Here is a 57372-nt window from a genome sequence, read left to right as displayed (position 1 = left end):
TCGGCGCCTCGCGCGTCTGGTTCTCGATGAGCCGCGACGGCCTGATGCCGAAGTGGTTCGCGAAGACCGACCCGAAGCGCCACGTCCCGACCCGGGTCACGTGGATCCTCGGCATCGCGTCGGCGGTCCTGGCCGGTGTGCTGCCGATCGGCGTGGTCGCGGAGCTGACGAACATCGGCATCCTGCTCGCGTTCGTGGTCGTCTGCGGCGCCGTGATCGTGCTGCGCTACCGGCAGCCCGAGCTCGACCGGCAGTTCCGGCTGCCGTTCATGCCGGTGATCCCGATCATCGGCGTCATCGCGTCGCTGTGGCTCGTGACGTTCCTGCAGTGGGAGACGTGGGTGCGGTTCGGGATCTGGTTCGCGATCGGCCTCGTCGTGTACTTCGCGTACTCGCGGAAGCACAGCAAGCTGGCCGAGCCGGCGAAGCGCTGACGCCGCGGCGACGCCGGTCGGGCCGGATCAGGCCTGCCGGTCCGGCACTCAGCGCCGCAACGTCTCCCGCGGGTACTCCCCGAACCGGCTCGCGTACACCGAGGCGAACCGCCCCATGTGCGCGAACCCCCACCGTCGGGCGACGTCGGCCACCGAAGTGGCCTGCGGGTCGAGGATCCGCAGTTCCTCGTGCACCCGCCCGAGCCGCACCTCGCGCAGGTACGTCATCGGCGAGCGCTCGAACGCCCGTTGGAACGACTCCTGGATCCCGCGGATGCTGAGACCGGCGGCCTGCGCGATGTCGGCGACGGTGAGCGGCTGGTGGGCGTGCGCCTGGATGAACTCGACCGCGGCCCGCAGTCGTCCGTCGCTCCGGGTGCCGTAGCCGGCGGGGAACCGCTCGGCCTGCAGCGGGTACATCCGGAACAGTGCTCGGGCGACGTCACGCTGGGCCTCGTGCCAGGCGAGGGACCCCTCGCCCTCCTCGCGCAGGGCCCGCAGCGCTCCCGAGACGGCGGTCCGCCACAGGCCGACTGCGGCGGGGTCGGGCGCTGCGGCGGTGTCGAACGCCATGGTGCCGTCGACGAGGTGGTTCTCGGCGGCGACGTCGAGCACGAGGTCGCGTCGGAGGTGCACCAGGCGCTGGTCCCAGTCCTGGTACTCCACCTCGAACCGGCGCTCGACGGGGAACATCGTCGGCATGCCGGGCTGCATGCGGACCTCGTCACGGCCGACGTCGACGCGTGCCTCACCGCGTTCGAGCCACTGGACGACGACCTCGCCCTCGGTGGCGACGTCGCCCCGCAGGTACCCGTGCATCTGGGAACGGCGGATGCTCAGCCGGTCGTCACCGACGCCGACGTACTTGAACCAGTAGTCCTGGTCGAGCGCCCGGGAGTACCAGGCCTTGCCCGCGTACATGCCGGCGAGCGAGCTGATGGCGTCGTCGGTGTCGTTGCCTGCGACGGCGACGAGCGAGCGGGGCGGAGCGGGACGTGCGGCAGGCTCGGAACCCGGAGCAGGCGGCTGCGACCGGGACTCGGTCGTGTCGGTCATCGGAACACCTCTCTCTCCTGGAGCAGAGCGGTGGATCACGTCCGGACGGCGCCGACCTGCCCTCTCACGCTAGGGAGCAGTGGGTGGTCGTACAACCAGGTTGCGCTCTGCGGCCTAACGGCCGGACCAGCGGACCCAGCCGTGCACCTGCGCGGCTGCGCTCTCGAACGACGAGTGCCCACCGGTCAGCGAGTGGTCGGGGGAATCGACGTTGTACGTGTCGGTCCGGGTGATGTCGCACACGACCTCGGCGTCGAGCCACCCGTTCCAGTGGTCGGCGGAGTCGCGTACCCACCGCAGTCGGTCCGGCATGCGTTTCCAATCGGTTCGGTGGACCGCAGTCGTCGCGATCCGAGTTGGACGGTAGTCCTGTCAGATGTCCGGCGCACAGGGTGGCGGCGTGGATCGTCGGTGGCGACTGGCACGATGGTCCCGTGCCTGCTGCCCCGATGATCGACGCCGTCGACGTCATCCGCTTCGTCGGGCCGCAGACCTTCGGCCGCGCACGCGACGTCGTCCGCGCCGGCCTGGTCGACGACGCCACCTGGCACGACGACGACGGCACGGTCACCGCGGTCGTGTCCGGCACCGCCGACGACCCGTACGAACTCCGCGTTGACACCACGCCGGCGCGCGGCGACTTCGTCCGCCCGGTCCGCAGCACCTGCAGCTGCCCCCTCGGCGGGGACTGCAAGCACGTCGCGGCCGCGCTCCTCACCATCAACGCCCGTGCCCTCGCCGCGAACGCCGGCCCACGTCCGGAAGCGCCGGCTCCGCCGCCGTCTGACTGGAGGCACGACCTCGCCCGCCTCGCCGGTGACGACGAGCGGGCTCCCACCTCGCAGGGCACGCGGATGGGCCTGCAGTTCGAGTTGCGTGACGCGGTCCCCGCCAAGCTCGCCTCCCGCGCCCGTGCCGCCGGCCGCGCCCTGCCCGCGCCGTCCCGCAGCGTGCGGCTCGGGGTCCGTCCGGTGACCCGCAGCGACGCCGGCAACTGGGTGCGCGGGCAGCTGACCTGGGGCACGCTCCCCTACTCGCAGAACCGGCTCGGCGTCGGTGCCGAGCAGCACGCCTGGTTCCTGCAGCTCGCCGCCCTGCACCGCGCCGGGCAGCTCGCCGGGCTGCCGGGTGAGAGCGACTGGCTGCACCTCGACGACTTCCGGAGCCCCCTGCTCTGGCCGCTCCTGCAGCAGGCCGCGGCGCTCGACATCGCGTTCGTCACCGGCAAGCGCGAGAGCGGTGCGGTCCTCGGCGCGCAGGCGCAGGTGCTGCTCGACGTCGCCCGGCACGACGACGCCGTGGTGATCGGCGCGAGTGCCGTGCTCGACGGTCGGCCCGTGGTGCCCGGTGCGGCGCGGATGATCGGCGACCACGGCGTCTACGTGTTCCGCGAGAGCCCGGAGTTCACGGTCGCCGTCGCACCGACCCCGGCGCCGGTGCCCGAGGACCAGCGACGGATGCTCGTCGAGGGCACCCGGATCACCGTGCCCACCGCCGAGGTCGACGAGTTCCTGGCCGACTGGTCGCCCCGGTTGCGCGGCGCCCTCGGCCTGGTCAGCTCCGACGGCTCGGTGGAGCTGCCCGAGCGCACCCCGCCCGAGCTCGTCCTGACCGCGACGTTCGAGCCGGCCCGGGCGCCGCGCACCGACGACCGCGTGCACCTGCACTGGCGCTGGCACGTCGACGGCCGGAAGGACCCGGTGTCCCTGCACGGCCCGCTCCCCGACCTGTCCGCGCTCCGTGCCGCCGACGATCCGGCCGGCACCGACGAGCAGGCCAGCAACGCCGACGCATCCGTGGCGGAACCGACCACGGCGGTGGAGCCGACCACCGCGAGGACGCCGGCCGACGACGCGACGCAGGCCGGGCCTCCCGTCCGCCCTGCCGGACCCGGTGGCGGACTGGACTGGTTCCAGGACGGCACCATCGACGGAGCCGACGTCGCGGTGTTCGCGAACGAGTTCCTGCCCGAGCTGCCGTCGCTCGGCGTCCGCACCCTCGTGCAGGGCGAGCGGCTCGACTACGAGCGGTTGAGCGGGCGGCCGCACATCCGTGTCACGACGATGCCGTCGGACAAGCACGACTGGTTCGACCTCGGCATCATCGTCAGCGTCAACGGCAAGCAGATCCCCTTCACGCCGCTGCTCACCGCGCTCGCTGGTCGGCAGCGACGGCTCAAGCTCGTCGACAACTCGTACCTGTCGCTGGCCGACCCCGCGTTCGACCGGCTCAAGGAGCTCATCGACGAGGCCCGCGACCTGGACGAGTGGGAGCCCGACCAGCCGATCGCCGTCACGCCCCTGCACGCCGGGCTGTGGTCGGAGTTCGACCTGCTGGCCGACGAGACCTCGCACGACGAACGCTGGCAGGCCATCGCCTCCGGGCTGCTCGGGGCGACTCCTCCGGGTGACGTCCCCGTGCCGGACACCGTCCACGCCGACCTGCGGCCGTACCAGCACGCCGGGTACGCGTGGCTGTCGTTCCTGGTGACGCACGGCATCGGCGGGGTGCTCGCCGACGACATGGGCCTCGGCAAGACGCTGCAGGTGCTTGCGATGGTCGCCGCCCGTCGCGCCGCGGAGCCCGCCGCTCCCCCGTTCCTGGTCGTCGCACCGACGTCGGTCGTCGGCAACTGGGCCGCCGAGGCGGCCAAGTTCGTGCCGTCGCTGCGGGTCGCGACGGTGACCTCGACGTCGTTGAAGGACCCGGGGCTCGTCGCGCGGACCGCCGCCGCGTCGGACGTCGTCGTCACCTCGTACGCGCTGCTGCGGCTCGACGCCCGCGCCTGGACCGACCTGCCGTGGTCGGCCCTCGTGCTCGACGAGGCACAGTTCGTGAAGAACCCGCAGTCCCAGACCCACCGCGTCGCGTCGGAGCTGCAGGCACCGGTCAAGTTCGCGATCACCGGCACCCCGCTCGAGAACGGGCTGACCGACCTGTGGGCACTGTTCCACATCGTCGCGCCCGGGCTGCTGTCCACCTGGACCCGGTTCGGCGACGACTACGTGAAGCCGCTCGCCTCGCCCGAGCTCCGCGGCGAGGCCCGCCAGGAGCTCACCGCGCGACTGCGTCGACGGATCCGGCCGCTCATGCTCCGGCGCACGAAGGAAGCCGTCGCCGCCGACCTGCCCCCGAAGCAAGAACAGGTCGTCCGGGTCACGCTCGACCCCGCGCACCGCGAGCTGTACGAGCGCACCCTGAACCGGGAGCGGTTGAAGGTCCTCGACCTGATCGACGACCTGTCCAAGAACCGGATGATCGTGTTCCGGTCGCTGACGCTGCTGCGGATGCTCGCGCTGTCGCCGGCGCTGGTGTCGTCCGGGGTGTCCGGGTCGGCGTCGTCGGACTCGTCCCTGTCGCCGGCGACGCCGATCCCCTCCGCCAAGCTCGACCTGCTGCTCGACGAACTCGAACAGCTCGCCGCCGAGGGCCGCCGCGCCCTGGTGTTCAGTCAGTTCACCTCATTCCTGCGGATGGTCTCGGATGCCCTCGACGCCCGGGGCATCGGCTACGAGTACCTCGACGGTTCCACCCGCAAGCGCCCGGAGGTCATCGAGCGCTTCCGGCAGGGCACCGCCCCGGCGTTCCTCATCTCGTTGAAGGCCGGCGGGTTCGGGCTCACCCTGACCGAGGCGGACACCGTGTTCGTGCTCGACCCGTGGTGGAACCCCGCCGCCGAGTCCCAGGCCGTTGACCGCACGCACCGCATCGGGCAGACCCGGTCGGTGAGCGTCCAGCGGTTCATCGCCGAGGACACCATCGAGGAGAAGGTCCTCGCCCTCGCCGCCCGCAAGGCCGAGCTGTTCGCCACGATGATCGACGACGACGCCCTGTTCGCCGACGACCTGACCGCGGACGACATCCGCTCCCTGCTGACCTGAGCCGCACCCGCACCACCGTTCCGCCCCGCACCACCTGGAGTCCCACCGCATGACGTCCCGCCGACGCCGCAGCCACATCACCCTGACCTCCGTCATCGTCGTCCTGGCCCTCGCCGTCGGCGGCTACGCCCTCGACGCGACCGGCCTCCTCGGCCCGGACGCCGACGCCGCGGGTCCGTCCGCTGCGGGCACGACCGCTGCGGACGGTCCCACGGCCGTGGAGACGACCACGATCGGACCGCAGCAGGCGTCGTCGGGGGCGACCCCCGCCTCCAGTCCGACCGTCAGCCGCGGAACCGACGCCGACGCGGTCCGTGCGCGCAGCCAGCTCGCCGACCTGCCCGTCAAGGGCAAGGCGGCCGGCACCGGCTACGACCGCACGGGAGACTTCGGCAGCGCCTGGCTCGACGTCGACCACAACGGCTGTGACACGCGGAACGACGTCCTCGCCCGCGACCTCGCCGACATCACCCGCGAGGGCCGCTGCAGGGTCCTCACCGGCACCCTCGTCTCGCCGTACACCGGTGCGACGGTGGACTTCGTGCGCGGCAACACGACCTCGACGCTCGTGCAGATCGACCACGTCGTCGCGCTCGAGAACGCCTGGCGCACCGGAGCCCAGCGCCTCACCGAGACCGAGCGGCAGGCACTGGCGAACGACCCGGTGAACCTGTTCGCCGTCGACGGGCGGTCGAACTCGCAGAAGGGTTCCGGCGACGCGGCGACCTGGCTGCCCGCGAACAAGGCGTTCCGCTGCACCTACGTCGAGCACCAGGTCACGGTGAAGGCGAAGTACCGCCTGTGGGTCGCTCCGGCGGAGCGGGACGCGATGGTGCGGGTGCTGGACGCCTGCTGACGTCGGGCGGTCCGGTGCCGCTGAGTGTCAGCCTGGAGGCGCGGCGCACCTCCGCCCCGCGTGGAAGGCTGCGGACATGGCTGAGCAACTCACGGTTCCGCAGGCGTTCGCGCTCCTCCAGGTCGAGCCCGACGGGCGCCACGCGCTCGACGGGCAGACGCTCGACACCGGTCTCGCTGGCGCCGTGCTCGCCGACCTCGCCCTGCGCGGTGCGGTCTCGCTGCAGGACGGGCTCGTCACCGTCGTGGACGGTGCCGCCACCGGTGACCCTGTGCACGACGGCGTGGTCGGTTCGATCGCCGCGTCGGGTGCGCCCCGCAAGGCGAAGTGGTGGGTGAGCCGGCTCGGCAAGCGCCAACTCCGCGACGACGTGCTCGCCGGACTGGTGGCGGACGGGGTCCTCAGCGTCGAGCAGGGCAAGGTCCTCGGGATCTTCCCCACCACGAAGCACGCGGAGCGCGACGGCGCCCCGGAGTCCCTGCTGCGGTCGGGCATCGCCGACGTCTTGGCACGCCGGGCGGTTCCGACTCCGTTCTCCGCCGCGGTCATCGGGCTGCTCGATGCGACGAACACCCTGCGAAAGCAGTTCGGCGCCGTCGACAAGGACCTGGTCAAGGAGATCACCTCGGGCACCTGGGCGAGTCCCGCGGTGAAGGCGGTGCTCGAGGAGATCGAGGCCGCGACGATGGTCGTGATCATGGCGGCGACGATGGCAACGACGACGTCGATCGTGACGAGCTGAGCCCGGCAGCGCGATGGGGTGCCTGGACGCATGCTGTCTCCACGGTTAAACGACAGGTGTAGTCTAGGTTTCTCGATGCAGATGCATCGATCGGACTCGCTGCCCCACCGCGGACCCCGAGCCCTTCACCGTCGAAGACCTCAGGAGGCCTCCCCCATGCCCGAAACCAGCACCGGCACCACCCGCTTCGCCGACCGCGTCGTCCTCATCACCGGCGGCGGCTCCGGCCTCGGCCGCGCGACCGCCGTCCGCCTGGCCGCAGAGGGCGCTGCGCTCTCCCTGGTCGACGTCTCCGAGCAGGGACTCGAGGCGACGAAGACCGCCGTGCTCGAGGCAACCCCGGACGCGCAGGTCCTGACGACCCTCGCCGACGTGTCCGACGAGGCCCAGGTCGACGCCTACGTCACCGCCACGACCGAGCGCTTCGGCCGCATCGACGGCTTCTTCAACAACGCCGGCATCGAGGGCAAGCAGAACCCCACCGAGTCCTTCACCGCTGCCGAGTTCGACCGCGTCGTGTCGATCAACCTCCGCGGCGTGTTCCTCGGCCTCGAGAAGGTGCTCAAGGTCATGCGCGAGCAGGGCTCCGGCATGGTCGTGAACACCGCGAGCGTCGGCGGCATCCGCGGCATCGGCAACCAGTCCGGGTACGCGGCCGCCAAGCACGGCGTCGTCGGGCTCACCCGCAACTCGGCCGTCGAGTACGGCCGCTACGGCATCCGCATCAACGCCATCGCCCCCGGAGCCATCTGGACGCCGATGGTCGAGAACTCGATGAAGCAGCTCGACGCGGAGAACCCGCGCAAGGCCGCCGAGGAGTTCATCCAGGTCAACCCGACGAAGCGCTACGGCGAGGCTCCCGAGATCGCCGCCGTCGTCGCCTTCCTGCTGTCCGACGACGCGTCCTACGTCAACGCGACGGTCGTCCCGATCGACGGCGGGCAGTCGGCCGCGTACTGAGTCCGTCACCTCCGACGCCCGGCGCACGTCCACGTGCGCTGGGCGTCGACCTGGAGGCGCGGCTCGGCCCCGCCGTGTCCGCCGACCGTGACAGCATGGCTGGTGTGAGCAACGACGAGACGAACGGATCAGCCTTCGGCCGAGGCGTCGACAAGACCCCGCCGACCGCTGCCGCCGAACTCCGCCGCCGGATGGCGGCCTCGCCCGCGGGCTTCCTGCGCAGCGCGGCGTGGGTCCCCTGGAAGCCTGCGGGCAGTCCGGAGGCCGGCAGCGTCGCCCACGTCATGATCCGGGACAAGCCGTTCGTGCCCGTCTTCACCGACCCGGGCGAACTCGCCGCCGGCCTGCCCGACGCCGAGGGGCGTCCGGTGCCGATGTCCGAGCTCGTGTCCGCGCTCCCCGAGGAGTTCGGCATCGTGGTCGACCCCACGAGCGCGGCCGAGGCGAACTTCCTGCACGCCGACGTCCTCGCCCAGATGCGGGTGCAGATGCAGAGCGGCGTCTCGACCAGCGACGACTGACGCGCTCGGTCCGCGGCTCGGAGCGATCGCCCTCAGGACGCCATCGCCGTGGCAGCGACCGCCCACCAGTACCCGAGCAGGCCGCCCGCCGGAACGGCCAGGACCGCGAGGACCCGGGCGCGACGCATGAGGCTCCGGCGAGAGCTGGCGGCGGCGATGTCCCGTTCGAGTCGTTCGAAGCGTTGGACCTGGCGGAGTGTGTCGTTGATGACGACGGCGTCAACGTGCCACGTGCCCCGTTCCTCCGCCAGCATCGACAGGAAGCGCACGGCTTCGTCGGAGTGTGCACGTGGGAGACCGCGGATCCAGCTCCCCACGCGCTCGGGCTCGAGGATCACGGCTGCCGGCTGCTTCGTGCCGAACCGGAGCTCGGCGGCCGCGACCACCAGGATCGGCTGCACGAGGATCGGACCGCCCGCTGCCGCCGACAGCAGTGCAGTGGCGCGCTCCCCCTCGGCCAGCGCTCGGTGCATGTGCGGCGTCCGCTGGCCGTTCACCATCAGCGTGCGTCCGCCCGCCCAGACCGCGTGACCGGAGTGGTTCTTCGTGTTGATCGAGAAGACGCCCGTCGGACCGACCACCACGTGATCGATGTCCGTGCTGCCCTTCCCGATCGGGACGGCGTGCAGGACCGTGAAGTCCGGGCCGAGTTCCTCGAGCTGTGCGGCGACCTGCCGCTCGCCGATGGCTCCCTTGAACCACGAACGGGCTTCGGGCCGCAGCGGGTCGTGACCCCAGAACCGCTGCCAGCCGGTCCGCGCCGGAGCTTCGGCCTGGATCGCAAGACACTGCTGCATCACGGCGTACCCGGGCTTGCGGGCGCGGAGTGTCAGCGGGGCGGTCCCCTTCGGGCTCGGCCGGTCCGTGGTGATCGTGTGTTCCCCCATGCCTCCACCGTTCCAGGACGACGGCGGGTCCGGCCAGCCCCTCGTTCTGGCGTCACGACGTGGCGGGTGGGCCCAAGGTCTCGCGCGGTTGACGGTTCTGGTTCACGATGCTCGGGGTTCGTGAACCGGAACCGTCATGCATCCGCAACTGTCGAGCCTCCCGCGCAGCGGTGTCCCCCGCGGGGTCAGCGAGCCGGTTCGACCAGCTCGACAAAGCGGGACAACAGGGACAGGCCCGCGATCGACGGGGGCAGCCCTGTGGTCAGCGCCGGCGAGTGCACGAGGTACGCCGCCCACTTCGCCCGCGAGATCGCCACGTTCAACCGGTTCGGCATGAGCAGGAAGTCGAGGCCGCGCGGGATGTCCGCCGCACTCGACGCCGCCAGGGACACGATCGACACGACGGCCTCGCGGCCCTGGAACAGGTCGACGGTGCCGACCTGAGTGCCGGTGAAGCCAGCGCGGTCGAGCTCCTGCCGGATCAGTGCCCCCTGTGCGTTGTACGGCGCCACCACGATGACGTCCTCGTCGGTCAGCGCACGGGTGTCGGAATCGTCGGTCCAGGTGCGACCGACGACGTCACCGACGAGGGCGACGACGCGGGCGGCCTCCTGAGCAGAGGACGTCGTGTTGCCCGCGTGGACGACCGGCACGGGGTGCACACCCGCGTCGATGCCGTCGAGGTGCCGCCCGGAGACCATCGAGGCCAGCTGCCCGTCGTAGGACAGGGCCGAGACGGACTCGGTCAGCGCGGGCTCCATGCGGCGGGTGCGGGCGAGGAAGTACCCGAACTCGGGCGGCAAGACGTGCTGTCCGTCAGCGAGCCAGCCGAGCGCGGACTCGTCGACGGGCTCGGGGTGCGAGCCCTGCGACACCTGGGGCAGCTGCTGGGGGTCCCCGAGCAGCAGGAGCCGGGTCGCGGCGACGGACGACGCGATGGTCGGGGCGAGGGAGAACTGCCCTGCCTCGTCGACCACGAGCAGGTCGAGGGAACGGCGCTCGATCGTCAACTCGTTCGCGAACGTCCAGGCCGTGCCACCGACGACACCGCCGGTGCCCGAGGCCTCGCACGAGGACAGGAACGCGGCGACCGCGGCACCGTTCTTCACCAGGGTCCAGGCTGCGGCGTCGAGCTCGTCCTCGGCCGCGCCGGACTTCGGCACCTTCACGACCCGGTCCGCGGGGACGCCGGCGTTCACGACCGAGGCCAGGAAGTTCTCCGACGTTGCGTGCGACTGGCCGACGACCCCGACGCGCCAGCCGTACTCGCGGACGAGCCGAGCGACGACGTTCGAGCCGACGTAGGTCTTGCCCGTGCCGGGAGGGCCCTGGATCGCCAGGTACGACCGGTCGAGGTCGAGCAGGGTCGACACCACGGCCGACACCGTGTCGTCGGCCTGCACCGGGACGATCGGGCCACGTGGGGGCACCCGTCGCAGCAGGTCGAGCGCAGGATCAGGCAGCATCGCCGGCAGCTCGTCGAGAACGGCCTGGCCCCACCACGCGATCGCCTCGGGCTGCGGCTTCGCGCGGGGCGGTGCCGACGGGGCGAGGGCCACCGGGAACTCGTGGTGCGGTTCGCCACCGACGGGCAGTCCCTCTTTCACGAGGACCTCGACGGCATCGCCGTTGTCCCGGACGTCCACGATCACGGCGCGCGACGACGCGCCCTTCGATCCGGGGCCCGGAGAGGCGACGGATGGCGGAAGTGGGTCGTCGTAGACCAGGTGGGGCGTGCCTCCCGGCCGGAGCCGCGAGCCGGGCGCGAGCGTCCCCGACAACCGGAGTTCCCGCGACTGCGAGCGGGCACGCGGCAGCGTGTCCCAGTCGCGCTCGACGGACGCACGCTCCACGACCAGGACGTCACGCGTGTCGGCCCAGTCGTCGACCGGGTTCCGCAGGCGGTCGAAGTGGTCCTGCCAGAAGGTCTTGGCCTCACGGCGGTGGTAGTCGATCGCCGCTGCGGCGAGCGCCAACGCGGTCTGGTCAGGGGTGCGGTCGAGGGCGTCGACGTCCTCGAGCTGCGCGGCCAGGGCGACGTACACCGGGTTCGGCTCGCGCTCGACGGGGATCGGCGGGACCTCGAGCTCGAGCGACGGGTCGGCCGCGTCGGGGTCGTCGGTGCGGAGCGAGCGGAGCCAGTCGCGCAGGCGCAGGGTCGAGCGGCAGTCGTAGGCGTTGTAGTCGGCGACCTGGTCGAGCATCCGCTGCCCCTCGGCGGCGTCGCCGTTCCGGAGTTCCTCGATCGCGTCGACGTAAGCGGTGATGCTGTCCGCAGCGTTCGTGACGTCGCTCTCGCGCAGGTCCGACCCCATGTACAGCGGCTCGAGCTTCTTGATGGAGTAGCTGTGGCTGCCGACGACCAGGGCCTTGCGGACGATCGGGTACAGGTCGACCAGGACCCCGGCGCGCAGCAGGTCATCGACGGCCTCTTCACCCACCCCGTGCCGGGCGGCGAGCGACAGCAGGTGCGTCCGCTCGTAGGCCGCGTAGTGGTAGATGTGCATGCCCGGGTACTGCTGCCGCCGGGCCTCGATGAACGCGAGGAACTGCTCCAGCGCACCTCGCTCGTCGCGGATGGTGTGCGCCCAGAACGCGGTGAACTCGGCGCGGTCGTCGACCAGGCCGAACAGGTAGTCGAGGCCCCAGTGCACGCCGTCCTCGGTGTGCAGCGGGTCGCCCTCGAAGTCGAAGAACACGTCGCCCGGGTCGGGTGCCGGGATCGCGTCGAGCGCGCGGGCGTCGAGGACCTCGAAGCGCGGCCTCACGGGCTGACCCGGCCCGTCGGCGCCCTTCCGTCGGGCGTCTTCCGATTCGATCTGGAGGCTCGCCTGCCGTACCAGCCGATCCTGCGTCGCGCGGGACAAGCCCGGTACTGCCCGGGTGCGGATCGCCAGGTCGTCGATCGTCCGCACCTCGTGCTTGATCAGCTTGGCCCGTTGGTCCAGGCGCATGCCCGCGACGAGGACGAGGTCGCGGTGCTCGGCGACCTGGGTCGAGCACACGGCGCATCGGCCACACGAGGAGTAGCGCGGGTCACCCCACTGCAGTGACTCGTCGGCAGCGATGCGCTCGGCGATGACCCGCTGCAGCTCGGCGCGCTGCGTGCGGTACACCGGCGCGATGTCGGCGAGGTCGTGTGTGGTCGTCGTCCGGTCGCCGAGCACCAGGTGCACCTGCTGCCCGGTGGGGATGCCGTGCGCCTGCATCTGCTCGGCGTAGGCGGCGAGCTGCAGCAGGGCGCTGATCTTGGCGTGGCGGGCGAGCTTGGTGTCGTAGACCTCGTACTCGCCGCGGTCGTTGCGGATGATGAAGTCCGCGAAGCCGATGAACCCGGGGGCGTCGGCCGTCGGCGCTGTGTGGAACGTCGCTTGGTAGAGCACGTCGGCACCGTCGGCGAAGGCCTGTCGTGCTTCGGCTGCGGCGCGTGCGTAGTCCGGTGGGGCGGGGCGGTCGAACTCGACGACGGCGCGGGTCTGCTTGAGGATGTCGAGGTAGTCGAGCTCGTGCTGGTCCCCCAGCCGAGCCGTGCGCTCGAGCATGTCGTCGTGCGTGTCGGGCAGGGCTTCCCCGTGACCGAGCTTGGCGTCGAGGCGGCGCAGGAACGCCCACTCGCATGCGGACCACGTGCTCAGGTCACTCGGGCTGAGCAGCACGTGCCCGTCGACGCCGATCTGCATGCGCTCCCCCTTGCTCTCCGGTGCGCTGAAAGCCTAGGGGCGGCGTCAGACAACGGCACGGGTTCCTCGAATTGGTGTTGACATACTAGATTCCATCGGTGATACGTTAACGCTCGACCAGAAAGGGGATGGTTCATGTCGAACCTCGTGCTCAACGGAGCGCTCTATTCACAATCGGCGATCACCGACGGAGTCGAATCGATGCGTGATCGACTCGCTCTCAAACAGGACCGAGTCGTTGTGCTCGTGCTCATCGCGATCGCACTATTGCTCGCGGTCGGCCTCATCACCGCGTGGTGGATCACCTGCCAGAACAAGGGCATGTACCCGGCAATGGACATGCCGTCCTTCAGCGCCGGCGGCACATGGAAGGTGTACTGCCGAAAGTGAACATGCACGAGGAGCACGTGAATCCTGTCCTGGAGGTGATCGGAGTCGACAAGTCGTACAGCGGGCGCCCTGCACTGGTCGACTTCTCGATGACCATCGTCCCCGGAAGCATTCACGGGCTCCTCGGCTCGAACGGTTCCGGGAAGAGCACAGCCTTGCACGTGATCACGGGCATCATCGACCCGGACCGCGGATCAGTCCTTCACCATGGCGTGACGGTCAGCCAAGCCGTCGCTCGGATGCGGTTCGGTTTCGCACCCGATGATCTCCCGCTTCCCCAGTCTTTGACGGGCCGCGAGTACCTGCGCCTGCATGATTCACTCCGTCGCCGCGATGACTCGTCCCGAGCAATGTCCCTCGCACGTGTCCTCCAGGTACGAAACGCACTCGCAAAGCCGATCTCCTCGTACTCCCACGGCATGAAGCGAAAGCTTCAATTGGTGTGTGCGCTCGCGCACAGTCCCTCGCTCCTCATCCTCGACGAACCGTTCAGGGGGTTGGACCCGGACACAGCGCAAGTCCTCCAAGAATGCCTTTCCTTGTTCACCGCGGCAGGCGGAGCGGTCCTCATGGCGACGCATGACTTGTTGCGCGCCGAGACGCATTGTGAGGCCATAACCATGCTGCACAACGGAGCAATTGTTGCTTCGGGTCGCACCCGGGAGATCGTTTCCAGCCATGGCTCGGTCGGCCAATGCTTCTCTGCGCGGATCAGCAGCGCTTCGTCGATGGCTACACGCGCCGACCGGCTCCGCGCCTTGTTCACCCCCGACGATAAGGAAATTCATGAAGACCGCTAGCGTGACGTTCATCGGGCTCGTGCTCGGCATCGCTATCACTTTCCTTGCGATCGCTGCCACGATCGCCACCTCAGCCGTCAGTGGGACACCCGCTGAGATTCCGTTCGTGTTTTCGGCCACAGTCGGCACGGAGAACGGGCTGCCATCGGTTGAGTTCACGCCGAACGGGTTGGGGCTTCTCGTGACGGTCGTTCTCATCACCGTCGGCTACGCCGCCCTGCGCCTTCGCGCTCGCCCCCACCCGTGAGCCAGACCATCACGGTCGCGCGCGCCACCGCGTTGGTCTGGATGTCAGAACTCGCTGGAGCCTTCAACGTCTCACGTCTGCGAGTCCTCCTCTGCGCCGCGTTCACCGTCGCGGGCATCCTTGCACTCGGACTTGTCCTCGGGTTGACGACAGTCTCGACGTTGAGCAGCCAAGTGCCGGCACCGATCGCAGCGTTCATGGTGGAGACCGCGGCGAGTGGTGCTTTGCTGAGCGCGGCGCTGGTGACGGTCGTCCTCGCGCTCACTGCCCCAGCGGGCTCGGCCCTCGACCACCTTCTGTGCCTCCTACCGGTGACGAACAGCGCTCGAGCAATCGGCAGATCGCTTCCACTGACCGTGCTCACCACAATCGGCTCGACGGCGCTGTGCGTCCCGGCGATGCTCGTGGCAGGTCGTGTTCTCGACCTCATCGAGGCGACGCGATACGTGGTCGCGCTTCTCGCAGGCGTCGCTCTCGTTGAAGCGCTCGCCCAAGGCCTGCTGCACGCAGTAGGGAGCTTGATGCAGTCTTGGCTCCGAACACCCTTCGCCGTCTCGTCGACGATCAGTGGCGCAGTGACGATCGGCGCTGCGCTCGTCGCTTTCGGCCCCGGCGTCGTCGTGCCCTCGGGTTTGGCTCCCGATGACGCGCCCGCATTCTCCCTCCCAAGGCTGATCAGCGATGTCGCGACCAGCCGGAGGCCTGATCTGGCGTGGCCGGTCTTCGTGAGCTACTTCGTCGTGACGATTGTGTTCGTCTGGGCAGTCAGCAAGATCTCGACTTCGAAGGCGGTCCCGTCTGCGTTCGCGCTTCTCCCTGCCGATCGGATACTCCGTGGACCGCAGGGGCCTTTCCTCTCCCAGCTCCTGGTGATGATTCGTGCGCCGCAGACTTCCCTCGCGATTGCTGGCGCAATCTGCTTGTTGGCGACAACGGCCTGGGCGCTCCCGCCGAGCGTTCCAGCAGAGGTACGCGACGGCTTGGCCATGGCGGTTCCTTCGGCGGGATGCGCTCTCGTCCTCTTCGGCCCGGGGCGCGTCCTGCCATGGGCTTGGACCGGCACCGCGCTCGGTCGTCGCCGTACGTGGTGGTTCGCGCCCGTTGCAGTGGCGCACGTCGTCGCCGCTGCCCTCGCCTGGACAGGCCTGAGCGGCGCAGCCCTCCTCCTGGGCGTCGTCCAATTCGACGAGCTCCCGGGGATGGTCTTCCGTGCGACGCTGCTCTTCCTGTCAGCGGCACTCGCTGGCGCCCTCGTCCCGTGGAGCGACACGCAGCCCATGTCAGGCAGCGTCGGCCTGATGCTGACGACCGTGCTGTACCTGGGATGCAGCTCCCTCATCTCCTATCTGGATCAGCTCGCTGGACCATTGAAGGTGCTCGGAAGTATCTGCTGTATCTGCCTGCTGGTAGCAGGGTCGGTGACCACGTGCATCCGACTGACCTCGTCCCGATGATCTCCCGACTGCTGCCACCGTGCTGTAGTCCGGAGGGCCCTGCCGTTCGATGTGAAGAGTTCGCACTGTCGCTCCGGACCGACACGAACGCGAGGCGTCGCGCAGCGATCGACCACGGATTCATCGCTGGGGGCGAGAGCCGATGGAGAACGGCCTTCACTGCGGGAGCGCTTGTGGATTCTGGCGATGCGAAGAGATTCTCGCTGTACGTGCGCCTCGTCCTGGCAGTCGTCGGTTCTGCGGCACTTCCTTTGACGGTGACGACCGCACTCGCAATGGCGACGCTTCTCGGCAGCGGAGCGACGTACGGACCGGTGCTCGCGGTGCTCGCGTTTCTCGTCTCGAATCTCTGCCATGAACTCGGTCATCTCCTCGCCATTGGCCTGCTGTCGGCGCAACGGTCGCACGTCCATGTCGTCGCGAGGCTCGGTTTCGCCCACGTTGTGCGCAACTCATTGCCACCTCTCCGCGAGGCCGTCGTCGCGGTGAGCGGGCCGCTCCTGGTTGCGTCATGTTGCGCCCCCGCGATGATCTTCGCGACCCACATCATCGATGCGGTCGTTCTCGCATCAATCGGGGTAGGTCACCTTGGCACCCTGCTCTTCCCGGTCGGGGACGGCGCCAATCTGCGCGACGCCGTCAGGTCTGCCCGCTCGTCAAAGGTCCCCGAGCGCCGAGAACAGTGCAGCCGACAGTGAACCCTTGCCAACCGCCGGACATGAGCGCTCTCAGCGGGCCGGCAAAACAGTCCGGCCTCCGCGATCAGTCGGCCAAGGGGACGAACCGCGGCCCGTCGTACCCGTCGCGCGTGACGTGCGCGGTGAAGTCGGCGAGCGAGCGCACCCAGTGCCCCCGTTCGCCGTACAGCGCCTGGTACACGACCACCGGCTCCTCGGTCTCGACGTCACGGGCGACCAGGACGACTTCGTAGTCGTTCCCCTTGAAATGCCGGTACCGCCCGGGTGTCACGTCGAAGCTCACGCGCACGATCGTACGGCTCGCCTCGCCTGCGATGCGACGCCGTGGATCGCCGGCGGCACGCTACTCCTGCGGTGCGGGAATCCGTTCGCTACGGTGTCTGAAAGGGGGAACGATGACCGAGAGCATCAACACGCAGGGCGCAACCGGGACGAACGAGAGCGAAACGCCACTGTTCGTCGTCCGCCGACCGAGGTTCCCAGGGATGGTCTTCCTGATCCTCGGCGGGACCTGCATCGTGATCGGGGTTCCCGGCTTCATCGTGCAGATGCTGGCCACCCCGAGCGACAGCGATCCCACGTTCGGGGTGATGGCAGCCTTGGGCGTCGCATTCCTCGTGATCGGACTGGCGCTCGCTGGCGACCGCGTCAACGTGTACGACCGGCACTACGAGGTAAAGGCCGGGTTCGGGAAGTTGCGTAGGCGCGAGGTCGACGACATCCACACTCTGTCGTACGGCAGTCAGTCGAACGGCGGCGGGCCGACGTTCATCAGCCTGACCGCCTGGAACGACCGGAAGAAGAAGCAGTTCGTGGTGTTCACGAACTACCGCGGATACGGGGCCTTCACCGAGTGGATCGCAGCGCGTCGACCCGAGCAGTGGGCTGCGTGCCAAGGGCTCGGCGTACCCGAATAGGCCGCTCCCGGCTCGTGCTCGTCGATACCGTCGCGTCACATCCGGTCACGTTCACCGGGTGCGCACCGACCGGGCGTACCGTCGCCGCATGACAGTCGGAACCGCCGTCGGTGTGGTCGTGGGGATACTCATCCTGGCGACGATCATCGGGGTGGTCCTCCGCCACGGGACAGGTCGTGCCCGCTCTGCTAGCGGCACCACCAAAACGAGCCGTTTGCGTGCCGACGACCTTGCTTCCGTAGGCGATTACGGCTCTGCCGCGACCCTCGTCCAGTTCTCGACGCCGACGTGTGCTCGTTGCCCGGCCACGCGCCGGTTGCTCGACGCCGTCGCAGACCAACACGAGGGCGTTCGCCGCCTCGAGGTGGACCTCGCCGAACACCCCGAGCTCGCCCGGCGTTTCGACGTGATGCAGACCCCCACGGTCCTGCTCCTCGACGGTTCCCGAACGGTTCGCACCCGCTTCGGAGGCCCACCCCGCCCACCCGAGCTCGCCGCAGCCCTCGACGCCGTCCTGACCGCAGGCAGCACGGACACCTCAAACACCACCGGCACCCAGGAGTCCCGATGACCACCACAACCGACACCGACCGCGGCATCGACCCGCGCTCCCCACGCTTCGGCGCCGCCATCACCACGGTGTTCCTCGCCGCGACGATCGTCCTCACGCTGATCCCCGAGACGTGGGTCGCCGGCATCGTGCTGCTCGCGGTCATCGTCGTGCTGTTCGCCGTCGGGGGCATCGCCGGCATCCGCCGACACCCCTACGGCGCACTCTTCCGACGGGTCGTCCGCCCGCGCCTCGCCCCGCCCGCCGAACTCGAGGCCCCGGAACCCCCGACCTTCGCCCAGCAGGTCGGCCTGTTCGTGACCGTGGTCGCGCTGCTCCTCGCACTGCTCGGCGTGCCGTACGCCGCCCCCATCGGTGCCGCGGTCGCCCTGGTCGCCGCGTTCCTCAACGCCGTCTTCGACGTCTGCATCGGCTGCCTGCTCTACGTGTGGCTGGTCCGGGCGGGCGTCTTCCGTCCGCGACGCGGCGTCGCCTGACGGCGTCCGGCCTGGAGGCCCGCCTCACCTCCGCCCCGCCGCCCGCGCCGCGAGTTCGGTCGCGCCCACTGCCCTGCGAACAACCAGAATCTCCTCGCGCCGCGCGATTCCAAGGTTCGAGGTGACTTTGGTTTGTGGCGGCGAAGGTGCCCCCACAGCAGGTCGTTCGCGATCGCCCTGCCGTCTGGGTCGTCGTCACCGTCGGGCGATCCGCTCGTAGGGTTGAGGGCATGGGGGAACTCGAACTGACAGCACGGCGCGCCTGGCGACGGACGACCTTCCTTGCGCTGATCGGAGCCGTCGTGGGCGCCGTCATCGGCTGGCAGCTGGCCACGACCGAGTCGGGCGCCGTCGCAGTCCTCACCGTCGTCGGCTTCGGCGCGTCCGTCGGTGGCCTGGCCGGCACCTTCTCGATCCTCGCAACGACGATCGGGATGTCGACCGCGATGCAGGCCACGACGGCTGGACTCTCCCCTGCCGGCAAGCGCATGCTGACGCAAGCGATCAAGACCGGCAGTCCGATCCAGCCGCGCGAATCCGACCTCGCCCTCCGAGCACGCGAGCACGCACGACTGCTCTGCACCTACCAGCCGCTCGCCCTCGCCCAGTTCCTGCTGCTCTACATCGGCATCGCCGGAATCCAGTTCCCGAGGCTCGCGGACGACGACGTCTTCGGCTCGGCGTTCGCCCAGTTCCTCTGCGCGGCACTGCTCATCACCGCACTGATCATGACGCCGATCCTGCTGCGAGCGGCACGTCGATCGCGGAGGTACCTGCAGGCGTCGACCGTCGTGGTATCCCCGACCCCGCAGGCCTGACCAGCACGACCGCCCGCACCACCCGCACCACGTAACACGCAATTTACTTTCAGCACTGGCGCTCGCTCACGAAAGACGCTTTCATGGCGGGATGACGATCACCGAGCGGTCCGAGCGCGCCGACGCCTTCGCCCTCGTCCGCACCCAGTCGGCGAGCATGCCGTCGAGCATGCGCGCCATCGCCGACGCCGTCCTCGACGACCCGGCGGCCGCGGCCACCACGAACGCCACCGACCTCGCCGGCCGAGCCGGGGTCTCCCCCGCCACCGTCTCCCGCTTCGCCCAGCACCTGGGGTTCGCGAACTTCGCCGCCCTGCAGCGCAGCATGACCCGTGCTGTCGAACGCGGGATCCACGAGCGTGAGTCCACCGAGATCCACGCCGGGGTCGCGGTCGACGACGACGTCGCCACCGTGATCGCGAAGGTCACCGAGGACGTCCGAGCGGTGATGGCCGACACCCGTGCCGCGCTCGACCCGCACGCACTCGACGAATCAGCACGAAAACTAGCCAATGCCCGCCGCGTCGTCCTGTACGGCGTGGGCGCAAGCGGCATCGTCGCCCGCGACCTGCACCTCAAGCTCGAACGCATCGGCATCGTGAGTTCCATCGCCGACGACCCGCACAATGCCCTGACCCTGGCGAGCGTGATCGGCGAGCACGACGTCCTGGTGCTCGTCAGCCACTCGGGCTCCACCGTCGAGACCCTCGAGGTCGCCCACGCCGCCCGAGCACAGCACGCCACGATCGTCGCGATCACCGGCCACGCCTCCGCCCCGCTCGCCGTCACCGCCGACTACGTCCTGCTCGGTGTCGCCGGTGCCGAGAGTGCCCTGCGCCCCGCGGCCATGGGCAGCCGGATGAGCCAGCTCGCCATCGTCGACACCCTGTTCATCGTCGTCGCGCAGCGCACCGACGAGCGCTCCCAGCCGCTCCTCGCCCGCAGCCGCGACGCCGTCCGCACCCACCACCGGAACTGAGCACCACCATGAACCAGACGCACGAAACCCACGACGCCCTCCGTGACGAACTCTCCGCCCTCACCACCGAGGCGACCGACCACTCGCTGGACGACATCGACACGATCTCCACGCTGGAAGCCGCCCAGCGCATGAACGCCGGAGACCGCAGCGTGCCTGCGGCACTGGAGCCGTGCCTCCCGGCCATCGCACTGGCGGCAGACTCGATCGCCGCAGCCTTTGCGCGTGGTGGCCGACTCGTCTACGTCGGCGCCGGCACGCCGGGCCGGCTCGGCGTCCTCGACGCCAGCGAGTGCCCGCCCACCTTCGGTACCGACCCGAGCCAGGTGGTCGGCGTGATCGCCGGCGGCAACCCAGCCCTGACCACCGCGGTGGAGGGCGCGGAGGACGACGAAGCAGCCGCCGTCCGCGACCTCGACGCGCTCGGCCTGACGGCCGACGACGTGGTCGTCGGGATCAGCGCGTCCGGCAGGACGCCCTACGTCATCGCAGCCATCCTGGAGGCCCGGCGCCGCTCCGCCCTGTCGGTCTCCGTCGCGTGCAACCCCGACTCGGCCGCGGGGCGGGAGGCGGACATAGCCATCGACGTCGTCGTTGGGCCCGAGTTCATCGCCGGGTCGACCCGCCTGAAGGCGGGCACCGCGCAGAAGCTCGTGCTGAACATGCTCACCACGCTCGCGATGGTGCGCAGCCACAAGACGTACGGCAACCGCATGGTCGACGTGCGGGCGACGAACGCGAAGCTCGTCGCGCGGGCGTTCTCGCTCGTGCAGGACGTGACCGGCGCTCCCCCCGCCGAGGTCCAGGCGGCACTCGATGCCTCGGACGGCGAGGTCAAGACCGCCATTGCCGTGATCTTGACCGGCGCCTCGGCTGCCGACGTGCGTGCTCGCCTCGATGCTGCTGCTGGCTCGTTGCGCGCCGTGCTGTAGAGCTCGTTCCCCTTTTCCGTTTCCTTTCCCCCGAGGAGCACAGCAATGCCCGATGCACAGCAACTCGCCCAGCAGATCCTCGACGCCGTCGGCGGTTCCGCGAACATCGCCGACGTCGAGAACTGCATGACCCGCCTGCGGGTCGAGGTCGTGTCCGACTCCTCCGTCGCGCTCGAGGACCTCAAGGCCACCGACGGCGTCATGGCCGCCATCGCGGCCGGCTCGAACCTGCAGATCGTGCTCGGCCCGGGTCTCGTCGACCGCGTGGCCGACGACCTGGAGGCCCTGCGCGCGGCCGCCCCGTCGGCTGCGGCTGGTGGGCCTGGTGCGTCGCCTGAGGAGCTCGCTGCTCGCGGTGCGTCGATCAAGGCGACTGCGCGGGCTCGTTCCGACGGCCGCACCATGCGCGCGATCCGGAAGATCTCCGCGATCTTCATCCCGCTCATCCCCGCACTGATCGCCTGTGGGCTGATCGCCGGGATCAACGGCATCCTGACGAACCTGGGGTGGGTGCCCGGCGTGACGCCGTTCCTCGGTGTGCTGTCGTCCGGCTTCCTCTCGCTACTCGCCGTGTTCGTCGGGATGAACGCCGCGAAGGAGTTCGGCGGCACGCCCATCCTCGGCGGCGCGGTCGGCGGCATCATCGTCGCGGCCGGCGTCGCGAACGTGACCGTGTTCGGCGAGACCCTGGCGCCTGGGCAGGGCGGTGTGCTCGGTGCGCTGGCCGGCGGCATCCTCGCCGCGTACGTCGAGCGGTTCATGCGCCGGGTCACGCCAGACGTCATCGCGCTCATCGTGGTGCCGACCGTGACCGTGCTGGTCGCCGGGTCGGTGACGCTGGGGATCCTGATGTCCGTCGCCGGTGTCGTCTCGGTCGCGATCGGGACCGCTGCGACCTGGCTGCTCGCGAACGGTGGGGCCTTCGCCGGCTTCGTGCTCGGGGGCCTGTTCCTGCCGCTCGTCATGACCGGCATGCACCAGGGACTCATCCCGATCCACACCACCCTGATCGACCAGACCGGGTGGACCGTGCTGCTGCCCGTCCTGGCGATGGGAGGTGCCGGACAGATCGGTGCCTGCATCGCGCTGTGGGTTCGGTTCCGATCGAACGCTTCGCTGGTGCGGACCATCCGTGGTGCGCTGCCGACCGGCTTCCTCGGTGTCGGCGAGCCCCTGATCTACGGCGTGACGCTCCCCCTCGGGCGGCCGTTCATCACCGCGTGCATCGGTGGGGCGTTCGGTGGCGGTGTCGTCGGGCTGTTCGACCAGCTCGGGCACTCCGTCGGGGCGATCGCCATCGGGGCCTCGGACCTGTCACTCATCCCGCTGCTGAACGGCTCATCCGGGTACGGGTGGGCACTGCTCGGATACGGGTCGGGGCTCATCGTGGCGTACGTCGTGGGGTTCGTGGCGACGCTGCTGTTCGGGGTGTCGGCGTCGGTGCGGGCGGATCTGGAGGCGCAGTCGTCAGTGCCGTCCGGCGACCCCGTAGCTCCGGATGCGCCGCTCGATGTGCAGGTCACGCCGGCTGACTCCGTGGGAGCTGCGCGCTGATGGGGTTGGGCGCGAGCGCGTACCTGGCGCACGTTCCGCTCACGTCGTGCTGCGTCTAGATGGGCGTTCGAGGCGATCCGGTGCCGGCTGGCCGGAAGCGTGACCCGCGCGGTGATGATGGCGACGGCGATCGGCAGGAAGATCGCTTCGGCGGCTCCAATCAGGCTCACGAGCACGCATCGTCCTCCCCCTGTTCTCTGGAGCGCTCGACGCGGACCTGCCCCGCGGACTCCGACCGACGGTCGATTCCACCGCCGCAGTCCTCCGGCGTCGCTCGATGCCGGAGTAGAGGAGCGCAAGCTCCACGCTCTCCACGGCCTGACGCTTCTCGAGCAGATGGAAGTTCTGGAATATGAAGCTGATCGACAGGTTTCGGGAGCGCGCTCGGTCCGCCTCCGTCAAGGAGACTGCGTCGGCTCCGTCGATCTCATAAGAGCCGGAATCGGGTGAGCAGGCCGATGATGTTCAGAAGCGTCGACTTGCCACTGCCTGACTCTCCGTTGATCGTGATGAACGCGCCGTGAGGCACGTCCAGGTTCACCCTGGTCAGCACCGAATCGTTGCCTTGCGCAATTTCGGTGGCCCCATCGGACCCCTTGCGGGGAAGTTCAACCGCCGAGACAGACGGCACGGCGCCAGGACGAGCCGACGGAGTTCCGCCTGACCGGCTGCCTGACCGGCTGCGGCCACCTCGTATCCGCCCGCCGGTCCACGCCGGATGGGGCGGGCCGCTGACGAGCCTCGATCCGGCATCCGCGGGATCCCGCATCGAATACGTCGCACCGTCTTCGACATGACGTCGTCCGACCTGCCGAGGTTGCAGCGAAGCCCACCGCGGCCGATCACCCCTTGGAACGCAGGCCGCCACGAACTAGTGTCAGTTCGATGACTACTTCTCGAGTGCTGGGGGAACGATGAGCGACGACGTCGTGGGTTCCAAGTCCGTGTTCGCCGGCCCAGCGAAGCGGATGTTCATCGACGTTCTCACACGGGACGTTAGCTTGATTCCCGCGATCCTCGACTTGGTCGACAACTCCGTCGACAGCGCGAATGCGCTACTTCGTGCCGCCGCCGACTCGACCGACGCGCCCGACGGCCTGAAGCTCCGGATCGACATCTCGGCCTACCCCGACAGGTTCGAGGTGCGAGACAACTGCGAGGGGATCACTCTCGAGGCAGCGGAGGGCTACGTCTTCGCGCTCGGCCGCCCGGAGGAGGGCTCCGCGTCGCAGCAGACGGGATCCATCGGCCGATTCGGTGTCGGCATGAAGCGAACGCTGTTCAAGATCGCCGACTCGTTCACCGTGCGCTCTGCCACTGCGGACACACTCTTCAAGGTCGACTTGGACATCGAGGACTGGATGTCGAAGCGAACAGAGGAGGGCCACGACGACTGGTACATCCAACTGGACGTGCTCCGTCGTGGCGACGACGAGCCGCGTGGCACCACCGTCCAGGTCAACGAGCTGCAGACCTGGGTAACCGACGCGTTCAGTGACGCGAAGATGATCAACCGGCTCCGGGAAGAGCTTCGCTCCCGCCACCGCATGGCCATCGAGCGGGGTATAGAGATGCGTCTGAACGGCACCCCGCTCAAACCACTGCCCTCCCAGGTCAGCGCGGGCGGCGAAATCGCTCCCGGCTATCGACGGTTCGCCGTGGACAGCGTCGATGGGGGCGCCATCTCGGTCGAGATCTTCGCCGGCATGGTGAAGGCCGTCACACACCGTGGAACCGACGAGGAGCCCGAAGACGGCGAGGAAGCCGAGCGGGCGGCGGGCTGGTATGTATTCGGTAACGGACGGCTGATCGTAGGACCCGACAGGTCCGACCTCACGGGATGGGCCGGGGGTCGGGACCTCCCCCGTTATCACAACCAGTATTCTCGTTTCCGAGGCTACGTGCTCATGACGGCCGACGACGTTCGGGCTCTCCCGTGGACCACTGACAAGACGGGCATCGAACCGAACGATCGGGCTTGGATCAAGATTCGTCGTGAGATGGTGAACCTGGGTCGTCAGGTCGTCTCGCACCTCAACGCCATCAAACGGGAGACAGGCGCTCCGGACGAGGTGACTGATCGTCCGCTGTCCGCTGCTTTGGACGATCCGAGGACGAAGACCGTCACGATCAGCGACCTGCAGGGCTCGCTCACGTCGGACCAGCCGGCGGCCGCGCCTCCGGAGAACCCCGCTGCTCGCCATCGGGGCGGCGTACGAATCGCGTACGCCGTGGACGAGGACGAGTTCTCGGAGGTCGCGGCCGGCCTGGACGCCGACACGAAGAAGGCGGTCGGCGAGAGGACGTTCTCCTATTACCTCAACAACGTCGTCAGGGGCGTGAGGTGAACGGCGCCACCCTCGACTACCGCCACCGTCCGGCGAAGAACATCGAGCGCCACATCATCGTGGACGCCTGCCGAGCGCTTTTGGACGCGCTCGGTGTCGCCCCTCGGGACATGCAGTACGTCGGCATGGGGGCCTACGAGTTCATCGACTTCCAGCTCTTCCACCGCGCGCTCGGCATCGACCGCATGGTGTCGATCGAGCGGAAGGACGTCACCCGGCACGTCTTCAACAAGCCGTTCGCGACCGTCGAGATCGTCCATGGCCAGGCGGGCGACCTCATCCGAGGCGGCAGAATTGACATCGCTCGTCCCACGATCCTCTGGCTCGACTACGTCGAGAGGCTCAATTCGAAGTTGATCGCCGACGTGCAGGACGCGGTCAATGGCATCGCCGCGCCGAGCGTGCTGATCGTGACCGTGAGCGCGAGGAACGATGACAAAGTTGACGGCTCCGCTGAGCGCTTCATCAATCAGGTAGGCACCGACTGGACCTCCATCGACGAGACCGACGACGGTGCGGCTCGCGGCGGTCGTCTTGTCGAAAGCCAACGACTGGCCCTCACCGCGGCGATCGCCGATGCCCTCGGCGAGCGGCTCGGCGACCAGCTCACATGGCACCAGGTGCTGAACATCTCCTACGCCGACGGCGTGCCCATGCAAACCCTCGCCGGCGTGCTCCTCGGTTCGGAGCACGATGGCACGGACGTCGCCGATATGTTCAAGGGACGTGACTACTTCAGCCCCGCAGAGAGTCCGCTCGACCTTCGCGTGCCTGTGGTCACGAGCCGCGAACGCGACTTCCTGGACAGTCAGTTGCCAAAGCACGACGGGCCGGTGAGCACGGGCGCGACCGGTCTCCGCACGGTCGACGTTGAGGCGTATCGGCGCGTCTATCGTTGGATGCATCTCGCAGGACTGCAAAGCGCTCACGAGACCACGTGGACCGAGTGAAGCACCGGCCGTCGCTCGTCTCAGGAGGCTGCGTCTGCTCCAGTCCGATGCCCACCTCGGATGGCGAGCACGGGGACGGCGACGGCGGATTGCCCTCGGCATCCGCGTAGCCCGCGTACGGTCGGTCGTGCGGTAATCGCCGCGACGCTGACTCGAGCTACGCAGGTTCGTCGGAAGGCTGTCGAGTCGACTTTCGCAGCCATCGGCATGATCGCTCCCGCATCAGCGCCGCCAGCCGCATACTCGTTCGCCGCCGCCAGATGCTCGACTCACGATCGCCGCGCGAAGCGACGATTGCCTCAGAGGATCGGTAAGACGGCGCAGACTGAGGCCGAAGGCGGGCTCCGTGGCTCGGTCGCCGCTCATCCGCATCAGTTGACAGCTCCGCGGGCAGGGCGTGGCCGCACGCCGAGGGCGCCACGACTCGCCGGCGGCGAAGGTCGGAGGTCCGCGAAAGGCCGCGGGGAGCGGGCTGCCAGCGGCGAGCTGCCTTCGTGTGCGCCGTCGACCATCGCCGCAGTCAGGATCGTTTGCGCTTCACCGCAGGGCGCCTCGTGCGATCCGGGAACAGGTTCCGGGCGACGATGGCCACGATGCCGATGACTTCGACCACTGTCGATGACAACCACGCCACGAGGACCGTGTCGGATGGCGCCTGACCGACGACGATCAGGCGCACGAAGTACACGTCCGCGACTGAGAGCTGCACGCTCACCGCGATCACGGCGAAGAATGCGAGGAAGCGCTTCAGTCGAACGTCGAGATCGCGTGCCCGCAGCTTGACGGTCGCCTTGGCGAGTTCGACGTCGACCGAGGGCAGGTTCACGTTCTGCTTGCGCTGGGAGCGGCCCAGCCAGCCGTCCATCGACGCGATCCGCTCCTTGTCGGTGGCTGCTTCCGCAGTCCTGAACGCGCGTTCGACCTCGTCCGATGGCGAGCTTCCTCGGCCCTCGCGCAACTCGTCCACGCGGAAGCTCGCGCCCTGCTCGCCGCTCAAGAGAGCCTCAACGTGGCGAGCCGAACCTGCATCGCTTCCTCGGAGACGCCGAACGTCCGAGCGATCTTCGGAACGCTTGTGCCCTTGGCCCAAAGGGTTCGGACGGCGACGGCGGGCATCAGCAGCTCGGCAGCGAAGCCGTTCGCCCAGACTTCCTCCGGGTCGGTCCCCGCGCTGGCGAGCGTGTCACGGGAGTCGACGTATCCGATGCGCTCGTCGACGTCGGGGCCGCGCTTGGTCAGATGTCCGATCTCGTGCGCGCACGTGAAGCGCTGTCTTCGCTCGTGGTCCCTGCGGTTGAGGAATATGCGAGCGGAGTTCTCCTTCGGGTCCTTGACGAGCAGCCCCGACACGTCGCGCTCCAGGTTCGCGCGAACCACCTCGACCCCGATGGACTCCGCGATCCTAACGGGGTCGACGGGGAACGTGACGCGTCCGTCGGCGTCCGTCCAATGCTCTGCGAGCACGTCCAGGGCTGCTTCGCGCGGGTCGCGTCGGGGGCGTGAGGTCATGGGCCGTGTCTCTCCTGTCGGCGTCACGCGTTGACGTGGGCTGCGTAGTAGGCGTCGAACGATTGACGGCCGATCTGTGCCGCGTTCTCGGTCCCGAGGGCCGCAGCCACGTCTTCGAAGGCGCTTGCGTCGACCTGGTACTGGATCTTCTTCAGCTTGGCCACGGTCTCCGGGTTGGGGGCGGGGAACTTGGCGGCCAAGGCGATCCCGCCGCGAAGCTCGGTGATCGTCATCGAGAAGGTCGCCTCGTACTCGTGGGCCGCTTCGGACGCGTCCTGAGAGCCCGCGGCGTCCAGCGCATCGAGGATTGGCGTCTCACGACCGCTGCCAGACAGAGCTAGTTGCCGTTCGATCTTGGCGTAGTTGAGCAGATCGATGACCTCGCGACCCGCCTCGATCATCTCGTCGCGCACCCGCCGCCACGCGACGCTGTCGGGGTCGACGCCGGTCTTCATCGTGTTCCACGGGACGACGTTCGACTTCGCGGCCCGCATGAACACGAACCCTCGGAAGCGAGCGAACTGGTTGTGGTACTGAGGCATTCCGGATCGGCCGCTCCCCCACCCGGTCACGAGCGTCTGGTCGTTCGCGAGCAGGAGCCGACCGTTTCCGAACACGAGCCACCCGGCGTCGGAGGCGGCGTGCACCTGCGTCTCGGGCTCGCCGTCTTCGTCGACGCCGATGACGACGCGAGGCGCGACGCCGGCGACGATCTGAACGGACAGGTCGCCGGAGGGAGTGTCGATGACGAACGACCGGTAGGCGGGATTCACCAGATCGCTCGAAGCGATCGTCGAGTCCGCCGACACGACAGGGCGCCCATTGAGGGTGATGGCGAGCCCGTTTCCGACCGCCAGGCGGTGGCGAGACCGCAGTTCCTCGAACAACTCGGACACAACGGAGCCCGAGTCCGTCATGTCTACGTCCTGAAACGAGTCGGAGATCGACTTGTGGAGCCGGTTGACGATCACGGTCGTCCCCGTTCCCGACGCAGCCGGCTCGGAATGGACGATCATCGGGAACGTCCAGCGACGGTCATCCACCCACTTGGCGACGTTGAGGTCGACGGTGAAGCTCTCGGAAGCGGTCGAGGACGACACGATGAACGAGTCCCCGATCTTGAACAGCGCACGTTTGAGCCCGACGCCGAATTGGCCGATCGACCCTGCTGTCGAGCTCTCGTTCATCGAACGACCGAGCCTGAAGACGTAGTTCTTCGCGCTCGCGACGCTGATCCCTCCGCAATTGTCCTCGATCGAGAACGATCCGGGGGTGACTTGCACGTCGACCGCGAGGCCCGTCAGGTCGCCTTCCGGTCGGAGCGCGAGCGCGCTGTCCACCGAGTTGTCCACCAGGTCGACGATGGCTGCCACGAGGCCGATGTCGCGCGTGATGATGTCGATCAGCAACCGCTTCACGGGACTCGCGTCGACGGTTTCGATGTGGTCGGCCAACGGTTTCCCCCTAGTGCGTTAGAAAGGCGGCCTCCGCCGCCCGCGCGCCCATTTGTCGGCGATCGCGCGGTGTGCGATCGTTACTATATGGCAGCCCCCGATAACGCACCCGCCCTCCGTCCCGTGGCGATTGACCTGTTCGCCGGCGCAGGGGGGCTCAGTCTCGGGTTCGAGATGGCGGGCTTCGACGTGGTGAGCGCCGTCGAGTACGACCCGGTGCACGCAGCCACGCACTTGTACAACTTCCCGCTCACGGACGTCCTCTGTCGGGACGTGAGCCGCATCACGGGTGCTGATCTGCTGGAGTCCGCGCGGAGAGGTTGGGATAGGCACAACCCCGACGCGGACGACTGGGACGGCGCGGTCGACGTCATCATCGGCGGACCGTCCTGCCAGGGCTTCTCGGCGATGGGCAAGCGCGACGCGAACGACGAGCGGAACAAGCTCGTGGGTGAGTTCGTTCGTCTGGTCGAGGAGGTCCGCCCTCGCGCGTTCGTCATGGAGAACGTCCCCGGCATGCTCTCCGCCCAGTACGCGGAAATCCTCTCCAGCGCCCTCGACCGACTGCGTGCGGCTGGCTATGCCATCGCCGACCACGAGACTCCATTGGACGCTTCGAAGTACGGGGTCCCGCAGCGCCGAAAGCGCGTTGTCCTCCTCGGCGTGCTCGGCGCGGCGGAGCGTCCGACCCTGCCCGTTGCGACGCACGAGCGCCCGGTGACCGTAGCGGACGCCTTCGCCGGACTGCCTGCACTCGGTGGTCGCGGCGCAGCGGACGGCGAACTCTTCGAGCTGAGCGCGGCCCAATCCGACGTGTACTCGTCCACGACCAACGAGTATCTCTCAACGCTGACACGCGGCGACCACGGGTACTTGGCACACCCGCGTCCCACCAACGGCCGCGTCCTCACGGGGTACCGCGCCACCGAACACAAGCCCGAGTCGATCGCGCGGTTCCTCCGGGTCGGCGAGGGAAAGGTCGAACCGATCAGTCGAGCTTGGCGGCTCGACACGACCGCCCCCTCACGGACCCTCCGGGCGGGAACGGGCCGCGAGCGTGGCGCCTTCAGTGCGTCCCGCCCCCTGCACCCGACGGAGCCTCGAGTGATCACCGTCCGGGAGGCCGCGAGGCTCCACTCGTTCCCGGACTGGTTCCGCTTTCACACCACGAACTGGCACGGGCACCGTCAGATCGGGAACGCGGTCCCGCCGTTGCTCGCCCGCGCGGTCGGATCAGCTGTGATGTCGGCCTTGCGCATTGACCCACTCGCGGTACGCCGCGAAGCCGTTCCCGCGGGCGACGACAGCCTGCTCGCGCTGAGCCCTACGGATGCGGCGAAGCGGCTCGACGCGATCTCGGACGAAGTGCCGGTGGCTCGGCGACGTCCGAGCGGCGCCGAGCCTGATCCCGGCGACCTCGTCACGTCTGCCTGAGGGGCCGCTACTCGGGGTCGGCTCAGCGCGCCTGGATGATCGCGCGCAAGTGCTCCCGCAGCGCCGGGTCAACAACGTACAGGTAGGTGCCGAGTACCCCGCGCGTCATCAGGACCGAGTACACGTTCGTCACGAAGCGGAGGACGTCCTCATCCGAGTACTCGATCCCGAGCCGCGGGTTGTTCTCCATACCCTTCTTGTCGAAGTAGTTCGATCGGTTGAAGACAACACGCTGCGTCTCTTGGTCGAACCGCAGGTCCGGCCCGATGACGACGCCCGCATAGTTGAGGTCGTACCCCTGCACGGTGTGGATCGATCCGACCTGCTCGACCGCCCCCGGTGAGGTGATCCAGTCGGTCTGGGTCTGGTTCCACTGCAGCTTGCGACCGTCGATTTCGATGTCGATCGCGGCGGAGTCGTTCTTGCTTCTCCATTCCCAGGCGTACCCGGCAACGAGACGGGAGAGCCCGACTTGAGCGTCGCGGGCTCGGATTGCGTCGTGCATCTCGCCGAGGTCGTCGAAGAACCGCACATCGTAGGTGCCGAAGTCCTCACGCTCGCGCGGTTTGTCGCCCAGGAGCGCTCGTGCGAAGGACACGTAGTCCGCGCCACCCTGCACGCGCATCTGCGTGAAGAGCCGGTAGCGGCGATCCGCGGCTTCACTCTCATCGATGAGCGCCTTCTGCGTCGCTTGCGGAAGGTCGGAGGGACGCACGCTCTGATGCGAATCGATCAGGAAGATCTGGTGCCGGCTCTGCTTCCGGATCCAGTCCATTTGTGTCAGGTGATCGGCGTCGGCGCCGAACAACTTCTCGTTGATCTCCCCGAAACTCTTGTTCTGCACGCCGGACGCTTGGTTCGCGCGGTGGTTGAGGCGATGAGATTCATCGACGACGAGCAGATCCCAGGGCTCATCGCTCTTCCCCACCTCGAACGGAGTCAGCACCATCGTCTTGTCAAGACCGGGGGTCTTCGCGAACACGCGCTTGAGGGACGCCCGCAACGCCTGCTGCGGAACAACGAGCCCGAGCCGCGAACCATCGAGAAGACGGTGGTTGTCCTCGGTGAAGAAGTCGGAGAAGAGCGCGTCGCTCTCGAGATCGTCGAGCCCCTTGCCCTGGGCGAGGTCTCGGAGGAGCTTGAGCAGGTAGACAGCGACGATCGTCTTGCCGGTGCCGGGGTCCCCTTGCACGGTGCTCGGAGTCGCTGCATCGTCTTCCCAGTCGTCGAACAGGCCCTCGAGGATGTCCTCCAACGCGATCGCCTGGTCACGGTTCAAGGCCTTGAAGGGTGAGAGCTTGAAGAGCTCACGGTTCTCGATCTCGGGCAGACTGCGAGTAAATACCTGCTGCTCGCGGAGTGCATCGAATATCTGTTTGAAGGTGTCGCGGTACCTTGGCCGATCGAAGTAATCGGCATCGACGATTCCCTTGTTGCTGTTCAGCACCGTGAACTTCTCGTCCGCCGCAAGCAAGGCGATGAGCTGCGACTCGAGGTCGAGGCATACTGACTTGTTGAACGTGTCGTCGAGCACGAGCCGAACCGCCTTCAACGTCTTGCGCTCGGCTGACTCGAGGTGCTGCCGCATCCGCGCGGCGGTGTTCAGGGTCTCGCCTACGTACGCCCGCTTCCCATCGTCGAGGATGTAGACCACTGGCCAGTTGATGAAGCGACGATCATCCGCTTGCCATGACCGCAGGTGCTTTCGGGTGAACGGGAGCCGCTTGATGTCAAAGCTGGTCATACTTCGTGCTCCGCCCTCGCGATCGTTCCACCGGGTACTTGGCCTTCGTGATCGCGAGCTTTTCGCGGATCAGGGTCTCCGGCGACGTGCCGAGGCGGTCCGCGAGGAGGAAGCAGTACGTGAGTACGTCAGCAAGCTCGCTCCGCACGCGCGACTCGTCGGCCTCGGCTTTCCACTGGAAGCACTCGAGCAGCTCCGCCGCCTCGATCGAGATGCTCTTCGATAGGTTCTCCTGACTGTGGAACTGACCCCAGTCGCGTTCGTCGACGAAAGCCCGTAGCTCGTCGTGCAGCCCCTCATCCGCCATGCTTCGACGCTAGCAGCGCGGCTCACGACAACGAGACGAGCGCACGGTCGGTCGGTCGGTCGGTCAAACGCTCTCGCTACGCAGACCCTGTTGAACGAACGACGATAACTGTTGAGCTACTGCCGCCATCGAACCCGCGCGACCGAGCGTCGACGTCCCGAACCAGAAGGCGTTGCGGCCCCAAGATTCGGGGCGGGAGGGGACGAAGGTCGACTCCGTCTCGCTCATGGAGACTTGCGCCGATGCTGCTTCCCAACGTCCTTTCGGGGGGGGCTGGTTCTGACTGATCTGCGAGGAAACGGAGGCCCGCCAGGAGTCGTTCGTCCTGCCGTCGTTGGTCTGTCACGAAGTGCTCCTGATCCGCGGACCTTCGGGAGGGGTCCTCACGTTCGAGCAACTAGGGCGATCAGAGTTCCTTGAACACCGGGCGGCGAGCGTCCTTCGCCGCAAAGACGTGCGCCATCCCGCAACACCCCCGAAGGGGCACTGGTCGCAGGTTAGCGGTCCTCGTACGCTTCCCGAGGAACGAGAGGGGTGCCTGATGGCGAATCGGGTCGAGACAGGCTGCCGTGACTGCAAGAAGTGCACGAACAGCGCTGCAGCGAACTTGGGCAGGAACAGCGTTCGCGCGAGCACCGCCGTGATGACCGTCGGGATCTCGGAGCTCGCGATGGGCTTCACGAAGACCTGCCGAGGGTGCGGGCACAAGATGTCGCTTCACCTCGGTGCGCAGGCGACGACGCCCCAGCCGACCGTCACCGTTCAGCAGCCGAGGCCAGTGCCGGCTCCGTCGCAGGGCCCGCCGCCCGGGTGGTACGCGGACGCGCAGGGCGCGAACCGCTGGTGGGATGGCCTCCAGTGGACCGAGCATGTGCAGCACTCGACGCCGCCCGCACCCCCGGCAGCCTCGTCGTTCTGACCGGCGTCTCGAGCGTTCGCTCGAATTGTCTAGAAACCGCGGCAAGAGTCAATTGAACGAGCTTCGCCGATCACCCGGCGAACGATGAGGAGCATGATGACTGACGAAATCGAGGTCGTCCGCGACGACGAAGGAGTCGCGATCATCGGCGACCCGAGTGCGGTGGAGCGTTTCTTGTCATCGAACGGGCTCGCTTCTCGCGATCTCACCCTTCCTCGGTGGAGCGAAGTCTCGAGTAGTGGATCAATGGCAGCCCAGGCTGGCGCCGGACTGGCAGCGTCGGGGCGATGGGTGAAGCTCACGAAAGACTCCGCCAAGGCGCTGAAGGACTTTCCCGCGATGAAGGGCTCCAATCCCTCCGTGAGCCGCGCGGTGGTGACGGACGGCGGGAAGATCAAGGGCATCCTGCAGTTCGTCAAGACGCCGGGCTCGGTCCTCACGAACCCCGCCATCCTGACCGGCGCTGCGGGCGTGATGGCACAGCTTGCGATGCAGCAGGCCATGGACGAGATCACGGACTACCTGGCCAAGATCGACGCGAAGCTCGACGATGTCCTCCGTGCTCAGAAGGACCAGGTCTTCTCCGACATGATCGGCGTCGATTTGCTCCTGAGCGAGGCGCTGACGATCCGCGAGCAGGTCGGGGGCGTCAACGACGTCACCTGGTCGAAGATCCAGGGGGCGAGCCAGACGATCTTGACGGTGCAGTCGTACGCGCTCAGAGCGCTGGACGCACTCGCGGTCAAGCTCGAGAAGACCACGAAGGTCGGCGATCTCGCTGAGCTCACCTCTGCCGCTGAGTCGGCCGCGAGCGAATGGCTGGCTGTGCTCGCACGGTGCTTCCAACTGCATGACGGTCTCGCGGTGTTGGAGCTCGACCGGGTCCTTCGGACATCGCCCAACGAACTGGACAGTCACCGCGCCGGTGTGCAGGTCGCTCGTTCGCAGCGACGCGATGCCATCGCCGCCACGACGAAGCGTCTCATCGACCGGATGGACGCGGCGGCCGGGATGAGTAACGTGAAGGTGCTGCTCAATCCGATCGATTCGCGACGGGTCGTCGAGGGTACGAACCGCGTCGCAGCCGGACTCGTCGATTTCCACGGCACACTTGGCATCGAGCACGACCGTTCGACGCTGCACTCGAAGAAGTGGCGCGACGCTGTCGACGACGTCGCGACGGATGCCCGCGATCGTGCCCTCGACGTGAGCGCCGACTCGGTTGACGTCGCAAAACGGCTCGGCGGGGATGCCATCGGGCACGCTGCAAATGCGGCGGGCGCGCTGTCGAACCGCTTGGCGGGGCTGCAGAACCGTATGCGTCGGAAGGCGGAGGAGCCCGCCGATGACTGACGCAGGCCGGTGGCGCTCCATGTTCAACGTCGGCCCAACCGTCCCGCTCAGCGCGATCAGCACCCGCCGTGCAGCGCTCGCTTCGCTCGCTCCGCCGTCCCGGGGTCCTTGAACGCGACCAAGAACGTCCGCTGATCCCGCATCTTCAGCCGCAAGGCGGTCTCCCCGCCGACCGAGTACAGGCGCCCCTTCGAGCTTCGGGCCGAGCCCTTGATGCCCCAGCCTCCGTAGTCGCCGTAGGTGTCGATATGCACTATCGCGACATCTGCGATCTGACGTCGAGGCAGCCGCGTCCTCCAGAACGGCGCCAACCCGACGGTGACCTGCTCTGGTGAGAATTCGATGAACGCAGCCGCCCGCGCAGCGACCACCATCGCCCAGACAAGCCCGCCGAAGACCAGAACGAGAACGACAAGAGACGGGCCATCGAAGCCCTTCGCCGCAGCCCCGGCGACTCCGATCACCGCAATGGGGACCAGGATGAAGAGTGCCCCGAGCGCCGCTCCGCGATCCGCTGGGCTTCGGAAGGACCCGTCAGGCGCTGACATGGTTCACCTGCCGTTCGTTTCGTGAGCCCATGTGAAGGGCACGAGCGACGCTCTCGGATTCGTGGGGGCGGAGGAGCAACAGCAGGTCTGCCGCGATCATGATGATCGAGAAGCTCCACAGGCCCATCAGCACAGCGATCGCCAGGTGGAACGCGACAGCGAGGGCCAGGAGCAGATGCCGAGGCCTGCGCGGCATGAAGACAGCGCCGACCAGAGCGAGCTGCAGCGCGAGCGTGCCGTAGGTCGCGATGACGGTGAGTGGTAACCACTGGAGCGCGTTCCGGACAAGGTGCCCGACGGCTCCGGCCGGGGCGAAGACCGGGTTCTGCATCCAGTACCAGAGCGCCGTCCCGTCCGACCACTCCAGGACGGAGAACTTCGCCACGCTGGCCTGGAAGTACACGCCCATCATCTGGAGAGTCCAGAGCCCGAGGGTGGTGTACCCGATCACGGCTACCCACGAAGAACGGCTTACATACCGCCTGTCAGGTGTCCAGTGCCAGCGACGGCGGTCGAGCAGTACGAGCGGAACGAGGATGAGTGTCAGGTTCGCGGCGAGGTGTTCGCCGCCGTCGACGGCTGTACTCGAGCTCATGAGGCTCCACGTCACCCACCAGTGTGGAAGGGCAGTGATCGCCGGCAACAGTCCGGTGACGACGATGGCGAGTACGGAAACCGCGACCCACTTCGTCAGTTCGAGATGCCCGCTGGAGGACCCGATGCAGAACAAGGACATCCACGACATGCTGTTCCCGCAGTTCGCACCGGTCGGGAACGTCGAGCTCCGAAAGAAGAGCTGATCGGTCGGGGTGAACACGAGCGTGAGCAAGGCGGCTGCTGCGATCGCTGATCGCACGAGCCCGAGTACCGGCGTGAACGGGCTGACGGCCGACACGTACGGCGCGAAGGGCCCTCGCCCGCCCTCTCCGGCACCGTCGTGACGTTGCAGTGTGGCGGCAGAGGTCATTGCTGATCCTCCAGAGCATCGCATCGGACAGTCGCGCGGATGGCCTTCGTCGAGGAGTCGTACTGCAGGCCAGCGAAGTCGATCGGCACCGGATCCACGGCGAGCAAGAGGACCTCCCCGCAGAGCCGGAGGTCGTAGCCTTCGGCCGTCCACTCCTGAACACCGCGCTCTGACGCAGCACGCTGGGCGCACTCCGCGATCGAGTTTCCTGTGCAGTCCGACCAGAGTTCATCGATGTCGCGAGACCCGGTGACCTGGGACACGTCGTACTCGTCGAGTCGCGACGACCGGTTGAACCCGAACGCGTTCCGCAGGGTCGCGTTCGGACCCCGATTCACGGTCTTCCACTCTCCATCCGCGGTGCGGACGCGGGCTTGCGTGATCGGAGAGCGCGGGTCACGGGTGAAGAAGCCCCATCCTTGCGGCGTGATCTCGCTGACAGCACGCAGACCGTCAGCAACGAATCCCGACGCGTGGGTACTGATCGGGAGTGATGCGAAGGCGACCGTGGCCACGGCAAGAGCTGCCACCGTGACCACGGTCGTCTCGGCGAGCTTCAGACTCACGCGGGCAGCCTCTGACCGACGCGGGTTGCGTTGGCCAGGAACTTCTCCTGCTTCACCCGGTCATTCCCGGTTGCTTGGCCGCTGCGCCCGCAACCGGTCCAGGCTCCGCACCACGCATACACGGACACGAGGACAGCAGCGGCCGCTGTGATGACCGCAGCATTGTGAACGGCAGCTGCTGCGTAGACGGCGAAGGCAACTGCTGCGACACAGGCGGCGACTGCTCCACACATCGGTACGGCCGGCGTCGAGCTGTACTCCTCCTTGGCTGCGTTCAACTCTTCCTCGGTGTACGTCTCGCTGATGTAGGAGTTGAAGGCTCCCCCGAGCTGTTCGAAGCCCTTCGCAACGGAGTTCACCGATCCCGACCGAATGTTGGCCACAGCGCGCTCGACCGCATCGGGGTTCGATGCGACGAGTCCTTCACGGGATTCACGCGCGTAGGCCGTGACTCGCTCCAAGTCATCGCCGGAGAAGACTGGTTCGATGCTCGTGCCGAGCTGCTTCGCAACGGGGCCGACACCGAACAGCGCCCCGTCGACGAGCAGCAGATCCTGTTCTGAGAGGCCCGATGTGCTGCTCGCAGCTACCACCGGTTCGACGGCCGTCGCCGCGGCTGGCGAACCGACGAGCGATGCCGCGAGCAGCAGGATGGCAGTCACGAATCCGAGCACGGCAACCCGCGGACGGTGGAGCTTCTGGATGTTCAAGTTTGTCCCTCCCGACACAGCCACTGTGCTGTGCACGAGAGCAACCTACTGATATTTGATACCTCATGCAACGGCGTTCGAGAGAGTTGCCGCCGAACGGCGGAAGGCGCGGCACCACCCGGCACCGCGCCTCCCGTCCGCCCGTCACACCGACGTCAACTCACCACGTCAGCACGAACCGCCCCCGCGTCCCCCCAGCCTCCAACCGCTCATGCGCCTCCACAGCCCGCGCAGCCGGCAGCACCTCGGCCACCCGCGGCGTCAACGTCCCACTCTCCACCGCGTGCCGCAGCTGCTCGAGCTTGTCGAACGACCGGTACTCCGAGAACACCATGATCTGCACGAACTCGATCCCCCGAGCCCCGTTGCCCTGCCACCCCCGCACGTCGAAGAAGACTCCCCCGTCGCGAACGGCGTCCACCACCTCGTCGCGCTGCACGGCCGCATCGGCGAGCGCATCGGCCCCGTCCGGCACGAGTTCACGGACAGCGGAGGCGAAGGAAGCGCCTCGCGGCACCACGTGGTCCGGCCCGAGCGACCGGACCAGTGCTTCGTCCGCCGGAGCAGCATCCGCGATCACGGTCAGCCCGGCGGCCTTCGCCAGCTGCACCACGTAGTTCCCGAGCAGCCCGGCAGCCCCGGTCACGGCGAGCGTCTGCCCCGGCGCGAGCGAGGCGTGCGACAGGATCTGCAACGCCGTCAGCCCGTTCATGGGCACCGTGGAGGCGAGCGGAAGAGACGTCCCGCGCGGGATCCGCGTGAACGACCCCACCGGCGCGACGAGCTCCTGCACGGAGGCGCCACCGTGGGCACTGAGCGGCAGCGCCATCGCCATGACCTCGTCGCCGACCTGCCAGCCGGTGACGTCGGGCCCGACCTCGTCGATGACGCCGGCGGCGTCCATCCCCGGCACGTACGGCGGCGAGACCTGCGAGCTGTCCCGCTGTCCGGCACGCACCCCCGTGTCGGTCGGGTTCACGGCGAACGCCTGCACCCGGATCCGCACGGATCCCGCACCGGCGTGCGGCTCCGGCACCTCGTGGACGGCGAGGGCCTCGGGCCCTCCGAACTGTTCGACTCCGACGACCTGCATCCTCCCGGTCTACGCGCACGTTGCTTGACGCAACCTGACGCGACCACCCCACGGCCTGGAGGCCCGGCACCACCCCGCCCCGCGCCTCCCGCCCGTCAGGGGGTGCGGTCCACGGCACGTGGTGCGCCATGCTGGCACCGTGCGTTTCGACGAACTCCTCACGCGGTCCGACGGTCCCGCGATCGCCGAGGAGCTCGCCGCCCTCCGCCGACCCGCCCGGTACGTCCTCGAGGGCATCCACCAGGAGTCCCGGCAGAAGTTCTGGCAGTTCCGCGTCGACATCGACGAGGCCGCGCAGACCTGGACCCTGGTCCGCCAGCGCGCCAAGCCGGTCTCCTACCGCGAGGGCGTGCTGCACGAGCCCGACGACGGTCCGCACGAGGTGCCGTTCGCCCGGAGCATGGCTTCGTCTTCCGTCGTCCGGATGGCCGTGCCGGAGCTGATGGTGCGATGGGGGCGAGGCTCCGAGAGCTTCCACCCGATCCTGATCCAGCACATCGGCGAGCACTCGATCCTGCTGACGTTCGAGCACCACGAGGACCCGGCGTTCCGCACGACGCTGGTGATCGACGAGCGCGACGGCATCGCGCGCCGTTCGTACGAGCACGGCGAGGCCACGATCATCACGAGCGTGCGGACCGCCGAACCGGACGAGGTCCTGCCCCGCGCCCGCTTCGTGCAACCGACGGACTGAATCCGCCCGCAGTACTGAAGTCGTGACGGTTCTGGTTCACGAACCCCGACGATCGCGAACCAGAACCGTCACCGGCCGGAAACCGAACCACCTCCCCCGCCGGCACCATCCCCCGATCGGACGATGCCGAGACCACCGCCCCGGCCGATCCCTCACGGCCACCGGACGGCGAAGCTGGACCCATGCCCGAGTCCCCCGCCATCGAGGTCCAGCACCTCGGCAAGCAGTACGCCACCGGCAAACGCGCCGTGGACGACGTCTCCTTCACGATCGAACGCGGCGAGACCTTCGCGCTCCTCGGCCCCAACGGTGCCGGCAAGTCCACGACGGTCGAGATCCTCGAGGGGTACCGCTCCCGCACCGCCGGCGAGGTCCGCGTCCTCGGTCACGACCCGGCACGGACGAGCCGCAGCCACAACGCACGCGTCGGCATCGTCCTGCAGACCAGCGCGGAGTCCCCGAACGTCACCGTCGCCGAGCAGCTGAACCACTTCGCGACGCTCTACCCGAAGCACCGCAGTACCGAGGAGCTCCTCGGCGCAGTCGGGCTCGAGACGCAGCGCAACACCCGCATCAGCCGCCTGTCCGGTGGCCAGCGCCGCCGCGTCGACGTCGCCCTCGGCATCATCGGCCGCCCCGAGGTCCTGTTCCTCGACGAACCGACCACGGGCTTCGACCCCGAGGCCCGCCGCCAGTTCTGGGACCTCCTGCGCCAGGTGCAGCACGAGGGCACGACGATCCTGCTCACCACGCACTACCTCGACGAAGCCGCCCAGCTCGCCGACCGTGCCGCGGTCATCGCCGACGGGAAGCTCCTCGACCTCGCACCCATCGACGAGATCGGCGGTGCCGAGGCCCGCACGCCCCGGGTCCGCTGGCGTGACGACGACGGCGGACACCACGACGAGCGCACGATCGACCCGACGGCGCTCATCCGGAGCAGCACCACACCCATGCACGACCTCGAAGTCATCCGTCCGTCCCTCGAGGACGTCTACCTCGACATGGTGGGACACAAATGAAGACAGCGACCAGCCACATCTCGTACGAGATCCGCACCTACTTCCGCGCTCCCGACGCGGTCTTCTTCACGTTCCTGTTCCCGATCATCATGCTGGCGCTGTTCTCGGCGGCGTTCTCCGGCGCCGCCGACATCCAGGCCGGTCCCGACGTCAGCGTCGACTACGCCACCTACTACCTGCCCGGCCTCGTCGCGACGGGCATCCTGCTCTCCGGCACGCAGTCCCTCGGCGTCGACATCGCCACCGAGCGCAGCGACGGCACGTTGAAGCGCCTCGGCGGCACACCGCTGCCCGTCCTGTCGTACTTCGTCGGCAAGATCGGCATGGTCCTCGTCACCACGCTCGTGCAGACGGCCCTGCTGCTGGCGATCGCGAGCCTGGTGTTCGGCGTCGACCTGCCGACCGACGCGAGCAACTGGGGTGTCTTCGCCGGGGTGATGGTCCTCGGCATCGCCACCAGTTGCGTCTTGGGCATCGCGGTCTCGGCGCTCCCCCGCGAGGGCCGCCGCGCCACCGCCACCATCGTCCCGATCGTGCTGGTGCTGCAGTTCATCTCCGGCGTCTACCTGCCCTTCACGCAGCTCCCCACCTGGTTGCAGGACGTCGCCTCCGTCTTCCCCCTGCGCTGGATGGCGTCCGGCATGCGGTCCGTCTTCCTGCCCGGTGCGTTCGAGTCGGGTGAGCCGGGAGGCGCGTGGCACCTCGGCCTCGGAGCCCTCGTCTTGGCAGCGTGGCTGGTCCTGGGCACGGTGGCCTGCCTGCTGACGTTCCGGTGGAACCGCAAGGACGCCTGATGGTGCACCGCGGGTGGGATGCTGGGCACATGAAAGGCGAGACGTGGATGCGCAACCGGTGGTTGCACGTCTTCTTCGCGGGCACGTTGCTCCTCACCGCCGTGATCACCGTGTTCGGCTGGTCCCCGTGGTCGAACCGCTGGCCCGCGTACACCGCGGTCGTGGTGCTCGTCGTCGCCTACGCCGTGTTCGGCCACCGTGGCTACGACAGCCCCCGTGCCGCCGCGGCCTTCCTGCCGCTGGTCCTCGTCGCCGCCCTGGTGCTGCCCGCCGTCGTGCCGAGCACCGCGTTCGTGCAGTGCATCGCGTTCCCGCTCGTCTGGGTACAGTCCGAACGGATCCGAACCGCCGTCCTGCTCTCGGTCGCGGTCGGGCTCGCGAGCGGCATCGGCCTGCAGGTCTCCGGCGGCCCGGACGACCTCGTGAGCACCCTGCTCATCGAGGGCATCAGCGTCATCGGTGCCTGCGCGATGGGCGTCTGGATCTCGAGCGTCGCCGGCCTGTCCGAGGAGCGCCTCCAGCTCCTCGACGAACTCCGCGCCACCCAGCAGTCCCTCGCCGATGCCCACCGCAGCGCCGGCGTCGCGAGCGAACGGGAGCGCCTGGCCCGCGAGATCCACGACACCGTCGCGCAGAACCTCGCCGGCATCGTCATGCTCACCGAACGCGCCCGCAGGGACCTGGCGAACGACCGCGGTGCCGCGCTCGACGAACGGCTGGCGGTCCTCGAAGAGTCAGCGCGCGCCGCCCTCGAGGACTCCCGCGCCCTCATCGCCGCGGGGGTCGCCGGTGCCACGAGCGGCAGCCTGGCCGGGGCCCTGCACCGCCTGGCCGAGCGCTACACCCGCGAGACCGGCACGCCCGTGACGGTCGACGCGACCGACGGCCCGCTCGACCGCGATGCCCAGGTCGTGCTGCTCCGGGTCGTCCAGGAGTCCCTCGCGAACATCCGCGCGCACGCCGATGCCGGCTCCGTCCGCATCGTCCTGCGGCACGCGCCCGAACACGTCGGCGTCCGTGTGACCGACGACGGCGTCGGGTTCGACACCGGCGTCCCGACGGCCGGGCACGGTCTCCGGGGCCTCCACGAACGGTTGGCGCTCTCCGGCGGTGCCTGCACGATCACGAGCAGCCCTGGCGGCGGCACCGTCGTCGACGCGAGCCTGCCCACCGGAGCCGAGCCGGGCCTCCCGGCCGTCGACCGTGACCCCGTGGCGGAGGTGACCCGGTGATCCGCGTCGTGGTCGCCGATGACCACCCGATCGTCCGGTCGGGCATCGTGGCCCTGCTGCAGGACGCCGACGACGTCGAGGTCGTCGGCCAGGCCAGCGACGGCCGCGCCGCGGTGACGGTGGCGCTGGCCGAACGCCCCGACGTCGTGCTCATGGACCTCCGGATGCCCGTGCTCGACGGCGATGCGGCGACGGCGCAGATCCTCGCCGCCGACCCCGGCGTCCGCGTCCTGATCCTGACCACGTACGAGTCCGACGACCAGATCCTCGCCGCCATCGAGGCCGGCGCCACCGGCTACCTGCTCAAGGCCGCCCCGGAGTCCGAGATCCTCGCCGGCGTCCGGGCGACCGCACGGGGTGAGACCGCGCTCGCGCCCTCCGCGGCCGCAGCGCTCGTCCGCCGAGCGACAGGCGCGCTCCCCGCCGCCGCCGGCCCGTCGCTGACCCCGCGCGAACTCGACGTCCTGCGCCTCGTCGCCCAGGGCAACAGCAACCCGGCGATCGGCCGCGCGCTGTTCCTCAGCGAGGCCACGGTGAAGACCCACCTCGGCCACGTCTTCGAGAAGCTCGGCGTGAACGACCGCACCCGTGCGGTGACCCGGGCGATGGAGCTCCAGCTCCTCCCCTGATCAGCGCTGCTGCCGGGCGCCGTCGGTGAGACCAACGAACGCGTTCACTCCCTCGACAGCACCCCGAACGACCACCGCGGTGCGCTCCGGACGCAGGGTGATCGTTCCGTCACCGCTCTCCCTCGTCAGCGCACCGACACCCGGTACGAACAGCCCGTGGACTCCCTTCCCGGCCTGGTGGCTCCAGCCGTTCACGGACCGCCACCGAGGTTCCGCCCAGGCACGCCGGAACCACACGACGTCGCTCGGGCAGGGGCCGGATCGGTCCTCGTACTGCGCCGTCGTGATCGTGACCGGCTCACCGGAGCCGACCGATTCGACGGGGTCGACATCGAGCCACCGGAGCAGGTGTGCCACGAGGGATCCTGGACGAACGACACCGAGCGACTCCGAACCGTCCTCGTGGCCGGCACGCACGACGCACTTCTGGCCCTGCATCCAGCACGCCCAGCGCAGTGGCGGAGCGTCGCTCGCGGGGTCACTCGACTCGACGACGAGGAGCGCATCGTGATCGACCACCGGGCCGACGAGTTCGTGGCCCTTGTCGGTGAGGCCACCGAAACGCCCGACGAACCCGAGCTCTCGCGCGGCGACCCCGGTCCCCGAGCGTCGCGCCGCTGCCGGCACCATGCCGCGCTCCCGGAATCGCACCAGCTGGTCGAGCACTCCGACGGGAGTGCGCCACGGAAGGGTCGCACCCGGGCCGGCGGCTGCGGCGAGGGCGCGGTTCCCGGTCGACAGCTCGTCGAGGGGACGGCGCCACCGCGAGTCGAGCAGCCCGTCGACGACCGCGGCGGCTCCAGGCCAGTCACGGGCCGAGCACTCGACCGCGACCCGGACCCGGACATCGCGGAGGATCCGGAGATCACTGATGACGACGTCGTCCGGTTCGGGCAGGGCGACGAGGACGCGGTCGTCCGCGGATTCGAGGACCAGGGCGTCCGGTCGGTCCCCGAGTCGCCGGGTCATCCCGACAGCGGGATCACCAGAGAAGGACCGCACGTCGATGGACACCGCGTGGTCGTCGCGCTCAAGCCGGATGCCCGGTTCGACCGGACGGGCCGTCCACCTTTCCGGCACCTCGAACACGAGACCGTCGACGATGGCCAGTGCATCCCAGCGGACGTCAGGCCAGGGGTCCCACGGCACGTGCCGGGTCATCGGCGAGCCGCCCGTCGCGACCACCGCGGTGTCGCCCACCGGGCCCCGCCGAACAGCAACCACATCCCGAGCACGCCGCACAGCACGAACGCCACCATCAGGACGAGGGCGAGCACCACCGGCCCGTTGAAGCAGAACGCCGCGACGCCCTCGCAGGCGAGCGCCAGCCCGAGCCAGAACAAGCCGAAGGGCATCGCCGGCGTGCTGCGTCGCATCCACGACCGCCAGAGTCCGGCGTACGCCAGTCCGCCGAGGACGACGAACACCCCGCCGATCGCGATCAGCCAGATCGGTGCACTCACGCTCGACTCCCCCCGGTTCTCCGCAACTCCCCTGCTCTGATCCTACGGCGCTGTGCACGAGCGGGGATCCAGTCCTGCGGCGCTCCTGACGGTTCTGGTTCACGATCCCCGAGGATCCTGAACCAGAACCGTCACCGCGCGGACACGAACCCGCGTTCTCCGCGCCGTGGACGCGACCACCGACGGAACGGGAGGCACGGTGCCTGCCCGCACCGTGCCTCCCGTCCGCTCCAGCGCGCGCCCTGCCATCGCGACGCGCGCCCGCTCAGGCCTCCGCGTCCGCCTCCTGCGACCGGACGCGGAGCACCCGCGCAGTGGGGGTGGACCCGCCGTTCGCGACCTCGAGCGAGCCCGAAGCGGCGTCCCACGCCACGGACCACGACCTGAGTGCCGTCGGGAACAGCGGCTCGACGACCACCGTCTGCCCGGCGAACGCCGGCAGCGGCAACGACACCGACGCCGACGCACCGGGCAGCGCCCACACCGACAGGAACAGGTCCCCATCGGGGACGGCGAGGCCGAGCGCGACCCAGGTGTGCTCCCACCCGGGCAACCCGAGCGGCCAGACCGGCACTGCGGACTCGATGATCTCCAGGACCTGCCGGTGCGCAGCGATCGCGTCACCGACCACCGCACGCTGCGACGCCGACATCTCGTTGAGGTACCCCGACAGGTACATCCGCCCGAGCACCCCGTTCACGAGCGAGAGCGTGAACAGCTCCGGGTCCATCGTCGGCTCCGGGTACGCCCAGTTCCCCGCCTGCTCGGGCAGCATCGCGGCGGGCGCGGCGGCGGCGATCGTGGCGGACAACACCGGGTCCTGCTGGTCCGACGTCGACTGCATGTGCAGGCGCGAGAGCATGGCCCAGTCGGCGCGCATCGCTCCCGAGGCGCAGTTCTCGATGAGCAGTGCCGGGTACCGCTCCTGCACGGCGTCGAGCCAGTCGAGCAGCGCCCGCTGGTGGTCGAGCATCCCGGCGAACGGACCCGTCATCGTGTTGTTGTCCATCTTGAAGAACGTCACGCCGAGCTCCCCGACGAGCCGGTCGACGACCGAATCGAGGTGGGCGCGGGCCTTCGGCGAGCGCAGGTCGAGCAGGTGCCGCCCGTGCTCCGCGACCCGGACCCCGTGATGGTGCACGAAGGCGGACGGCGGCAGGGACGAGGCCAGCGGCGAGTGGATGCCGATGACCTCGGGTTCGAGCCAGAGGCCGGCCTGCATGCCGCGCGCACGGATGTGGTCGATGACGGCCCCGAGCCCCGTCGGGAACCGCGACGCCGCTTCCTCCCACGCTCCGACGGTGTCCCACCAGTGCCCCTCGGCGTACCAGCCGGCGTCGATGCAGAACAGGTCCGCTCCGGCGTCGGCGGCCGCGTCGATGAGCGGCAGGAGCTTCTCGGTGGTCGGGTCGCCCATGAGCGTGTTCATGTAGTCGTTGAACACGAGCGGCAACGCGCGGTCCGCCGGTCGTACCGCGCGGAAAGCCCGCCGCTGTGCGGTCAGCACGGCCAGCGCGGAAGACGAGGAACGAGCGATCCCCACCGAGACCGGCACCGAGGTGAACGGCTGCTCCGGCGTGACGACGGTGGTCCACTGGTGTTCCTGGTCGGTCGGCCCGCTCAACAGCACGTACGCATGCCGCCGGGTCTCGCCGAGCTCGTACAGCCAGGGCCCGTTGTGCTCGACCTGCCACACGAGCGCGTACGGAAGCGACACAGCGTCCTCCGCCCGCAGCACCCCGATCGGCAGCGCCTCACCGGTCGACCACGAGCCGCGGTTCTGCACGACGGCGCGGCTGCGGGGCGGGTGGTGCTGGGCCTCCCGGTCGATCGCCGCGAGCCCGATCGACCGCAGCGGATCGGTCCGCCAACGGCTCTCCGCTGCCCAGTCGTTGTCGGCGTGCACGAGGGCGAGCTCGTCGACGGTGGCGCCCGAGTCGGTCAGGAACGCCCCGGTCGCACACGACGACACGAAGTCGACGACGTGCTCACCGTGCTCGGCCGACACCTCGGTCCACGTCTGGAACGCGGGCACGCCGGCGCGCGCCCGGAACACCGACTCGACCTGGAGGCCCGTGGCCGCGTCCGCCTGCACGATCCGGAACCACAGGTCGGTCCCGTCGTCGTGCACGTGGTGCGACACGGGGCGCAGTCGCGCCCCGATCGTCGAGTCCACGTGCCGGAAGCCACCCGGGAAGCGCCCGTGCCCGACGGTCGTCAGTTCGACGAGCGGCTGCGGGTCCTCCGGCCCGTCGGCGAGCACGCCACCGGTCGCGACGAAGGACACGAGCGCCGCGGGCTGGTCCGCACCGACCCGGAACCGTGCCGAGAACCCCTCGGTGACCCAGTCGACGAACGTCGGCCCGTCGCTCATCGTGCCCCGACCGGTGCGGGCCGACTCGGCACCCAGTCCCCGACCGTGTGGTCGTAGCAGGTGGTGTTGTCGATCTTCGTCCGGTCGAGCGGCGGGCCCGCGGTGATCCGGCGTTCGGTGCGCTCCGGGTCGGGGGCGGCCTCGGCGAGCAGCCGGGTGTAGTCGTGGTGCGGGTCGAGGATGACGGCGTCCGACGGGCCCCGCTCGACGACCCGCCCACGGTAGAGCACCAGGATCTCGTCGGAGAAGTGCCGCGCGGTCGCCAGGTCGTGCGTGATGTAGAGGACCGCGAGGTGGTCCTCCCGCTGCAGTCGTCCGAGCAGGTTGAGCACGCTCAGGCGGATCGAGACGTCGAGCATCGACACGGGTTCGTCGGCGATGAGCACCTGGGCGCCCGGGGCGAGTGCGCGGGCGATGGCGACGCGCTGCCGCTGCCCGCCGGAGAGCTCGTGCGGTCGCCGCGACGCGAAGTCCTCGTCGAGGTTCACCCGGCCGAGCAGTTCCCGCACCTTGTCGGCGGTCTCGTCGGCGCCGCGGGCCCGGTGGTGCAGCTGCAGCGGTCGGGCGATGTGGTGCTCGATCGAGTGGAACGGGTTGAGCGAGGCGAACGGGTCCTGGAACACCATCTGCACGTGCCGCCGGTACATGCTGCCCTCGACGGGGGTGCCGTCCTCGAGCCGCACGTCGATCGAGCCGCGGGTCCTGGTCTCGAGCTTGGCGAGCATCCGCGCGATGGTGGACTTGCCCGAGCCGGACTCCCCCACGAGCGCGACGGTCCGCCCGGGCAGCAGGTCGAACGACACGTCGTCGACTGCCCGCAGGGTGGTGCGCTTGAGGCCCTTGCGGGTGTGGAAGTCCTTGCCGAGGTGGCTGACGGTCACACTGGTCATCGGTCCGTCTCCTGTGCTGCCTGGACCACGACGGCCCGCGTGTCGGTCTCGGGTTCGGCGCCGTCCTCGACCCCGGTGCGGATGAACGCCCCGCGGGCTCCGGACAGGCTCGGGAACGACTGCAGCAGCTTCCGCGTGTACGGGTGCTGCGGGTCGTGCTGGATCACGCTGGCACGGTCGCACTCGACGACCTCGCCGCGGAGCATGATCGCGATCCGGTCGCTGATCTCGAGCAGCAGCGGCAGGTCGTGCGTGATGAACACGACGGCGAACCCGAGCTCGTCGCGCAGGCGGACGATCTCGCGCAGGATCTCCCGCTGCACCACGACGTCGAGTGCGGTGGTCGGCTCGTCCATGATCATGATCTGCGGTTCCAGCAGCATCGCCATCGCGATCATCACGCGCTGCCGCATGCCGCCGGACAGCTCGTGCGGGTACGCGGTGATGCGGGACGGGTCGACGCCGACGCGACGCAGGGCGTCCTCGGCGATGGCCCGTCGTTCCCTGCGCGGCAGGCCCTTGCGGTGTTCGACCAGGGCGTCGTCGAGCTGGGCGCGGATCGTGGTGACCGGGTTGAGCGCGTTCATCGCTCCCTGGAACACCATCGACAGCTTCGACCACCGCACCGCCCGGAGCTGCTCGTGCGGCAGACCGAGCAGGTCGACGTCGGTGCCGTCGCGGTCGTGGAACGTGATGCTGCCCGACGTGACCTTCGCCGGCGGTCGGTGCAGCCGGGTGATGGCGTACGCCAGGGTCGTCTTGCCGCAGCCCGACTCCCCCGCGAGCCCGAGGATCTCGCCGGGCGCCAGGGTGAGCGACACGTCCTTGACCGCGTGCACGGGGTGCTCGGTCTCGTAGACGACGTCGAGGTGGTCGATGGTCAGCACGGCCGGGCGGCGTCCGTCGCCCGTGGCGTCGGAGGTGACCGGTCGTGCGGTGTCGGTGGCGCTCATCGGGCGACCCCCTTCGTGTCGTGACCGGCGGTGGCGACGCGGGCCGGGCCTCCCGATCGAGCCGCACGCTTCGCACGACGGTCGCGCCGTCGCTGCGCACGCACGTTCGCGAGTCGCGGGTTGATGACCTCGTCGATCGAGAAGTTCACCAGGGACAGGCCCATGCCGAGCAGGGCGATGAGCAGGCCCGGCGGCACGAACCACCACCAGGCGCCGTTCGCCAGTGCGAAGCCGTTCTGGGCGTAGAAGAGCATGGTGCCGAGCGTCGACGAGTTCGACGCCCCGAGCCCGAGGAACGACAGTCCCGCTTCCCCGAGGATCGCGGCGATCACCGCGAACACGAACTGCGACGCGAGCACCGGCAGCAGGTTCGGCAGGATCTCGACGGCGATGACCCGCCAGGGCCGTTCGCCGGCGACCCGGGCGGCGGACACGTAGTCGCGGTTCCGGATCGACATGGTCTGCGCCCGCAGCACCCGGGCGGACCCGGCCCACGACGTGATGGCCAGGACGATGGCGATGGTCCACAGCCCGCGGGCCTCACGCGGCACCAGGCCGGAGATGACGATGACGAGCGGCAGGCCGGGGATGACGAGGAACACGTTCGAGAACAGCGAGAACGCCTCGTCCATGATCCCGCCGAGGTACGCGCCGAGGATGCCGAAGAACGCGGACAGCACCGTGGCGAGGACACCGACGATGAGGCCGATCTGCAGGCTGCCCCGGGTGGCGAAGGCGAGCTGGGCCAGGACGTCCTGACCGGTCTGGGTGGTCCCGAGCACGTTCGAGCCGCTCGGTCCCTGCAGTCCGGTGTCGCGGATGGTGGTCGGGTCGCCGACGAGCAGCGGTCCGATGACCCCGAACAGCGTGACGCCGGCGACGAGCGCGATGCCCGTGACGAGCCAGGGGGTGAGGGTGGGGAGGAACCGACGGATGCCGCCCTTCGACGCGCGCCGGGTGGCGATCGACGTGGTGCTGTCGGCCTCCTCGGTCAGCGCGCCGATGGTGGGCTCGGTCTCCTGCTGGATGTTGGTCATGGTCGTCTCCTCCCCTAGCTCCGGGCCCGCGTGCGCGGGTCGATCAGTCCGTACAGCAGGTCGACGACGAGGTTCGCGCCGAGCACCGCCAGGGTGATGAACAGGAAGATGCCCTGCATGAGCGCGTAGTCGTTGTTCGTCACGGCGGACAGCAGCTTCGACCCGATGCCCGGGTACGAGAACACCTGCTCGGTGACGACGGAGCCGGACACGATGAACCCGAGGGAGATCGCGAACCCGGCGACCGACGGCAGCACGGCGTTCCGGGCGGCGTAGTTCCGCAGGATCTTGCCGTCGGACAGGCCCTTCGCCTGCGCGGTGGTGATGTAGTCCTCGGACAGCGTCGACACCATCATGTTGCGCATGCCGAGCAGCCAGCCGCCGAGCGACGCGAGCACGATCGTCACCGCCGGCAGCACCCCGTACTGCACCGCCGAGACGATGAAGTCCCAGTTGAAGCCGGGGGTCAGGATGACGTCGTAGCCGCCCTGCGCCGGGAACAGGTGCAGCCCGGTGGCGAAGAAGTACACCAGGATCAGCGCGAGCCAGAAGTACGGCACCGCGGCGAGCAGGGTGGTGGCCGGCACGAACGAGTCGAGCCAGGTGCCGGGCCGCCACCCGACGAAGGCCCCGAGGCCGACGCCGATGATCGCGGCCACGATGGTGGCGATGCCGACCAGGGCGATGGTCCACGGCAGCGAACTGCCGATCACCTCGGTGACGGGCGCCGGGAAGTAACTGACGGACACCCCGAGGTCACCACGGAACACGTTGACCAGGTAGTGGCCGTACTGGGAGATGAGCGGCTCCGAGGAATCGCCACCGAGGAGCAGCTCGTACGCCTCCCGGGTCGCCGGGGTCACCTGCCCGCCGCGCTGCTGGAGCTTGGCGAGCAGGATGTCCACCGGGTTGCCGGGCAGGAGCCTGGGGATGATGAAGTTCAGCGTCAGGGCCGCCCACAGTGCGACGACGTAGAAGCCGATCTTGCGCAGGAAGTAGGTCATCGTCGAGTGCCCCTCGGTCGCGATCCCATCGGTGTCAGCCCTTCGCCGGCTTGAGCGCCTTGAAGATCTCGGCGTTGTCCGGGCTCGCCCAGACCGCCGGGAACGCGTACAGGTCGTCGTCGGTCGGCCAGCCGGTGAACTTCGCCGCGTGGAACTCGCTCGTCGTACCGCCGGTCATCACGGGGATGTAGGGCAGGTCCTCGACGATGTGCTCCTGGATCGTGTCGAGCTGGGGCTGGGTGGCGTCGGTGTCCTCCGGGTTGATCGTGGCGAGCTGCTTCAGGGCCGCGTCGACCTCGGGGTTGCTGTAGCGGGCGATGTTCATCGGGGCCGCTTCTCCGACCTTCGCGGTGTTCGCCGTCGAGAAGTAGTTGTTGTACAGGTAGTACGGGTTCGCCGTCGGGCCCTGACCGAGCGAGTCGATCGCGAGTTCGAAGTTGCCCTTGGTCTTCTTGTCGGTCCACTCGTTCCACGACGACTGCTGCGCCTTGAGTTCGATGCCCGCGGCCTTGAGCTGCTGCGTCATCGTGTCGATCGCGGTGATGTAGTCGGTCCACCCGGTGACGACCTCGACCGTCAGGGACAGCTTCTTGCCGTCCTTGGCGTAGATGCCGTCCGAACCCTTCTTCCACCCGGCGCCTTCGAGCGTCGAGGCGGCCGCGTCGGTGTCGGCGGTCTCCGGCATCACCGCCGGCTCGATGTCCTCCGAGATGGTGTCCTTCTGCGTCGTGGTGAGCGCGAAGGTCGGCGAGATCTCGCTCGCGGTGTTCTCGAACGCCAGCGAGTTGAGCTGCTTGCGGTTGATGGCGTCGGCGATCGCGTGGCGGACGGCCGGGTCGGTCTGCGGTCCGGCGCAGCCGAGGTCGGTGCTCGAGCAGGTCAGCAGCGCCATCTGGTTCTGCCCGACGGTGATGCCGTCGTAGCCGTTGTAGTTGGCGGGGATGTCGTCCATGTTCGGCACCGGGCCGGTCTGCCAGTCGATCGACCCCTGCTTCAGCGCGTCGGCGCCGGCGGTGTTGCCGGAGAGCGACAGGTAGCGGATGGTCTTCACGGCCGGGGCGCCGTCCCAGTACTCCTTGTTCGCCTCGAGGGTGAAGGCCTGCGCCTTGAAGGTGCCGAGCGTGTACGGGCCGGTGCCGACGGGCTCGCGCACGACGTCGGTGGTCGGGTCGATGTCCTTCCACAGGTGCTCGGGCACGATCCAGGTCTTGCCGAGCAGGTTCGGGCCGAGCACGAACGACGGCTTGTCGAACGAGACGACCACCTTGTCGTCGCCGTCGGCCTTCGCGCTGCCGTCGTAGCCGATCGAGTTCAGGGCCTTCTGCTTCGTGAGCATGTCGAGCGTGAACACGACGTCCTTCGAGGTGAAGGGCTCGCCGTCGCTCCAGGTGGCTCCGTCGCGCAGCGTGATGGTGAGCTGCGTGCCGTCGCCGTTCCACTCGTAGGACTTGCCGAGCAGCGGCTTCGGGTCGTTCGTGTTGACGTTGGTGATGAAGAAGAGCGACTCGTAGATCGTGCCGACGCCACCGATGTTCGACGGCGACCACGGGTTGTAGTTGATCTGGTAGTCGCCGGACTGGCCGGTGTAGGCGACCAGGGTCGAAGCGGCCGCGTCGTTCGTGCTGGCGGTGCCGCTGGAGCTGCAGCCGCTGAGCGCGAGGCCGGCGGCGAGGAGAACGGCGCCGCCGATGGCGAGCCGTGAACGGGTTGGGTTGAACATCGTTGTCCTCTCGGTCTGCGTCGTCGCAGAGTCCACGTTGTGAGCGTGATTGTTACACGCGTAAACTAAGGCGGTCAAGGGGTCGGGTCACGGCCCCGTAACGATGAGGAGACGCAATGGAGCGGACCACCCTGGACGGCACGTGGAGCCTCGAGGCGGTGACCGGGCCCGGGCAGTCGGCGGAGCACCGCGAACCGATCACGGCGCAGGTCCCCGGCTGCGTGCACACCGACCTGCTGCGGGCCGGCCGGATCCCCGACCCGTTCGACGGCGACGGCGAGGCCGCCACCCAGTGGATCGGCGACACCGTCTGGCGCTACCGCCGCACGTTCGACTGGACCGCGCCGGACGAGTCCCGCCACGACCTCGTCGCCGAGGGCCTCGACACCCTCGCCGCGATCGAACTGAACGGCATCGTCGTCGCGACGACCGCCAACCAGCACCGCTCGTACCGGTTCCCCGTCGGGCACCTGCTGCGACCGGGCGCGAACGAGCTCGTCATCACCTTCGACGCGCCCGTCCCCGCCGCCGAGCGCCTCTCCGCCCTGCACGGCGGCGAGCTGCCGCACGTCAACCACCACCCCTACAACGCGCTGCGCAAGAACGCGTCGAACTTCGGGTGGGACTGGGGCGTCGACGTCGCCACCAGCGGCATCTGGAAGTCGATCGGCATCGAGTCCTGGAGCGGCGCCCGCATCGCGGCCGTCCGCCCGCTCGTCGACGTCGACGGCACCACCGGCGTCCTGACCGCCCACATCGACGTCGAGTACGCCGGCTCCACCGGTTCGTTCTCGCAGGCCATCGGCAGCGCACCCGTCGCCTCCGCAGGCGGTCCCGTCGGCACCGGCCTGGAGGCCCGGATCACCCTGGCCCCGCACCCCGCGTCCGCAGCGCGCCCGGGCCCCGACACCGCGCCTCCCGTCGGTCGCCCCGACGACGCCGACACCGCCGACCGGGTCGTCGGTACGCGTCCCGTCGTGACCGGCCCGGACGTCACCACCGGCTCCGCCGTCGTGCGCCTCGAGGTCCCCGACGTCGCCGTCTGGTGGCCGCGCGGCGAGGGCGACCAGCCCCTCTACGACGTCCGGGTCGAGGTCGGCGACGACGTGTGGAACGGCCGCGTGGGCTTCCGCACGGTCACGCTCGACACCGCGGCCGACGCCGGCGGGGCCCCGTTCCTGCTCCGCGTCAACGGCCGTCCGGTCATGGTGCGCGGGGCGAACTGGATCCCCGACCACGCCTACCTGACCGAGATGACCCGCGAGCGGTACGCGGACCGGATCCAGGACGCGGTCGACGCGAACATGAACCTGCTCCGCATCTGGGGCGGCGGGATCTACGAGTCCGACGACCTCTACGACCGCTGCGACGAACTCGGCATCCTCGTCTGGCAGGACTTCCTGTTCGCCTGCGCCGCCTACGCCGAGGAGCCCTGGCTCGCCGACGAGGTCGAGCCCGAGGTCCGCGAGGCCGTCACCCGCCTCAGCCCGCACCCCTCGCTCGTGGTGTGGAACGGCAACAACGAGAACCTCGTCGCCTACGCCGAGTGGGGCTGGCGGCCGTCGCTCGTCGGCAGGACCTGGGGCAACGGCTACTACCGCTCCCTGCTGCCGTCGATCGTCGCCGAGCTCGACCCGACCCGTCCGTACACGCCGGGCAGCCCGTTCTCGTTCGACGAGTACCTGACGCCGAACGACCAGCGGAACGGCAGCGTGCACATCTGGGACGTCTGGAACCGCCTCGACTACCGCGCCTACGCCGACTGGGAGCCCCGGTTCGTGGCGGAGTTCGGGTTCCAGGGCCCGCCGGCGTGGTCGACCCTGACCGCCGTGGTGCACGACGAGCCCCTCGACCCGGACGGCCACGAGATGCTCGTGCACCAGAAGGCCGACCAGGGCAACCGGAAGCTCGCCGACGGCATGCGGGGCCACCTGCCCTCGCCGACGAGCATCGAGGACTGGCACTTCGCCGCGCAGCTCAACCAGGCGCACGCGATCCGGTTCGGCATGGAGTGGTTCCGCTCCCGCACCCCCGACAACACCGGCATGGTCGTCTGGCAGCTCAACGACGACTGGCCCGTGGTGTCGTGGGCCCTGGTCGACCACGCCGGCATCCGGAAGCCCGTCTGGTACGCCGTCCGGCAGGCCTACCAGCCCGTGCTGCTCACCGTGCAGCCGTCAACCGGCGGCCAGGGCGGCCTCGACGTCGTCCTCGTGAACGCATCCGGGGCATCGGTCGCCGACGAGGTCACGGTCTCCCGCGTCGCCTTCGACGGCACCGTGCTCGAGTCCTCGTCGTTCGCACTCGCAGCTGCCCCCGCCGACGCCGACCGGGTGCAGCTGCCGACGTCGCTCGCGGCGCCCGGGAGCCCCGGTTCCGAGGTCCTCGTCGTCACCGGAGCCGGTACCCGCACCGTGCACGACTTCGCCGAGGTCGTCGACCAGGCCCTGGAGCCCTCGCCTCTGCGGACCGACGTGACCCCGACGGCCGACGGCGCAACGGTCACCGTCACGGCGACGGCGTACGCACGGGACGTCTCGCTGTTCCCGGACCGCGTGGACGCCGCAGCCCGTGTCGACGAGGGCCTCGTGTCCCTGCTCCCCGGCGAGACGGTGACCTTCACGGTGACGAGCGCACCCGGCATCGCTCCGGACGCCCTCGTCCACCCGCTCGTCCTCCGCCACGGGGGCTCGCTCCTGCCCTGACCCGGTTGCCGCGGGGGACGGCGACGTTCCCTCGCGCCGCTGACGGTTCCGGTTCACGATCCCCGAGGTTCGCGAACCGGAACCGTCACGTCACCGACCCGGGACGCTTCCCCCGCCGAAGCAGCGCGGCGGGCCGCGCTCAGCCGAGCGCGCGGAGCTCCAGCACGATCGCGGTCGCCGGCGCGAGCATCGGGAGCCGTGCCCCGACGTCCTCGAACACGGCGCCGGTCAGCTCCAGGTGCCCGCGCACGAGCCACTCCGGCGGCACCATGTCGAGTCCGCGCGGCACAGCGAGCCCGGACACCGGGGCGAGCCGGTAGCGCCGCGACCGGTCGAGTCCGCGCACCCGGAGCGGCACCGGCAACGACCGCGGCCCGGTCTCCGTCCGCGCGACCCGCACCAGCGCCCGTGAACGGTCGGTGGCCACCACGGACGTCGCCACCATCCCCGCGTCGCCGAGGTCCAGGTGCCGCAGCCGCCCGGAGTGCAACAGCCCGCGCTCCCGCCGGTACAGCGCCGTCCAAGCCCGGAGCCGGTCGAGCTCCTCGGGCGACAGCTTCGTGACGTCGGTCTCGATGCCCACCGAGCCGAACAGCGACACCGCCATCCGGAAGTCCAGGTCGAGGTGCCGGCCCGTGGTGTGCGAGATCTCCGGCCCGACGTGCGACCCGATCAGCTCGAGTGGCAGCAGCGCCTCCGTCCACCGTTGGATCGGCAGCCGCTCGAACGCGTCGTTCGAGTCCGAGGGCCACACCCGGTCGGTGCGCTCGAGCACGCCGAGGTCGATCCGTGCCCCGCCGCTCGCGCACGCCTCGATCTCGAGCCACGGGTGCCGCGCACGCAGCTCGTCCATCAGCGCGTAGACCCCGCGGGTGTGCGCGTCCACGCCCGCGCGTCCGGCGTGCACCGCGTGCACGATGTCCCGGTTCTGGTCCCACTTCACGAAGTCGACGTGGTGCTCCCCGATCACCCCGGACATGCTCTCGAGCACGTGGTGCCGGGCCAGCGGGTTCGCCATGTCGAGCACGTACTGGTTCCGCCAGGTGCGGACGTCGTCCTCGGGCCGCTGCAGCATCCACTCGGGGTGCGCCGCCGCGAGCTCGGACACCGGGCTCACCATCTCGGGTTCGAACCACAGCCCGAACTCCATGCCGAGCGCACGCACCCGGTCGACGAGCGGTGCCAGCCCGTCCGGCCACACCGACGGGTCGACGCGCCAGTCCCCGAGCGACGTCGCGTCCGACCGCCGGCCGACGAACCACCCGTCGTCGAGCACGAACCGCTCGACGCCGATGTCCGCGGCGGTCTCCGCCAGGGCCACCAGGGGTCCGAGCTCCTGCCGGTAGTAGACGGCCTCCCAGGTGTTCAGCACCACGGGCCGGGGCCGTCGGGGGTGGCCCGGGCGGCTGCGCAGCGAGTCGTGCAGCCGGTCGGACAGCCCGTCGATCCCGCTGTCGCTCCACACGAACACGGCGTCGGGGGCGGTGAACGACTCCCCCTTGCCGAGCACGACCTCACCGGCACGCAGCAGTTCCCCGGCGCCGAGCAACGGCCGCGCCTCGGCGAGCTGGTCGTACCGGTACACGGAGTCCGCGCTCCAGGCCAGGTGCACGGCCCACAGCTCCCCCTCGGCGTCCGAGAACCCGGGCGTCCCGAGCACGAGCAACGTCGGGGAGTCGTGGCCCGTCCGTCCGCGCCGGCTCTCCCGCGCGTGGCTCCCGGCGGAGGTCGCACGCCGCTGTGGTGTCCGTTCCCGGGTCCACCGCCCGCCGAGGTCGAGCACCTCGGCGATCCGCTCCCCCACGGGCAGCGTCGCCTCGAGTGCCTGCAGGTGCACGGGTCCGGCGTGCGTGTTCGTCACCGCGTGCCGCACCCGCAGCACCCCGGCCCCGTCCAGCGCGAACTCGCTCCGCAGCGTCAGCGAGTCGGACTCCGCGGTGACGACGATCCGTTCGTCGTCACCGATCACCACCACGTCGGTCCACCGCGGCACGAGCGGCAGCCCGTCCACGTGTCCGGCGATCCCCGGCCGACCGCAGCACGTGCACCCGCCGATCTCGAGCGTCCACGGATGCCGACTCGCGCTCCACGACGGTCACG

At 69.2% G+C, this 57372-nt stretch carries 54 protein-coding genes (1 of these 54 only partly in view); 29 read left to right on the top strand and 25 right to left on the bottom strand.

The features are described 5' to 3' along the window. A protein-coding gene (locus KK097_RS14000) for an amino acid permease (protein ID WP_214545237.1) crosses the window boundary here: on the top strand, positions 1–434 show its final stretch. Its footprint begins 985 nt before the window's first position; only the last 434 of its 1419 coding nucleotides appear in the window; its start codon lies off the left edge, out of view; the stop codon is at positions 432–434. A gap of 48 nt (positions 435–482) precedes the next feature. Here the strand turns inward: KK097_RS14000 and KK097_RS13995 are convergent, their stop codons facing one another. After that, a complete protein-coding gene (locus tag KK097_RS13995) occupies positions 483–1490 on the bottom strand; it encodes an AraC family transcriptional regulator (RefSeq protein WP_214545236.1) in 1008 nt (335 codons plus the stop codon). 114 nt (positions 1491–1604) lie between these two features. Beyond that, complete coding sequence (locus KK097_RS13990; RefSeq protein ID WP_214530165.1) at positions 1605–1802, bottom strand: hypothetical protein; 198 nt, start codon at positions 1800–1802, stop codon at positions 1605–1607. 122 nt (positions 1803–1924) lie between these two features. On the opposite strand from KK097_RS13990, the gene KK097_RS13985 reads away from it, so the two are divergent. The 5 genes from KK097_RS13985 (at position 1925) to KK097_RS13965 (ending at position 8450) form a co-directional block, all read left to right on the top strand. Continuing rightward, positions 1925–5371 carry a DEAD/DEAH box helicase gene (locus KK097_RS13985; protein ID WP_214545235.1) on the top strand — a complete coding sequence of 1149 codons (3447 nt, stop codon included), beginning with the start codon at positions 1925–1927 and terminating at the stop codon, positions 5369–5371. Between the two features lie 49 nt (positions 5372–5420). Continuing rightward, positions 5421–6227 carry an HNH endonuclease family protein gene (locus tag KK097_RS13980; protein WP_250896766.1) on the top strand — a complete coding sequence of 269 codons (807 nt, stop codon included), beginning with the start codon at positions 5421–5423 and terminating at the stop codon, positions 6225–6227. 76 nt (positions 6228–6303) lie between these two features. Then, positions 6304–6969, top strand: coding sequence for a GOLPH3/VPS74 family protein (locus tag KK097_RS13975; RefSeq protein ID WP_214545234.1), 666 nt, complete (start codon positions 6304–6306; stop codon positions 6967–6969). A gap of 156 nt (positions 6970–7125) precedes the next feature. Next, on the top strand, positions 7126–7929 hold the full coding sequence (locus KK097_RS13970) for an SDR family oxidoreductase (RefSeq protein ID WP_214545233.1): 804 nt from the start codon (positions 7126–7128) through the stop codon (positions 7927–7929). Positions 7930–8024: 95 nt separating this feature from the next. Continuing rightward, the gene (locus KK097_RS13965; protein WP_214545232.1) at positions 8025–8450 is read left to right on the top strand and encodes an SseB family protein; all 426 of its coding nucleotides are present in this window, start codon (positions 8025–8027) and stop codon (positions 8448–8450) included. 32 nt (positions 8451–8482) lie between these two features. Here the strand turns inward: KK097_RS13965 and KK097_RS13960 are convergent, their stop codons facing one another. Next, on the bottom strand, positions 8483–9337 hold the full coding sequence (locus tag KK097_RS13960; protein ID WP_214545231.1) for a nuclease-related domain-containing protein: 855 nt from the start codon (positions 9335–9337) through the stop codon (positions 8483–8485). Between the two features lie 185 nt (positions 9338–9522). Beyond that, on the bottom strand, positions 9523–13017 hold the full coding sequence (locus KK097_RS13955; protein WP_214545230.1) for a TM0106 family RecB-like putative nuclease: 3495 nt from the start codon (positions 13015–13017) through the stop codon (positions 9523–9525). Between the two features lie 135 nt (positions 13018–13152). Between KK097_RS13955 and KK097_RS13950 the strand changes: the two genes are divergently transcribed. The 5 genes from KK097_RS13950 (at position 13153) to KK097_RS13930 (ending at position 16606) form a co-directional block, all read left to right on the top strand. After that, positions 13153–13407 carry a hypothetical protein gene (locus tag KK097_RS13950; RefSeq protein ID WP_214530158.1) on the top strand — a complete coding sequence of 85 codons (255 nt, stop codon included), beginning with the start codon at positions 13153–13155 and terminating at the stop codon, positions 13405–13407. A 2-nt stretch (positions 13408–13409) separates the two neighbouring features. Continuing rightward, entirely contained in the window at positions 13410–14207 is a 798-nt protein-coding gene (locus KK097_RS13945) for an ABC transporter ATP-binding protein (protein ID WP_250896772.1), read from the top strand. Beyond that, positions 14194–14454 carry a hypothetical protein gene (locus KK097_RS13940; protein ID WP_146237741.1) on the top strand — a complete coding sequence of 87 codons (261 nt, stop codon included), beginning with the start codon at positions 14194–14196 and terminating at the stop codon, positions 14452–14454. Before KK097_RS13945 ends, KK097_RS13940 begins: the two co-directional genes overlap by 14 nt. Beyond that, positions 14451–15908, top strand: a complete 1458-nt coding sequence (locus KK097_RS13935) for a hypothetical protein (protein WP_214545228.1) — start codon at positions 14451–14453, stop codon at positions 15906–15908. Before KK097_RS13940 ends, KK097_RS13935 begins: the two co-directional genes overlap by 4 nt. A gap of 257 nt (positions 15909–16165) precedes the next feature. Continuing rightward, on the top strand, positions 16166–16606 hold the full coding sequence (locus KK097_RS13930; protein WP_214545227.1) for a hypothetical protein: 441 nt from the start codon (positions 16166–16168) through the stop codon (positions 16604–16606). A 64-nt stretch (positions 16607–16670) separates the two neighbouring features. Here the strand turns inward: KK097_RS13930 and KK097_RS13925 are convergent, their stop codons facing one another. After that, entirely contained in the window at positions 16671–16889 is a 219-nt protein-coding gene (locus tag KK097_RS13925; protein WP_307858433.1) for a DUF1653 domain-containing protein, read from the bottom strand. Positions 16890–17001: 112 nt separating this feature from the next. Between KK097_RS13925 and KK097_RS13920 the strand changes: the two genes are divergently transcribed. The 7 genes from KK097_RS13920 (at position 17002) to KK097_RS13890 (ending at position 22853) form a co-directional block, all read left to right on the top strand. Next, positions 17002–17523, top strand: coding sequence for a hypothetical protein (locus KK097_RS13920; RefSeq protein ID WP_214545226.1), 522 nt, complete (start codon positions 17002–17004; stop codon positions 17521–17523). Positions 17524–17611: 88 nt separating this feature from the next. Continuing rightward, complete coding sequence (locus KK097_RS13915) at positions 17612–18094, top strand: thioredoxin family protein (protein WP_214545225.1); 483 nt, start codon at positions 17612–17614, stop codon at positions 18092–18094. Next, complete coding sequence (locus KK097_RS13910) at positions 18091–18570, top strand: DUF4395 domain-containing protein (protein ID WP_214545224.1); 480 nt, start codon at positions 18091–18093, stop codon at positions 18568–18570. The genes KK097_RS13915 and KK097_RS13910 overlap by 4 nt, the downstream gene beginning before the upstream one ends. A 230-nt stretch (positions 18571–18800) precedes the next feature. Beyond that, complete coding sequence (locus KK097_RS13905; RefSeq protein ID WP_214545223.1) at positions 18801–19388, top strand: hypothetical protein; 588 nt, start codon at positions 18801–18803, stop codon at positions 19386–19388. A 91-nt stretch (positions 19389–19479) separates the two neighbouring features. Further along, positions 19480–20367: a MurR/RpiR family transcriptional regulator gene (locus KK097_RS13900; RefSeq protein WP_214545222.1), complete on the top strand. Its 888-nt coding sequence runs from the start codon at positions 19480–19482 to the stop codon at positions 20365–20367. An 8-nt stretch (positions 20368–20375) separates the two neighbouring features. Then, on the top strand, positions 20376–21299 hold the full coding sequence (gene murQ, locus KK097_RS13895; protein ID WP_214545221.1) for an N-acetylmuramic acid 6-phosphate etherase: 924 nt from the start codon (positions 20376–20378) through the stop codon (positions 21297–21299). 45 nt (positions 21300–21344) lie between these two features. Next, positions 21345–22853 (top strand): PTS transporter subunit EIIC, encoded by a 1509-nt coding sequence (locus KK097_RS13890; protein WP_214545220.1) that lies wholly within the window; start codon positions 21345–21347, stop codon positions 22851–22853. Positions 22854–23280: 427 nt separating this feature from the next. On the opposite strand, the gene KK097_RS18830 is transcribed toward KK097_RS13890, so the two are convergent. Beyond that, entirely contained in the window at positions 23281–23622 is a 342-nt protein-coding gene (locus KK097_RS18830; RefSeq protein WP_367575483.1) for an ATP-binding cassette domain-containing protein, read from the bottom strand. A 145-nt stretch (positions 23623–23767) separates the two neighbouring features. Here KK097_RS18830 and KK097_RS13880 point away from each other — a divergent pair, with 145 nt between their 5' ends. Together KK097_RS13880 and KK097_RS13875 are read left to right on the top strand one after the other, a co-directional pair. Continuing rightward, positions 23768–25201: an ATP-binding protein gene (locus KK097_RS13880; RefSeq protein WP_214545218.1), complete on the top strand. Its 1434-nt coding sequence runs from the start codon at positions 23768–23770 to the stop codon at positions 25199–25201. After that, a complete protein-coding gene (locus KK097_RS13875) occupies positions 25198–26151 on the top strand; it encodes an O-methyltransferase (RefSeq protein WP_214545217.1) in 954 nt (317 codons plus the stop codon). Before KK097_RS13880 ends, KK097_RS13875 begins: the two co-directional genes overlap by 4 nt. Before the next feature lie 520 nt (positions 26152–26671). Here the strand turns inward: KK097_RS13875 and KK097_RS13870 are convergent. Genes KK097_RS13870 through KK097_RS13860 form a run of 3 tightly spaced genes read right to left on the bottom strand, consistent with a single transcriptional unit; the run spans position 26672 to position 29114 of the window. Next, positions 26672–27148 (bottom strand): hypothetical protein, encoded by a 477-nt coding sequence (locus KK097_RS13870; RefSeq protein WP_214545216.1) that lies wholly within the window; start codon positions 27146–27148, stop codon positions 26672–26674. Further along, positions 27145–27660, bottom strand: coding sequence for an ImmA/IrrE family metallo-endopeptidase (locus tag KK097_RS13865; RefSeq protein WP_214545215.1), 516 nt, complete (start codon positions 27658–27660; stop codon positions 27145–27147). The genes KK097_RS13870 and KK097_RS13865 overlap by 4 nt, the downstream gene beginning before the upstream one ends. Before the next feature lie 23 nt (positions 27661–27683). After that, positions 27684–29114, bottom strand: a complete 1431-nt coding sequence (locus KK097_RS13860; protein ID WP_214545214.1) for an ATP-binding protein — start codon at positions 29112–29114, stop codon at positions 27684–27686. On the opposite strand from KK097_RS13860, the gene KK097_RS13855 reads away from it, so the two are divergent. Beyond that, the gene (locus KK097_RS13855) at positions 29103–30548 is read left to right on the top strand and encodes a DNA cytosine methyltransferase (RefSeq protein WP_214545213.1); all 1446 of its coding nucleotides are present in this window, start codon (positions 29103–29105) and stop codon (positions 30546–30548) included. The two genes, KK097_RS13860 and KK097_RS13855, sit on opposite strands and share 12 nt — an antisense overlap. 22 nt (positions 30549–30570) lie before the next feature. On the opposite strand, the gene KK097_RS13850 is transcribed toward KK097_RS13855, so the two are convergent. Both KK097_RS13850 and KK097_RS13845 read right to left on the bottom strand, forming a co-directional pair. Continuing rightward, complete coding sequence (locus tag KK097_RS13850; protein ID WP_214545212.1) at positions 30571–32292, bottom strand: DUF2075 domain-containing protein; 1722 nt, start codon at positions 32290–32292, stop codon at positions 30571–30573. Beyond that, positions 32279–32599 carry a nucleotide pyrophosphohydrolase gene (locus KK097_RS13845; RefSeq protein WP_128779614.1) on the bottom strand — a complete coding sequence of 107 codons (321 nt, stop codon included), beginning with the start codon at positions 32597–32599 and terminating at the stop codon, positions 32279–32281. The genes KK097_RS13850 and KK097_RS13845 overlap by 14 nt, the downstream gene beginning before the upstream one ends. A gap of 541 nt (positions 32600–33140) precedes the next feature. Here KK097_RS13845 and KK097_RS18740 point away from each other — a divergent pair. Both KK097_RS18740 and KK097_RS13835 read left to right on the top strand, forming a co-directional pair. Further along, positions 33141–33518 carry a DUF2510 domain-containing protein gene (locus tag KK097_RS18740; protein WP_307858800.1) on the top strand — a complete coding sequence of 126 codons (378 nt, stop codon included), beginning with the start codon at positions 33141–33143 and terminating at the stop codon, positions 33516–33518. A 93-nt stretch (positions 33519–33611) separates the two neighbouring features. Next, a complete protein-coding gene (locus KK097_RS13835) occupies positions 33612–34871 on the top strand; it encodes a hypothetical protein (RefSeq protein WP_250896765.1) in 1260 nt (419 codons plus the stop codon). 56 nt (positions 34872–34927) lie between these two features. Here the strand turns inward: KK097_RS13835 and KK097_RS13830 are convergent, their stop codons facing one another. The 5 genes from KK097_RS13830 to KK097_RS13810 form a co-directional block, all read right to left on the bottom strand. After that, a complete protein-coding gene (locus KK097_RS13830) occupies positions 34928–35335 on the bottom strand; it encodes a hypothetical protein (RefSeq protein ID WP_214545210.1) in 408 nt (135 codons plus the stop codon). A gap of 70 nt (positions 35336–35405) precedes the next feature. Then, positions 35406–36386 carry a sporulation-delaying protein SdpB family protein gene (locus KK097_RS13825; protein ID WP_214545209.1) on the bottom strand — a complete coding sequence of 327 codons (981 nt, stop codon included), beginning with the start codon at positions 36384–36386 and terminating at the stop codon, positions 35406–35408. Beyond that, positions 36383–36952 (bottom strand): SdpA family antimicrobial peptide system protein, encoded by a 570-nt coding sequence (locus tag KK097_RS13820; RefSeq protein ID WP_214545208.1) that lies wholly within the window; start codon positions 36950–36952, stop codon positions 36383–36385. Before KK097_RS13820 ends, KK097_RS13825 begins: the two co-directional genes overlap by 4 nt. Continuing rightward, complete coding sequence (locus tag KK097_RS13815) at positions 36949–37662, bottom strand: sporulation delaying protein family toxin (protein ID WP_214545207.1); 714 nt, start codon at positions 37660–37662, stop codon at positions 36949–36951. Before KK097_RS13815 ends, KK097_RS13820 begins: the two co-directional genes overlap by 4 nt. A gap of 160 nt (positions 37663–37822) precedes the next feature. Then, positions 37823–38755 (bottom strand): NADP-dependent oxidoreductase, encoded by a 933-nt coding sequence (locus KK097_RS13810; protein WP_214545206.1) that lies wholly within the window; start codon positions 38753–38755, stop codon positions 37823–37825. A gap of 139 nt (positions 38756–38894) precedes the next feature. Here KK097_RS13810 and KK097_RS13805 point away from each other — a divergent pair, with 139 nt between their 5' ends. From KK097_RS13805 to KK097_RS13785, 5 genes are all read left to right on the top strand, one after another. Next, positions 38895–39449 carry a hypothetical protein gene (locus KK097_RS13805; protein ID WP_214545205.1) on the top strand — a complete coding sequence of 185 codons (555 nt, stop codon included), beginning with the start codon at positions 38895–38897 and terminating at the stop codon, positions 39447–39449. A gap of 182 nt (positions 39450–39631) precedes the next feature. Next, positions 39632–40471 carry an ABC transporter ATP-binding protein gene (locus tag KK097_RS13800; RefSeq protein WP_250896764.1) on the top strand — a complete coding sequence of 280 codons (840 nt, stop codon included), beginning with the start codon at positions 39632–39634 and terminating at the stop codon, positions 40469–40471. Beyond that, positions 40468–41265 carry an ABC transporter permease gene (locus KK097_RS13795; RefSeq protein WP_214545204.1) on the top strand — a complete coding sequence of 266 codons (798 nt, stop codon included), beginning with the start codon at positions 40468–40470 and terminating at the stop codon, positions 41263–41265. The genes KK097_RS13800 and KK097_RS13795 overlap by 4 nt, the downstream gene beginning before the upstream one ends. Before the next feature lie 29 nt (positions 41266–41294). Beyond that, a complete protein-coding gene (locus KK097_RS18735; protein ID WP_214545203.1) occupies positions 41295–42497 on the top strand; it encodes a sensor histidine kinase in 1203 nt (400 codons plus the stop codon). Then, positions 42494–43126: a response regulator transcription factor gene (locus KK097_RS13785; protein WP_214527640.1), complete on the top strand. Its 633-nt coding sequence runs from the start codon at positions 42494–42496 to the stop codon at positions 43124–43126. Before KK097_RS18735 ends, KK097_RS13785 begins: the two co-directional genes overlap by 4 nt. Here KK097_RS13785 and KK097_RS13780 read toward each other — a convergent pair whose 3' ends face one another. The 8 genes from KK097_RS13780 to KK097_RS13745 form a co-directional block, all read right to left on the bottom strand. Continuing rightward, entirely contained in the window at positions 43127–44326 is a 1200-nt protein-coding gene (locus KK097_RS13780) for a hypothetical protein (RefSeq protein ID WP_214545202.1), read from the bottom strand. After that, positions 44284–44589: a hypothetical protein gene (locus tag KK097_RS13775; RefSeq protein ID WP_111058151.1), complete on the bottom strand. Its 306-nt coding sequence runs from the start codon at positions 44587–44589 to the stop codon at positions 44284–44286. Before KK097_RS13775 ends, KK097_RS13780 begins: the two co-directional genes overlap by 43 nt. A 265-nt stretch (positions 44590–44854) precedes the next feature. Then, on the bottom strand, positions 44855–46963 hold the full coding sequence (locus KK097_RS13770) for a glycoside hydrolase family 36 protein (protein WP_214545201.1): 2109 nt from the start codon (positions 46961–46963) through the stop codon (positions 44855–44857). Beyond that, positions 46960–47853, bottom strand: coding sequence for an ABC transporter ATP-binding protein (locus KK097_RS13765; protein WP_214531544.1), 894 nt, complete (start codon positions 47851–47853; stop codon positions 46960–46962). The genes KK097_RS13770 and KK097_RS13765 overlap by 4 nt, the downstream gene beginning before the upstream one ends. Beyond that, the gene (locus KK097_RS13760) at positions 47850–48806 is read right to left on the bottom strand and encodes an ABC transporter ATP-binding protein (protein ID WP_214531543.1); all 957 of its coding nucleotides are present in this window, start codon (positions 48804–48806) and stop codon (positions 47850–47852) included. The genes KK097_RS13765 and KK097_RS13760 overlap by 4 nt, the downstream gene beginning before the upstream one ends. Continuing rightward, the gene (locus tag KK097_RS13755) at positions 48803–49843 is read right to left on the bottom strand and encodes an ABC transporter permease (protein WP_214531542.1); all 1041 of its coding nucleotides are present in this window, start codon (positions 49841–49843) and stop codon (positions 48803–48805) included. The genes KK097_RS13760 and KK097_RS13755 overlap by 4 nt, the downstream gene beginning before the upstream one ends. 14 nt (positions 49844–49857) lie before the next feature. After that, complete coding sequence (locus KK097_RS13750; protein ID WP_071247140.1) at positions 49858–50847, bottom strand: ABC transporter permease; 990 nt, start codon at positions 50845–50847, stop codon at positions 49858–49860. Between the two features lie 34 nt (positions 50848–50881). Beyond that, entirely contained in the window at positions 50882–52567 is a 1686-nt protein-coding gene (locus tag KK097_RS13745; protein WP_214545200.1) for an ABC transporter substrate-binding protein, read from the bottom strand. 116 nt (positions 52568–52683) lie between these two features. On the opposite strand from KK097_RS13745, the gene KK097_RS13740 reads away from it, so the two are divergent. After that, entirely contained in the window at positions 52684–55272 is a 2589-nt protein-coding gene (locus tag KK097_RS13740; protein ID WP_214545199.1) for a glycoside hydrolase family 2 protein, read from the top strand. 139 nt (positions 55273–55411) lie between these two features. Here the strand turns inward: KK097_RS13740 and KK097_RS13735 are convergent, their stop codons facing one another. After that, positions 55412–57283, bottom strand: coding sequence for an alpha-galactosidase (locus KK097_RS13735; protein WP_307858799.1), 1872 nt, complete (start codon positions 57281–57283; stop codon positions 55412–55414). Positions 57284–57372 lie beyond the last annotated feature (89 nt).

The organism is Curtobacterium flaccumfaciens (genome assembly GCF_018598405.1).
In the GTDB taxonomy this organism is placed as follows: domain Bacteria; phylum Actinomycetota; class Actinomycetes; order Actinomycetales; family Microbacteriaceae; genus Curtobacterium; species Curtobacterium aurantiacum.
This window is presented reverse-complemented; position numbering and strand designations above follow the sequence as displayed.

Bases quoted from the DNA above. Each gene is read 5' to 3' on its own strand.
- KK097_RS13995 (WP_214545236.1), bottom strand. From the start codon at position 1,490: ATGACCGACACGACCGAGTCCCGGTCGCAGCCGCCTGCTCCGGGTTCC.
- KK097_RS13990 (WP_214530165.1), bottom strand. From the start codon at position 1,802: ATGCCGGACCGACTGCGGTGGGTACGCGACTCCGCCGACCACTGGAAC.
- KK097_RS13980 (WP_250896766.1), top strand. From the start codon at position 5,421: ATGACGTCCCGCCGACGCCGCAGCCACATCACCCTGACCTCCGTCATC.
- KK097_RS13975 (WP_214545234.1), top strand. From the start codon at position 6,304: ATGGCTGAGCAACTCACGGTTCCGCAGGCGTTCGCGCTCCTCCAGGTC.
- KK097_RS13970 (WP_214545233.1), top strand. From the start codon at position 7,126: ATGCCCGAAACCAGCACCGGCACCACCCGCTTCGCCGACCGCGTCGTC.
- KK097_RS13965 (WP_214545232.1), top strand. From the start codon at position 8,025: ATGGCTGGTGTGAGCAACGACGAGACGAACGGATCAGCCTTCGGCCGA.
- KK097_RS13960 (WP_214545231.1), bottom strand. From the start codon at position 9,337: ATGGGGGAACACACGATCACCACGGACCGGCCGAGCCCGAAGGGGACC.
- KK097_RS13955 (WP_214545230.1), bottom strand. From the start codon at position 13,017: ATGCAGATCGGCGTCGACGGGCACGTGCTGCTCAGCCCGAGTGACCTG.
- KK097_RS13950 (WP_214530158.1), top strand. From the start codon at position 13,153: ATGTCGAACCTCGTGCTCAACGGAGCGCTCTATTCACAATCGGCGATC.
- KK097_RS13945 (WP_250896772.1), top strand. From the start codon at position 13,410: ATGCACGAGGAGCACGTGAATCCTGTCCTGGAGGTGATCGGAGTCGAC.
- KK097_RS13940 (WP_146237741.1), top strand. From the start codon at position 14,194: ATGAAGACCGCTAGCGTGACGTTCATCGGGCTCGTGCTCGGCATCGCT.
- KK097_RS13920 (WP_214545226.1), top strand. From the start codon at position 17,002: ATGACCGAGAGCATCAACACGCAGGGCGCAACCGGGACGAACGAGAGC.
- KK097_RS13915 (WP_214545225.1), top strand. From the start codon at position 17,612: ATGACAGTCGGAACCGCCGTCGGTGTGGTCGTGGGGATACTCATCCTG.
- KK097_RS13910 (WP_214545224.1), top strand. From the start codon at position 18,091: ATGACCACCACAACCGACACCGACCGCGGCATCGACCCGCGCTCCCCA.
- KK097_RS13905 (WP_214545223.1), top strand. From the start codon at position 18,801: ATGGGGGAACTCGAACTGACAGCACGGCGCGCCTGGCGACGGACGACC.
- KK097_RS13900 (WP_214545222.1), top strand. From the start codon at position 19,480: ATGACGATCACCGAGCGGTCCGAGCGCGCCGACGCCTTCGCCCTCGTC.
- murQ (WP_214545221.1), top strand. From the start codon at position 20,376: ATGAACCAGACGCACGAAACCCACGACGCCCTCCGTGACGAACTCTCC.
- KK097_RS13890 (WP_214545220.1), top strand. From the start codon at position 21,345: ATGCCCGATGCACAGCAACTCGCCCAGCAGATCCTCGACGCCGTCGGC.
- KK097_RS18830 (WP_367575483.1), bottom strand. From the start codon at position 23,622: ATGCGGGATCCCGCGGATGCCGGATCGAGGCTCGTCAGCGGCCCGCCC.
- KK097_RS13880 (WP_214545218.1), top strand. From the start codon at position 23,768: ATGAGCGACGACGTCGTGGGTTCCAAGTCCGTGTTCGCCGGCCCAGCG.
- KK097_RS13865 (WP_214545215.1), bottom strand. From the start codon at position 27,660: ATGACCTCACGCCCCCGACGCGACCCGCGCGAAGCAGCCCTGGACGTG.
- KK097_RS13850 (WP_214545212.1), bottom strand. From the start codon at position 32,292: ATGACCAGCTTTGACATCAAGCGGCTCCCGTTCACCCGAAAGCACCTG.
- KK097_RS13845 (WP_128779614.1), bottom strand. From the start codon at position 32,599: ATGGCGGATGAGGGGCTGCACGACGAGCTACGGGCTTTCGTCGACGAA.
- KK097_RS18740 (WP_307858800.1), top strand. From the start codon at position 33,141: ATGGCGAATCGGGTCGAGACAGGCTGCCGTGACTGCAAGAAGTGCACG.
- KK097_RS13835 (WP_250896765.1), top strand. From the start codon at position 33,612: ATGATGACTGACGAAATCGAGGTCGTCCGCGACGACGAAGGAGTCGCG.
- KK097_RS13825 (WP_214545209.1), bottom strand. From the start codon at position 36,386: ATGACCTCTGCCGCCACACTGCAACGTCACGACGGTGCCGGAGAGGGC.
- KK097_RS13810 (WP_214545206.1), bottom strand. From the start codon at position 38,755: ATGCAGGTCGTCGGAGTCGAACAGTTCGGAGGGCCCGAGGCCCTCGCC.
- KK097_RS13800 (WP_250896764.1), top strand. From the start codon at position 39,632: ATGCCCGAGTCCCCCGCCATCGAGGTCCAGCACCTCGGCAAGCAGTAC.
- KK097_RS13795 (WP_214545204.1), top strand. From the start codon at position 40,468: ATGAAGACAGCGACCAGCCACATCTCGTACGAGATCCGCACCTACTTC.
- KK097_RS18735 (WP_214545203.1), top strand. From the start codon at position 41,295: ATGAAAGGCGAGACGTGGATGCGCAACCGGTGGTTGCACGTCTTCTTC.
- KK097_RS13770 (WP_214545201.1), bottom strand. From the start codon at position 46,963: ATGAGCGACGGGCCGACGTTCGTCGACTGGGTCACCGAGGGGTTCTCG.
- KK097_RS13765 (WP_214531544.1), bottom strand. From the start codon at position 47,853: ATGACCAGTGTGACCGTCAGCCACCTCGGCAAGGACTTCCACACCCGC.
- KK097_RS13760 (WP_214531543.1), bottom strand. From the start codon at position 48,806: ATGAGCGCCACCGACACCGCACGACCGGTCACCTCCGACGCCACGGGC.
- KK097_RS13755 (WP_214531542.1), bottom strand. From the start codon at position 49,843: ATGACCAACATCCAGCAGGAGACCGAGCCCACCATCGGCGCGCTGACC.
- KK097_RS13750 (WP_071247140.1), bottom strand. From the start codon at position 50,847: ATGACCTACTTCCTGCGCAAGATCGGCTTCTACGTCGTCGCACTGTGG.
- KK097_RS13745 (WP_214545200.1), bottom strand. From the start codon at position 52,567: ATGTTCAACCCAACCCGTTCACGGCTCGCCATCGGCGGCGCCGTTCTC.
- KK097_RS13740 (WP_214545199.1), top strand. From the start codon at position 52,684: ATGGAGCGGACCACCCTGGACGGCACGTGGAGCCTCGAGGCGGTGACC.